This is a genomic window from Pseudoruminococcus massiliensis (genome assembly GCF_900291955.1).
GTDB lineage: Bacteria > Bacillota > Clostridia > Oscillospirales > Acutalibacteraceae > Pseudoruminococcus > Pseudoruminococcus massiliensis.
In genome coordinates this window covers 57,085-114,755 of the sequence record NZ_OLMR01000003.1, presented here as the reverse complement: position 1 = coordinate 114,755, position 57,671 = coordinate 57,085, and the positions used below count along the sequence as shown (strand labels likewise).

The window sequence follows — 57,671 nt, the reverse complement described above, 5'->3', positions numbered from 1 at the left end:
ACAAAATAAACCTTTTGTATAATTGGGAAAGGGTGAGTTTATTTATCTGATTCTGGCTTTGAAGTTATGCATATTTCTTGGTATATTATCTGTGATTCTGTTTATGATGAGTTTGTTAAGCTTCATTCTATTTTTTGAGGTGTGTAATTGGAAACTTCATGAATTTTTCCATGCCGTGTTTCTGACAATAACAATATATGTAATTATTGTATGAGCCGTATCCTGCGTCAGCTGTCGGATACTTCGGATAGAAGCCATATGTGCTTTTTAACTTTTCCATTAGGGGCTCAAAGCAATCCATATCGCTTCTGAACTGCGATATATTCATCCGCCACACCAATCTGAACATTTTCACTCAATGTCAATCATTCTGATTTCAATTCTAATATTTCTTTTTCATAATTACTTATATGTTTGTAACTTCTTGGCATAAAAATTCCCTCTTGATGTATATTCTACATCAAGAGGGTTCTTTTTTCTATTGTCCATTTTTTACAGACTTGTTCAAAAAGATAAGTGTTCTAAATTATTGATTTATAATACTTTTGCCTTCAAAATATTAAATATTTTGTGTGAAGCCTCTGTGATATTTTTTTGTGAAATAATTCCAGAAACAACAGCCACTCCGCTTATACCGCTTCCAGTAAGTATGCCGACATTATCGGCATTTATTCCACCGATAGCGACTACGGGAATTTTGACTGTATGTGCAATTTCACTGAGAATTTCAATCGTATTTTTCTTAGCGTCTTTTTTGGTAGTTGTACCAAAGACTGCGCCAACACCGAGATAATCAGCACCATTTTTTTCTGCTTCAATTGCAAGAGGAAGTGTTGGTGCAGTTACACCTATGATTCTTTCGTTGCCGAGAATTTTTCGTGCCTCGTGTAAGGGCAGGTCGCTTTGACCTATATGTACACCATCTGCATCGACAGCGAGAGCAATATCAACTCTATCATTTATAATAAGTGGTACTCCACGAGTTTGCAAAAATTCCTTGAGAGCTTTTGCAGTATTATAAAAATCTCTTGATGAGAGGTTTTTCTCTCTTAACTGAACCATAGTACAGCCACCGTCAATAGCTTTTTCAACAGCTTCTTCAAGAGTTTTTGTTGACATAAGTTCTCGGTCTGTCACAAGATAAAGCTGATAAATTTCTGAATTTGTTTTCATATGCTCACCGTTGAATCAGAGTTCTGAGCAGAACTTAACTTCCTTGCCCTCAAGGATAAGATTTGTAGTTCTGACAGCACACATCTTTCCGCACATTGAGCAGGTATGACGCTCGCTTACTGGTGTTGATTCATAATATCTCTTAGCCTTTTCCTTATCAATAGCAACCTCAAACATAGCATCCCAATCGAGTTTGTGTCTTGCATCTGCCATTTTATTATCAATATCTCTTGCACCCTTAATACCATTTGCAATATCGGCTGCGTGTGCAGCAATCTTAGAAGCAATGATGCCCTCCTTAACATCGCTGAGGTCTGGCAAACGGAGGTGTTCTGCCGGTGTTACATAGCAAAGGAAGTTTGCACCATTATTTGCAGCAATAGCTCCGCCGATTGCTGATGTGATATGGTCGTATCCTGGTGCAATATCTGTAACAAGCGGTCCGAGAACATAGAATGGTGCATTATGGCAGATTCTTTTCTGAATCTTCATATTTGCAGCGATTTCATTCATAGCCATATGTCCTGGACCTTCAACCATAACCTGAACATCTTTTTGCCATGCTCTTTCTGTTAATGCTCCAAGCTCTATAAGCTCGCTAATTTGTCCTGCGTCTGTGCTGTCATCAATGCAGCCTGGTCTAAGTGCGTCACCAAGACTTATTGTGCAGTCGTATTCTCTGAGAATATCAAGAACTTCATCATAATGCTCATAAAAAGGATTTTCATTTCCTGTCATTTCCATCCACGCAAAAAGCAATGAACCGCCACGAGAAACAATATTCATCTTTCTCTTATCACGCTTTAGACACTCAACAGCTCTCTTATTAATACCTGCGTGAATTGTCATAAAGTCTACACCCTCTTTTGCATGAGCCTCTACAACCTTTAAAAAGTCCTCTGCTTTTATATCAAGGAGGTCTTTCTCAAGATAACCGATAGCGTCGTACATAGGGACTGTACCTATCATTGCAGGAGAATACTCGATAAGTTGTTTACGGAAAGTATTTGTCTTGCCATAATTACTTAAATCCATAATAGCCTCTGCTCCGAAGTCGATAGCCATTTTTACCTTTTCAAACTCAAGAGTATAGTCCTTGCAGTCGCCAGAAATTCCGAGATTCACATTGATTTTTGTTTTAAGTCCGTCGCCAATGCCCTCTGCGCTTAGAGATTTATGGTTGATATTTGCAGGAATAGCAACCGTGCCCTTAGCGACAAACTCCATAAGCTCCTTAGTGTCCATTTGCTCTTTCTGTGCAACGATTTCCATTTCCCTTGTAACTATGCCTTTTTTAGCGGCCTCCATCTGTGTTTTATAGCTCATAATTGCAGTCCTTTCATATATAATTCATAAAAATGATTTGTCGGTCCATGTCCCTTTCCTATCGGAAGTGAATGTTCAATCGCTGTTGTTATATAAGTTTTTGCTTTTTCAACAGCTTTATTTAAGGTTAAACCATTTGCGAGGTTTGCGGCAATGGCTGATGAAAATGTACAACCTGTTCCATGAGTATTTTTGGTGTTTATGCGTTCAGTTGTAAAGGTATAAAATGATTTACCATCATAAAGTAAATCTATTGCATCTCCCGAAAGATGTCCGCCTTTAATCAAAACATTTTTTGCACCAAGCGAATATATCTTCTTTGCAGCCTCTTGCACATCTTCTTGACTTTCTATGCTCATCTCTGTAATCGTTTCTGCCTCTGGAATATTCGGCGTAAGAACATATGCAAGCGGAATAACTTCCGTTTTCAAGGCTTCAAGTGCTTCAGGTTTCATAAGAGCGTGACCGCCCTTTGCCACCATAACTGGGTCAATGACAGTATATTTCGGTTTATACTGACGAAGCTTTTCTGCAACAGCTTTCATACAAATTTCTGATGAAAGCATACCAACCTTAACGGCATCTACTTCAATATCATCAAAAACAGCGTCAATCTGATTCTTAATCATTTCCGGAGAAATATCTTCAACAGATATTACACGAGAAGTATTCTCAGCAACAACTGAAACAATTACACTCATTCCGAAAACGCCATTCGCCGAAAAGGTTTTCAAATCCGCTTGTATTCCTGCTCCACCACTACAATCCGAGCCTGCAATAGTCAAAGCCGTTTTCATAAAATCCACCTCCTAAGAATAAAAAAAGCCTGCACAACGGCAGGCTTAATAACTTGAGAACTAAAATATGCGGTATAATCCCGCTTATATTAAGGATAGTAAAAATCTCAATTTCTACAAATTTACTTCCCTACCACGGTATCAACCGACAGGTTCAAAGGGTTTAATTCTCAATCGGACGCTTATCCGATACCCCCGTAAATAATTTATTCAGTTTTTATATTAAATATAGTACCGTATTTTACAAGAATTGTCAAGTTAGCTGATGAACTTCCCAAAAGACAATTAAAAGTTTCGCTCGAGCCTTTTCAAAGGCTCGCGGTTTCCAAAGGCAGAGCCTTTGGTGGGTTTTAAGGGCGAAGCCCTTAACCTATCTTGCCCCTTAAGGGCGAACAAGGTTCGCCCTTAAATTCTTTCGTTAGCAACATTAGTCAAAAAGGGCGGACTTTGTCCGCCCTTAAAAAGCAAAGAATGTTAAGGGCGTTGCCCTTAAAACCCATGAGGGACTCCGTCCCTCAACCCTGCAAGCTTTTGAAAAAGCTTGAGCAAAACTTTTAAGTGTCTTGGGAGAGTAAATTGGCAAAAACGACTATCACGCACTATTTCAGGAAGCCGTTAATGATTTCCTCCTCGGCTTCTTTTTCGGTAAGTCCAAGAGTCATAAGCTTGATAAGCTGTTCGCCCGCAATCTTACCGATAGCCGCCTCATGAATAAGGCTTGCGTTTTCATCATTTGCAGTTATCTCAGGAACAGCTGTAACTGTACCGTTATCTATAATAATAGCATCACACTCAGTATGACCATTACAAAGATTATTACCATTGACACAAGATATAAATTTCTGATGAGAATCACCTTTTGCAACAGAACGAGAAACTACATGAGTACCACTATTTTCACCGTTGAGGTCTACATGAAATTCTGTAGTAGCCGTCTGTTTGCCATGAGTCATAATCTTTTCGTGTATAACAAGTGTAGCTTTATCCTTAAGAACAGCCTTTGTAAGGCGATATGTTGAATCAACACCCTTAATCTGAGCTGTTTCCATCTCCATATAACCGTTTTCATCAATCTCAACTATTGTGGTAGGATTGAGTATTCTTGCACCGTTGCCGTCACCCTCGCCATAATGCTTTTCTATATATTTAAGACGAGCATTTTTACCAACATGAAATGAATGTATACCATCATGTTCGGAATCCTTATCACCTACATTATGAATACCACAGCCAGCAACAACAAGAACATCGGCTCCATCTCCAATATAAAAATCATTATAAACGAGGTCATTAAGCCCTGTCTGCGTAAGAATAACAGGAATATCTACTCTTTCATTCTTAGTTCCCGGACGAATTATAATATCTATTCCCGGTTTATCCTTTTTTGTGACGATTTCTATATTTTCAGTGCAGTTTCTTGCCTCAAGCTTGCCATTAGAGCGAATATTATACGCACCTTCTGGTATTGATTCAAGGTTTGCAACTTCTTTAAGTAGATTCATTTGGATTTTATCAAGTGCCATATTATATTCCCTCCCTTACATTTTATCTGTGAGTGCGGCACAGGTTTTTGCTGTGAGAAGTCCATCAAGAACATCTTCTTTTTTGCCGTCCTTAATGATTTCGCCATTTGCAATAACAATTATTCTATCCGCAATATTAAGGATACGCTCCTGATGAGATATTATAAGGATAGTACCGCCTTTTTTCTCATACATTTTTTCGAATACAGAAATAAGATTGCTAAAGCTCCAAAGGTCTATTCCAGCCTCTGGTTCATCGAATATAGTAAGCTTTGTGCCTCTTGCCATAACCATAGCTATTTCGATTCTTTTAAGCTCACCACCCGAAAGGCTCGCATTAACTTCACGATTTATATATTCTCTTGCACAAAGTCCGACATCTGAAAGGTAATCACAAATTTGAGCAACAGAAAGCTTTTTGCCTGTTGCGAGATTGATTAAATCCTGAACTGTAATACCTTTAAATCGAACTGGCTGTTGAAAACCGAAGCTTATACCCATTTTTGCTCTTTCGGTAATGTTTTTGTCTGTTATATCGACACCATCAAATATAATCTGACCGTCTGTCGGAGTATATATACCTGCAATAATCTTTGCAAGAGTTGATTTTCCTCCACCATTAGGACCCGTCAATGCGACAAAGCGTTCATCAAGCCTCAAGCTGACATTGTGTATAATTTCTTTTTTTCCCTCGTCATTTTCAGCTGAAAAAGAAATATTCTTTAATTCTAACATTTTAGACTCCTTCTATATAATAGATTCCGTAATTTATATTATACACCATTTTTTGCATTTTGCGAAGTATTATACCCGACTTTTTAAAATTTAGTAAAGAAGCTTTCCCTATTAGCAATTATTAAGAGCTTGTTCTAAATCTGCAATCAAATCTTCCTTATCTTCTATTCCGCAAGAAATACGAATAAGCTCTGCTGGAACTCCTGCCGCTTTGAGTTGTTCATCATTCATCTGACGATGTGTTGATGAAGCAGGATTAAGACAACAAGTTCTTGCATCTGCAACATGGGTTTCTATTGCAGCAAGCTTCAAGTTTTTCATAAACGCTTCCGCTGCTTTTCTTCCACCCTTTAAGCCAAATGATACAACACCACAACCACCATTAGGAAGATATTTTTGTGCAAGTGCATAGTATTTATCACTTGGTAAACCAGAATAATTAACATAAGCTACCTTTGGGTGATTAAGCAAATATTCTGCAACCGCCTGACCATTCTCAACATGGCGAGGCATACGAACATGAAGTGATTCCAAACCCAAATTTAGGAGAAATGCATTTTGTGGAGATTGAATACAACCAAAATCACGCATAAGCTGTGCAGTGCATTTTGTTATAAAAGCGCCCTCCTTTCCAAACTTTTCTGCATATGTAATTCCGTGATATGATTCGTCAGGTGTGCATAAACCAGGGAATTTCTCTGCATGAACCATCCAATCAAACTTACCTGAATCAACAATAGCTCCGCCTACTGCTGCACCATGTCCGTCCATATATTTTGTTGTTGAATGTGTAACAATATCTGCACCCCATTCAATGGGACGACAATTTATCGGAGTTGGAAAAGTATTATCAACTATAAGTGGAACTCCATGTGAGTGTGCTGCTTTTGCAAATTTTTCAATATCAAGAACAGTAAGTGCAGGATTTGCGATAGTTTCACCAAAAACAGCACGAGTATTATCCTGAAATGCTGTATTAAGTTCTTCCTCTGTACAATCAGGAGAAACAAAAGTAGCTGTGATACCCATTTTAGCCATAGTTACTGCAATAAGATTAAATGTTCCGCCATATATTGATGACGATGCAACTATATGACTTCCACACTCACAAATATTAAAGAGTGCAAAAAAATTTGCCGCTTGTCCCGAAGATGTAAGCATTGCTGCTGTACCGCCCTCAAGCTCTGCAATTTTAGCCGCAACATGGTCATTTGTAGGATTCTGAAGTCTTGTATAGAAATATCCGGATTCCTCCAAATCAAAAAGCTTACCCATAGCCTCACTTGTATCGTATTTAAAGGTTGTTGATTGGATAATCGGAACTTGTCGAGGTTCACCATTTCCCGGAGTATATCCACCCTGTACACATCTTGTATTTATCTTATATTTTGACATTTTAAAAGCTCCTTTGATAAATTTTGAATAATTTCCCATATAATTATATCAGATTATTGCATAAAGTCAATAATTCCTCTATGCAGAGTTTTTGAACAAGTAAACGAAAAATGATATATCAAGCAAAGAAATAAAGATTGACAATTTAATACATATTGATTTATAATTGTTGAAAATATAAAATATATAGTATATATGAAAGTTAAGTCTAATTTTAAAACAAAGGAGAAAATAAAATGATTCGTTTAGCAAAAGAAAATGACTTAGATGAACTTTTAGAGCTTTATTTGTTTTTACATGAGGATAAAATCCCTGATGAATCAGAACATCTTAAAAACACATGGAATAAAATTATATCATCTCCTGAACATAATATTATAGTTTGTGAAATTGATGGGAAAATAGTTTCTTCTTGTGTATGCGTTATAATTCCAAATTTAACAAGAAATGTTCGTCCTTATGCTTTTATAGAAAATGTTGTTACTCACAAAGATTATCGTAACAAGGGGTATGCCTCACAATGCTTGGAATATGCAAAGGAAATTTCTAAGACTGAAAATTGCTATAAAATTATGCTTCTCACAGGTTCTAAAAATGAAAATACATTAAATTTTTATAAAAAGGCAGGCTTTAACAGCGATGACAAAACAGCATTTATACAATGGCTGTGAATATTAGCTTCCCTCCTTCATAAAATAATTGAAATGGGAGGGTTTGGCTTATGAAAAAAATTTTAATTATAGTAGATTATCAAACCGAATTTGTCAATGGCAAGTTCGGTTTTTTGCAGGCTGAAAATATAGAAAATAATATTGCTGAGAAAATCAAAGAGTATCGTAAGGACAATGCAACTATTACTTTTACGCTTGATACTCATAAAGATAAGGTGCTTTATCAGTTTAGTGGAAAGTTATATTCTGCGAAAAAATGTGTAGGTAAGCATCACGAATGGCGGTTATTCGGCGAAATAAATGAACTATGCAAAGAAAATGACCTTTGCTTTATAAAATCAAGTTTTGCATCTATGGAACTTTTTGAGTATCTTAGAAAAAAAGATTTCAAAAAGATTGAGTTTGCCGGAGTTTCAGCGGATATATGTGTTCTTGCTAATGCTGTTATAGCTAAAACAGCTTGTCCTCGTTCCGAAATTATTGTTGATAGAAATTGTATTGCAAGTAAAAATGAAAAGCTTTTAGAAAGTGCTATCAACATTATGGAAAGTATGAAGATTATCGTTATATAAGTTGCATATTTAAACACAGATTGATATAATAAATTTATAAAATTAAGATTGAAAGGAATTAAATAAATGAGCACATTTGAAACTAAAGATTACATTCTACAAGAAGATTTGGATTATATTGCGAACTCTTTTCCTGATATTAATAAGCTTAAAAATTCCACTATTCTTGTTACAGGTGCAACAGGTCTTGTCGGCTCTTATGCTGTAAAGGCTCTTGCAGCTATAAATCGTATTCATAATGCTAATATGAAAATTCTTGCTCTTGTAAGAAATCCTGAAAAAGCAAAAACTGTATTCGGTGAACTTCTCGAACGTGGGGATATTTCACTTGTTATCGGAGATGTTCTTCAAAAAATCCAAACTGAATATAAAATTGATTACATAATTCACTGTGCAAGTGTTACTAATTCTAAAGAAATGGTTACTAAACCAGTTGAAACAATCTGTGTTGCTGTTGATGGTACACGAAACATATTAGAGCTTGCTAAAGAAAACGATGTTAAATCAGTTGTTTATATATCAAGTATGGAGGTTTACGGTTCTCCCGATGCTTCTCTACCATATGTAAGCGAAAATGACTATGGTTATGTAGATATACTTAATGTAAGAAGTTGCTACCCTGAGGGAAAGAGAATGTGCGAATGTCTTTGCACCTCTTATGCTCACGAATATAATCTTCCTATTAAAATAGCTCGTCTTGCTCAGACCTTTGGTGCGGGAGTAAGCAAAAATGAAACAAGAGTTTTCGCACAGTTTGCGAGAAGTCTTATAAATGAAGAAGATATTGTTCTTCATACAAAAGGAGAATCCACTGGAAACTATTGCTACACTCGTGATTGTATTCTTGGAATACTTTATATACTTATTCGTGGTGAAAATGGCGCAGCATATAATATCACCAATGAAAATACAAATATGACCATAGCAGAAATGGCCCAAATGGTTGCAGAAAAAAGCGGAAAAATCTCTGTGGTATTCGATATTCCAAAAGATGCATTGCAATTTGGCTATGCCCCATCAGTAAAAATGAAACTTTCATCAGAAAAACTTCGTTCACTCGGTTGGAAAAGTGATATTGACTTATCAGAAATGTATGAAAGAATGATTAAAAGTTGGAAAAACACTTAAATCAAAAATAGTACTGCGTTGTATAAACTGTGTTATTTTATTACAAAAATTAACATAATAAATTGTTATATGTACACGAACACAAAAAGTCACTTTTGTGTGGTAATTTTTCTTAAAATTCGATACTTATATCTATTATGTAATCTAAAAAATAAATCTAAAAATAACATAATAAAGACTTTTTATTTTAAAATAAATATAACAAAAAATAATTTAGTAATATAGTAACATACCCAAAAATCCCTTTATATTGCAATTTTCAGCTACCAAATTAATATTTTCGGTAGCTTTTTTGTTTTTATACCAAAATAAAATTTACTTATTTTTAGCTTGACCAATTCGTAAAAAGTAAGTATAATGAAGTAAGAATTATGCTTTAATTTCGCTTATAAAAAGTCATTTTTATATTAATATTTCACGATGAAATTTATACTGTTTTAATTATATATTGTGAGAATCTATTTCTAAGAAAATAATAAGGAGAATTTATAATGAATGAACAACATGGTCTTATATTCGATCGTTTAAATGAATTTTTTGAAGAACTCAATCAACAAGATGTTGCTCCAAATCAAGAAGTAATAGAACTTTATATTAAAGAAATATATGCTGAGGTAACTAGCCTAAATGCAGATAATAATCCCTATCTATCAAGACATTCCGTTTTAGAGCGTTTATATAATTTAGCGGACTTAACTTGTGATTTTGCTGAAATTTTTGAGGAAAAGTTTTTTAATCATCTTAATGCTCTTAATTTTAGAAATATTGAGCTTAAAATTGCAAAACAATATAAAATGAATGGCGGAAATGATTTTTGGAGAAATATTTGGGAAATATATGCAGATATAGCTTTGCATTACTCTGCTTTAAATATTGATTCTAAAGCTCTCAGTAATGCTAAAACAGCTTTAAAACTAATGATTAGAACAGAAGCAAAGCCAGACCCTAAGTGGATTTCTTTCCTTAATAGCAGAATTGCTTATGCCTATCAGGATATTGCTCCGGATAAGTCTATAAATTATTTTAATAAGTCTTCTGATGCACTTATTGAATATAACAAAGTTAAAGATTGCTATGAAAACAATATGGGAATTATATTAAATGATATAAACATTGCAATAATTATGCTTGAGATTAATCAGGTTGACGATGCTATTAAGCAATCTCTAAAGTGCTTAGATACATTAAATAATCTTTTTGAAAAATATGGAGAAAATGAAGAATTAGTAAATTATATTTCACATACATATAGTATTCTTAGCAGAGCTTACTTTGAATCGAAAGATTACGATAATGCTGAAAAAGCTATTGAAAAGGGGCTTTCTTTCTGCAAACGCCTACAAGAAAACAAATTTAATAATTATTGTGAAATTATTGATGTTCTTTACTCTACTAAGAGTCTTATTCTTTGCGAAAAACAAAGATATATGAAAGCTATTGAATTACAATATAAATTGCTTGATGTTTGGTCGGACTATAAAGAAGGATTTAAGCGTTCAACTAAAATTTGTGATATATATGTCGAAATAAGTATGATTTTCTCAAAATATCTTGATGAACAAGGTATGTCTATTGAATCAGCACGACTTGCTTTTAGAGAAATTAAGCAATATACTGATAATGAATTATTTATGTCAGATAAATATGCTTTATCTGTCCGCAGAAGATGCTATATAAATCTTGCTGATGCTTATTTCAGAGCAAGAATGTATCAATCTGCTATATCTTCTTACACTAATGCTTTGGATATTATGAAAGAAGAATTTGATATGGAATCTGAAAAGATTTCGCTTGTATATTCATACTCCTATACCTTATATCAGCTTGCCATGCTTGATTTTAAATACAATAGAAAAGCTGAAGGTTGTAAACGCCTTAGCTATTCTTATAGAAGTGTTTGCACACTTAAAAAATATGGTGGTGTATACGAAGTATTATTTAATATGGTTAGAAATGCTCTATCAACTTATGAGAAAAAATTTGACGGAAAAATTATTGAACTTGATACTGCACAGTAATATTAAAATTCTATTTGAATACACAAAAAATCCTCGAAGTTATTTTTCGAGGATTTTTTATTTATAGAGTATATAGGAATGTAGTGAAAACGATTTGCTATATTTTTGAATAAAATGCCATTAAAAAGGTTGGATTAACACAAATTTTATGTTATAATAAAAACTGAAATTAAAATTTGAAAAATGGAGGATTTTTCATGGAAGAATATAAAAAGCAGTTTATTGAATTTATGGTTGATTGTCAGGTACTTAAATTCGGAGATTTCGTTACAAAAAGCGGCCGTCAAACACCATTTTTCGTAAATACTGGATTTTACAGAACAGGTGCACAGCTTAGAAAGCTTGGACAGTATTATGCTGAAGCAATCAACAAAACTTTCGGACTTGATTTTGATGTTCTTTTTGGACCAGCATATAAGGGAATTCCGCTTTCCGTTGCTGCAACTATTGCAATTAGTGAAAAATATAACAAAGACATTCGCTATTGCTCAAACAGAAAAGAAGTAAAAGACCACGGTGATAAGGGTATTCTTCTTGGAAGTCCTATTTCTGATGGTGATAAAGTTGTTATTATTGAAGATGTTACAACAGCTGGTACATCAATCGAGGAAACACTTCCAATAATTAAGGCTCAAGGAGATGTAAATCCGATTGGACTTGTTGTTTCTGTTGACCGTATGGAAAGAGGAAAGGGTGAAAAATCAGCACTTTCCGAAATTGAAGAGAAATACGGACTTAAAACAACTGCAATAGTAACTATGGCGGAAGTTGTAGAGCATCTTTACAATAAGGAATATAAGGGCAAGGTTATAATTGATGATAAACTTAAATCCGCTATTGACGCATACTATGACAAATATGGCGTAAAATAATATTGAAAAGTCTATAAAAGTAGAACCCTCGGTTTGACCGGGGGTTCTACTTTTTATAGCTTTGTATAGCCTATTGAATGCAGCAAAAATGAAATTACTGTATGCTTTACATTTGAAAAAATATAATCAAATTCACCAGCATACTTTACAATTTCGCCATTAAAGCCCTTCTTGAAACGATATACTCCATAATTAGAATGATTTTCTTCATCACAATGAGGTATTCCCATAAAATCATATATATCACATTGTGATTCAATAGCCCATTTTATCATATTCCACTGCATTAAATAATTTGGCATAAGATTTCTTTGAGTATCACTTGACGCTCCATAAACATAGCTGACTCTATTGCCATATCTTACTGTTAATGCTCCCGAAATTGCCTCACCATCGGGAGAGTAGCACATATAAAGTCTGGCATTTTCTTCAAAAGCAGAAAGAAATTTCTCAAAATATTCCTTAGAGCGAATGGCAAAACCATCTCGTTTTCCAGTTGCTTGCATAAGCTCACAAAAATCATCAAGCTTTTCTACGCCATAATATTTGCAAGAAACGCCCTTACGAACAGCAAGCCTTATATTATATCTCCACTTTGAATGAAACGAGGAAAAAATCTCATCTTCGGTTTTATTTTTAATATCAAGTATGTAATTACGCTGACACTGAATTGTATTATCTTCTGGTGTATTGGCATTATATTTAAAACCCAAGCGTTTTAAATTGTTTATGGATTCAATATCATCATATGAAATCATAGGGTCGATTTTAAGCATATATGCTTTGTGTTTTTCTGCAAGAAGTTTTGCCTGTTCAATAATTTTGCTAAGTATATCCAAATTGTGATAATCACACACAGGACCCCTTGGAGCATACATAAAAACTGTGTGCATAAGCGGAATATTCTTAATTAGAATTTGCATAGTTCCTATAATATTTCCGCTCTCATCACGAATTATTATTCTCTCCGATTTCCATTCGTTTTTTATTTTGCACCAATTTTCGGATTGTGTAAAACTACCTGAACTATTTAAGAATACAAATTTTTCATATTCCGACATATATTGTTTCATTTTGAAATTCCTCCATAACACTTCTGCATTATCTGAATAAATCAAATATAACTCAGGAACTGTTACAGAGTATTCTGTTTTTTGCAAGAAAATTGTCAAAATGTGCTTTTCATACTAAAGCCTGTAAGTTTCTTATCACTTATGCTGTAATATAAAATCGTATCTGAATATTTTGAAGTGTTGTCATTTCCACTTAAAACAAGTATCAGTTCATCTCCATTAGAAAAAACTGTATATTGTGAGTTTGAAATCATTGATGAAATAACTACTCTTATTGGAAATGCAAACTTATCATCGGCTATTGTTGAAAAAACATAGTTTCCGTTATCTACATACATTTCAGGCATATAAATTGATGATATATAATCATATATTATATTACTCTCTAAGGGTTGTTCGGCAACATCTTCTTCATATTCGTTTTGTTCAGAAAAATACATATCTGTGAGTGCTTTTTCAGAATATTGCGATTCCATAGGTTTCGTTAAGTAATCTATGGCAGAACATACATTTTCTGAAATTTCTTTGCTTTTTTGATTTATTTCTTGAGAGTCTGGTTTAGGTGGATTTTCACTTCTTACTCTGAAATATAAGATACTGTTATCTCCTAATTTCACAACTAAATCTAAAAGCTTTACTTTATTATTTTGGTTTGTATATTTGAAATCTTTTATATGCATAATTGATGCATTATTATCAAATTCAACATTTTGAGAAAAATCTGTATTTTCTTTTGGAATATTATTTATATCAAGAGTTTGAATAACATAAAATATCATCTCATTAATGTTCTCCAACATAATCTTTTTCAATGCTTCATCGTCATAATTATATCTATCATCACCCAAACTATTTGCAAACGTATCTAAGCTTTGGTCATAAATGTGACTTGTAATATATGATGGTGCGGAAATCAATTCATCTTCACGATATGAGAGCCACGGATAAAACCGAGAGTTATCTCCATCATCTACAAAGATAAGCTGTGTTATATTTTTCTTTTCCTCAGTAAAGATTTCATTTTTATAGTCAGGCAACATTTTTCCACAGAAAATTATACCCGTTATTTCCGCTCCCATAGCAAGCGTTAAAAGCAAGGTCGGTAGTATAAATTTCTTAAATTTGCTCATTGATTTTACCCTCACTTTGCTTTATACAAATACTTATAATAGTACCTTTGCCAAGTTCACTTTCAAGCTCTATTTTTGCATTATGCTTTTTGGCAATCTCTGCACACAGAGCAAGTCCTAAGCCTGCTCCGCCAAGTTTTCTTGAACGGACTTTATCTGCCATATAAAACGGTTCAAAAATTCGCTTTTTATCTTCCTCAGCTATTCCCATACCATAATCACGCACTGTGATTACAGCATACTCTCCCTCACTACGACAAGTAAGCTCAATCTTTCCTCCCTCAAATGACGCTTTAACTGCATTATCTACAAAGTTATATATCACTGATTTAAATAAATCTGCATCTGCATTTATTATTAAAGGTTCAATATGAGTAAAAAGTGTTATAGACTTAGCTTTCATCATAGGTTCAAAAACTATACTAAGTTCATTCAATATTACATCTGTTCTGACTGGATTCAACTCAAGCTCAGAATCTCCAGAGGAAACAAGTTCCATAAGCTTACCAGAAATAGCCTTTAAACGCTTTGATTCCTCTACTATAATAGATGAATATTCATTAAGCTCATCTGGGGTTACATTTTTCTTTATCCTTAAAATATCCGCAAAACCAAGTATAGATGTCAATGGGGTTTTCATTTCGTGAGAAAGGCTATCTATAAAACGTTTTCTATCCTCGGCTATTGATTCTATTCTGTTATAATTTTCCTCAACAGAAACAGCCATAGAATTCACATTATTTGCGAGCTGTTGAAATTCTTCACTGCCACTTGTACTTACTCTAAGGCTATAATCTCCCCTGGCTATTTTATTGATGGTTTTATTGATTCTGCCAAGAGGTCTGAAAAGTAATTTTATAAGTAAAAGTAAGATTACAGCAATCACTGCTGCCAAAACAACAGAAAGAATCTGCACAAAAAATAGTTCCTTATTCCTCTCATTATAAACTTCTGTAATATTATTCGCCGTAAAAACTTTATATTCCTTGCCTTCAAAGCTTGATATTGAACCAACAAACATATATGTATTTTCTCCACAATCCAATATTATTGAGGCGAGATTGTCTTCACTTGTAATCTTTTCAGAAAGTGTTTTTATATCAGGCTTTTCTTCTCCATAATATGATATGTTATTTTCGCTGTCTGATATTATGGCAAGAGCGTTTTCTTCAAGCTGTTGAGAAAGTATATGCTCGATAACCTTGTCTATATCATCTTTGGAGAGCATAAAGGCTTCTGATTTCATTCTTTGATAAGTTATATTATTGCTTATTGATGCACAAATAAACTCGTGTGAAGACACTGCACGACTTCTCTCGCGAGTTATTGTCATATGTTGATTATTTGAAAGAACGACTAATGCTGTGGCATTTATAGCGGCAATTACAAGAAATAAAGCCGAAATAAACACCTTAAACCATAGCTTCAATTAGTTCACCTCTGGTTATGATTTACTTTCAAGCCTATATCCAAGCTTTGGAACGGTTATGAGAGAATCCTGCAAATCAAGTTTTTTGCGAATTTGCTGAACATGAGTATCTACTGTTCGAGTTTCTCCCATATATTCATATCCCCATACTGCTGAAATCAAGCGTTCTCTTGTAAGAGCTATATCAAGGTTTTGCATAAAGAATACCGTAAGCTCAAATTCTTTTGGTGTAAGCTGAATTTCTATTCCTTGCTTTTTTATTATATGGCGTGAAATATCTACAGTTATATCGCCATATTTTATTATATTGTTGTTTTTATGTCTGCGTCTTAGTATAACCTCAATTCTTGCAAGAAGTTCTACTGCCTCAAATGGCTTAACTATATAGTCCTCTGCCCCAAGCTTTAAACCTTTTACCTTATCTGTAACATCTTGTAAGGCTGTAAGGAATATTACAGGAGTTTTTTCTGTATCTATGTGTTCCATAACCTGAAAACCATTGAAATTTGGCAACATTACATCAAGCAAAACTAAATCATAATCGTTCTCATTTATTTTTTGAATAGCAGTTTTTCCGTCATAACAAGAATCACTTTCATATCCAGCTATTGAAACAGTTGCCTCGAGCATTTTTACTATATTTTTATCGTCCTCGACTATAAGCAATCTTATCATTAAATTTCTTCCTTTAAAATAAATTTATCATTAAAAATTATAGCATAAATATAGAATTGTTTATAGAGTAAATAAGCGGAAAAAATGTCATAATTTTGCAAAATTTCAGAAAATCATTAAATTTAAAATTAATATTCATTTTTCATATAATCCACCGTAAAGCTATTCGTTGACACTTTTCACTCTCAATGCTATAATTACTTATATTCAAAAATTATTTTATATTGTAATCAAGCAAGTGGTGATTTTATGAGCAATAATCAATATTTTACAGACGATAATCAATATAGAGAGTTTCTCGATAAAATCGAGGTTTTAAACCACGATGAGGAATTTGAAAAAATTATTGATATAATAATAGAAATTCCTGAAAACGACAGACCTTATGAACTTAATGTACTATTATCAGGCGCTTATTTTAGTTTAGATAGATATGATGAAGCTATCGAACTTTTAGAATCTATTGAACCTGATGATAACGAAGAAGAAATTGCTAAATATTATTTCTATCTTGGTATGAGCTATTATCATAGTGGAAATTATGATGAGGCTATCCCTTGCTTTGAAAAAACTCACGAAATAGACCCTAAGGATATAGATACTTTGCTTTTTCTTTGCTTTGCTACATCTGAATATGGTAATGATGAACTTTTTTCTGAATATTCACAAAAGCTTGAAGCTTTAGATAAAGAATTATATGATTCATATTTTAATTCTCAAAATACAGTAGCTGAAGCTTATTCTGATGAAGAAGTTATAAGCCTTGAAATGTTTATCGAAGATAACATAGGTGAATATAATAATGTTTTGCGAGATGTTTCAACTACTGATATAAGCTGTGACCTTTTGCTTATTCCACCAAATGATGAACATGAGTTTTATACGCTTGTAACCTGTGGAATGGGTGCTCACAAAATGACTGTTCCAAGTGATGAATTTTATAACCGAGCTGAGCTTGTTTTATGCTTGCCAAAAAGCTGGCATGTTAAAAGCTCGAATGAAAAATGGTTCTGGCCACTAAGACTTATGAAATCTCTTGCACATCTACCTATATTGGAAAATTCATGGATTGGTTGGGGGCATACAATCTCAAATGGAGAACCATATTTTGATAACACTGAACTTTCGGGTGTTATTCTTGGCAATTCGCCTTTAATGGAGGATAATGTTTTAGAACTTCCGAATGGTGAAAAGGTTTGTTTTTATCAGATATATCTTCTATATGAAGAAGAAATGAATTATAAAATTGATACCAGTGCAGACGATTTATTTAATCTTGTTGGAGAGCTAAATCCTGTTCTTGATATTAGCAGAAAAAATTTCTGCGAAAATGGACGCAAGAAATATAAAATTCCAAAATCAATTATGGAAGACTTATTTGAAACAAAAGATTCACATACTGGTTGTTTTGCTACGGACAGAATAATTGTAGACGGTGCTGAAATCAGATTTATGTATCGTGAAATGCCTCTCGATAATCAAGATAGTGGCTGGAGATTTATGGCTGGCGATGAAGATGATGAGTATATGAATGATACAAGCAAATCTGGAATATATCATCTGAATACTCTATGCAACTACGAACCAAGTATTCTTAAATTTCTTGACGAACCATACGGCTCTATGTTTATCAGAAATAAAAATGGAGAATTTGTCAAGTTTGAGAGATAATCCCTTATTCAGAAAGGAAATTCAAATGGATAAACAACAAACTTTAGAACATGTTAAACAAAAACTTTTTATAGCTTCTGAAACAAGAAAAAGTCCTAAATATCTTGAATTATACCTCAACGATTGCTGTGCCTTTATCAGCTATGAAACTTCTACAAGGCTTTTATGTATTGAATTTTTAATAAAAATAAATGACATTGAACGAGCAGAAAGACATATTCTTGATACTGATAATTCAGAATGCAAGGACGAACTTACTATACTCAGAACTATGCTTATGAACAGGCGTGGAGAAAGGTGTGATGGTCATAATTTGCTTGACAGCGTCGATACTGAAAACCTCAATGCTGAAGCTATGAGATTATACATATCCGCTCTTGAGGAATATGCAGAATTTGAAAAAGCCTTTGACATTCTATCTGAAAAAATCTCAAAATATAACAATGATAACTTTTTGCTTTCTATGCTTGTAAGGCTTTATGATGAAAAAATTATAAAAGCTGAACTTTTTAATGAGCGTGAAAAAGCTAATGAACTTAAAGCTAAAAGAGATAATATCTCAGAATTGCTAAAGAAATCTGGTGCTGACAACATTGAAGAATAATCTTCTGAAAAACAAACTTGTTGTTACACTTTTAGCTCTGCTTTGTACCGCTCTATGGGGAACTGCTTTTGCGGCAATCAAACAAGGTTATAAAATATTCTCAATAGAAAGTAATGATATTCCATCTATGCTTGTCTTTGCAGGAGTAAGATTTTTTTCGGCTGGAGTAGTTGTCTATATTGCTCTTACAATAATGAGAAAGAAATTTTTTGTTCCTAAACAAAGAGAGCTTGTCAAAATGGCCTCACTCGGAATAATGCAGACAGCCTTGCAATATATTTTTCTCTATGTTGCTCTTGTCTTTGTTACCGGAACTAAATCTTCAATATATACTTCATTTTCGGCTTTTTTGGGAGTTTTACTTGCACCGCTTTTCTTTAAGGGCGATAAGATTACAGCTAAAAAGCTTATTGGCTGTTGCATAGGCTTTTGTGGTATTGTGCTTATAAATATTGGTGGCGGAAATTTTATTGGCGAATTTTCCTTTATAGGTGACAGCTTTTTATTTCTATCTAATCTTTGCGGTGCTTTGGGCAATATTTTTGCAAAGAAGATTTCAAAAGATTCTGACCCTGTTTTTGTTTCGGCGGCACAGCTTACTATCGGCGGAGGTTTACTAATTATCATTGGTATGCTTTTCTCAGGCGGAATCGCTTTCACTTCGCTTGATTGTTTTATAGTTATGGCGTATCTTTCGTTGATTTCAAGCGTATCCTTTGCTATATGGACTGTTTTGCTCAAGCATAATGATGTAAGTATCATAAGCACATTTACGCTTATGATTCCTGTTTTTGGTACGATTACTTCGGGAATTGTACTTGGAGAGAATATTTTTACTATCCCTAATCTGATTTCTATATTGCTCGTAACTGCGGGCATTGTCTTTGTTAATCTGAGGAGGAAGGTTAATGAACATAACTAAAGTGATTTCAGCAATGACCGAATATTTTTCGAGCGACCCTAAGCGTGTTGGGCATTTTCTTAAAGTCTATGCCTTTTCAAAAACTATCGGTGAGGCTGAGAAACTTTCTGCTGAAAATCAGGAAATTCTTGAAATTGCGGCGGCTGTACACGATATTGGCATAAAGAAAAGCGAAGAACTTTATGGCAGTTCTTCGGGAAAATATCAAGAAATGCTTGGTCCTGACGAGGCTGAAAAGCTACTTAACAAGCTTGGCGTTGATGAAAAAATAATCGAGCGTGTATGCTTTCTTGTCGGACACCACCACACCTATAATATGATTGACGGTCTTGACTATCAGATACTCGTTGAGGCTGATTTTCTTGTTAATGCCTATGAGGATAATCTTTCAAAAAATGCAATCATAAATGTACGAAATAAGCTTTTTAAAACTAAAACCGCAACGAAAATGCTAAATGATATTTTTGCATTGGAGAATAATCAAAATGATAAAACTTAATTTACAGCAAATTAAAAATTCCGCACATCTCTTTAAGGGTATAAGTGATACGGCTCTTACAAGCTGTCTTGAGGGACTTATGGGAGATGTATATGGTGAAAGCGAAAATCCTAAAATGGCAATCGCTTTTCTTGGTTATATCTATATTGGTGGCGTTCTTGATAAGGCATTTCTTAATGAATTTATGAATTTTATCGGAAATGGACACTTAGTCTTTATTTCAGATAACAAAGAAATTCGTGATGAGATAATAAAGCATTATGGCGAAAAGGCACATATACAAAGACGCTTTGAAACTATCAAAGAATTTCCTAACTTGCCTGAATATTCATACAAACTAACCGATGGTTTTGCTCTCAAACGCTTTGATAAAGACTTATATACCCAAGCTATGAATGAGAATTGGTCAGATGGTTTTTGCAATAATTTCAATGGCTGTTATGATTTTCTCAAAAACGGCTTAGGTTTTGGCATAACATACAATGATAAATTAGTTTGTGGTGCTACTTCTTTTAGCTATTATAGCAGCGGATATGAGGTTATAATAGCTACTAATCCAGATTTTCGCAAGCGTGGACTTGCAAGAATTGCTTCATATGAGTTTATAAAGGAAAGTTTGAAGCAAGGTAGGTTGCCCTCTTGGGACGCTGCCCACGAGGTTTCCTTACATCTTGCAGAATGGCTTGGCTACAAGCTTGATTATGAATATACTGGAATTTCTATACAAGCTTAATACATAAAAATGGTGCAGAACCTTTTCGGAACTGCACCGTTTTTTATTCATTTGTTTTGAGAAAGCTTTCCCACGCATCGACTGTCCAGCATCTATTTGCAAGCATAGCTGTTTCTTCATCTGCTTAAACTCTGCATTTGATGCCTTTGCACCAACGGCTGGAAGTGTTTTAAGCTTTTTGTCTTTTTCATCATAAACTTCAAGCTCAAATGCTGTATTCAGATAAATCTTGAACTTTCTTCCTTGCTGTAATATATCTATATAATCTCTGTCAAGGCTTGTTCTGCCCTCAGTAAGTTTTACAACAATATGCCATTTTTCTTTGCTTGTTTTATTGTTTTGGGGAAATTTATTAGCTAATCGTTAGTATTGACTAACGATTAGAACTGGCACCGAAAAACGATACCAGTTCTATTTCATAGGTTATGGTTAAATTTTAAAATTTAAGATTTCTTAAATCTGTAAAGAATTGATGCGACCAATGCAGCTACAATAAAGACAAGTGCAATTCCTGCAGCTGTTTCGTTTGCCCCTGTTTCAACTGTTCCTGCGTCTTTGCCGTTAGATGTATTTGTGCTACTTGTATTTTCTGTATTGCTATTTACTTCGGAAGGCTCATTATTTGATGTTTCTTCTGAGCTTTCAACATCACTTGGCTCTGATGGTTCAAATGATGATTCGTCAGAAACAACATTTGAATCTTCATTTGAGGATTCATCGTTTGAAGATTCCTCTGATGATTCAGGAGCAGATGGCTCTCTGTTTACTGTATAAGAAAGTGTAGCAGTATCATAACCATTTGCCTGAATAACAATCTGATATTCTCCATCTACACCGAATACAGGGCCATATTCATAAGTTGTTACAGCACTTGCACCCTTACCTGTTGTTGTAGCGGCTGTATATTGTGCATCAATATCTATAACTCCATTAGCGTCAAATATATCGGCTGTATAAGTAGGCTTACCTCTTTCTTTTTCGATATACTTAATAACTCCGCCATTAGGGTCAGTTATAGAGATAGATGTAAATGCTGAGATATAATCTGCAACACCGTCTGTCTTATCATCAAGGAGAAGCTGACCGTCTTTAAGTGATGCCTGAGCAGTTGTCTTTAGTGTGAAATCTGTTGAAACGCTTGCATACTTGCCCTTTGCATCAGACAAAACTGCTGTATACTTATTAGGAACTGCATTTGTGAAATTGAGTTTATCGTTGCTATATGTGCTATCAAGCCCCTCAACTGTAACCTGTGGCTCGAAATCGTTTGGAATATCGCTTACAAGGCAACTTGTTGAACCGTCTGTAATATAAGCATCATTAACATCAATACTACCGTTGTGCTTAATTGCAACATATTGATTCATTGTGAAATTATAGATACCATTAGCTGTGATATACTGTACATTATCGAGGGTTTCACCCATAATCGCCTCATAAGGTTCTGAACGAAGTGGACAACCATGAGCTTCTGTTGTAAAACCTGTTGACCATGCAAGCTTGGTGTTTTTCCAGATGTTTTCCTGTGAATAAAGGCCGTAATCATCGCCTTCTGCTGTTTCAAGAACTACACCATAAACTACATTATCATTGAAAATGTCATTTACATTGCTTAAGGAAATCTGATAGTCACCATATTTTGAACTTGTTGAGAATGTATAGTTTGCATCTACGGTTTCTGTCTTTCCTTCAGCTTCACTAAACGAAAGAACACCATTATCTACTGTAAGCTCCTTATATACTGCTGGAACTTCTGTAAGTTCAGTAAAGCCAAGCTCATCAAAATTACTTGCTGATTTAAGCTTTGCATAATCTTCTGCTGAAACCTTTACAGGGAAAATAACACCGTTGATATATCCCATTGTGTTGTCTGCATTTTCTGAAGTATACGTCCCTGCGTTGAGGTTTTGGTTTGTATACTTATTCATAGTAGCAGAGCTTACTGCATCAACATAATCAGTGCTTGTAACACCCTTTGTTGTATCAACATTTTCTCCTAAATAAAAATCGTGATACGAAATCTTCATTGTACCGTAAACATAGTCTGCGGAATTTTTGCTGCTATTTGACGCAAACGCTGCACTTGATGTTACACTAAGAACCAGTGCTGTCGCCAAAACAGCTGAAACTGTTTTTTTGCTGTTCATAACGAACCTCCCTAAAATATTTTGGTTAGTTTTTTCTAATAATCTAATTAGTTATAACTAACTGCCTTTATTTTATACCTAATTTTTCCAAAAGTCAATAAAGCAAAATAAAAAATTTTTAGAATTTTATGGGTAAACTATTCTGCGAGAAAATAGCCTGATGTCTGGTCAATTATAGAAAAGCTTTCTTTTAATCCATCTGTGACATAGATTTTCTTATCATCAGTCATAAGAATGGCTTCTATACCGTATTTTTCGCAATATTCAAGAGCCTTGTCTTTTCCTAAAACAAAAAGTGTTGTTGAAAGTGCGTCGCAAAGCATACCGTCTTCATCGACAATCGTTACAGAAAGCAAGCCGTTTTCTGCTGGATATCCGCTTTTAGGGTCTATTATATGATGATAACTCTTACCGTTTTCCTCAAAATATCTCTGATAGCCACCAGATGTTACAACTGCCTTATCTACTACTTCAATACGACAAAGTTGTTTTGAGGAATCTTCGGGATTGCATATAGAAACTCCCCACGCACTGCCATCGGGTTTTGAACCTATTGTCTGAATATTTCCACCAAGATTAAGCAAAGCACTCTCTATTCCCATAGAACGAATTTTTTCTGCGGCTTTCTTGCCAGCATAGCCCTTTGCAATACCACCAAGGTCTATTTCTATATTTTGGGGAACTGTTACTGTACCTTCTTTTTCGTTAAGCGTAATATTTGAACTATCAACATATTCAAGATTTTTTAAAATTTCTTCCTTATTTGGAACTTCATACTTCCCTGTTGTAAAACCCCAAAGCTTAACTATTGGATAGATTGTAATATCAAACGCACCACCGCTTTTTTTATTGACATCAAGAGCAGTTGATATAAGTGCAAGCGTATCTTCTGAAATCTTTATTGCATTATTTGCAGAAGAATTTATCTTGGAAATTTCACTTTCGGGGTTTGTTACAGAAAGCTTATTTTCCAAATCCTCTACAAGAGCTGATGCCTCATTTACAGCAGTTTTTGCATTTTCGCCATAAGCCTTAAAATTCATATAAGTATCCATTGCAAAAAATGACAAACTTTTTTCGTTGCTATTATCGTAATCACTGCTAAGAGAAATTTCATAAACTGATGAGGTTTTTCCGTTTGAATTATTACAAGCTGTAAGATTAAAAAAAAGAGTTACCATTATTAAAGCTAAAATTCGTTTTTTCATATCAATTCTTTGCACTGTTCAAAGCCTGTTCAACCGCTGCCATGATACCCTCTGAGGAGTATGTAGCACCACTTGTTGCATCAACACTTGTGCTTTGACTTGCAATAATTTGTGATGTTACATTTTGAACACAGCTCTCAAAATACCAAAGGTCGCTTTCGTCTGACGTTGCCTCTATATTTGTGATTATATCGTCCTTAATTGTGATTGTTACATAGATATTTCCATCATAACCATAGGCCGAACCGCTGAACTTTCCGTCCTTATACTTATTTTGTACAATAGGTACTTTTGATGTTTCTTGTGCTGATGTTTCAGGCTTTGAAACAGTATTACCACTATTTGATGGCTTACTTGTTATAGATTGGTTTGGCTTCGAAGTTGATGGCTTTGAGCTTATATTATTTTTGCTTGATGAACTGCTATTATTGTTATTTGAAGCGGATGGTTTACTGCTTTGCGTGGTATTATTAGAAATGCTATTATCTTTTGTTGTGATTTGGCTACTTTGAGAATTGCTCTTTGATGTTTCATTCTCTGTTAACTTACTCTCTACTTTTGATGAAGCTGATGATGTTAATGAAGTTTTTGAGCTTTCAGAAGCTGTTGACTGAGATTCTTCTTTGCTTTTAACTGATGTTGTTTCTGAGATTTGACTTACTTCTGAGGTTTCAACATGAAGCTGGCTTTCTGCATTAGAATTATCAGCAGTGGCAACAGAACCTTCTGAGGAATATGCAAAGGTTTTAACTGGTATTCTTGCAGGTGCTGCAGTATTTCCATTGCTTAAAAATACAAAGAGGCAAACTGCTCCAACAATTCCCACTGTACAAATTCCTGAACCTGCATTAAGAGCAAGCTTGATATTTGAGTTCTTTTTAAGAAGATATTTTCTTACACGCATTACAAGGTATACACCAAAAACTATTGTATAAAGAATGAGACTGAGTGCGTAATCTCCTCGGCGAGCCTGTGCACTTGAATATGTCAAAAGGAAGATATGAATATAAATCAGAGCGTAAAAAACATATGCAAAACGCTGAAGTCTTTTCCAAAGCTTTGGCTTCATTTTCTTTCTTACCTTTGGAAATGACATTATTGTAAGTGGTATCATAATAACAAGCATTAGCAATGATGCGATAGCAGCAAGAAGCTGTGTTACTGGCATTGTTGAAGCTGATGTAAAAAGTCTTACAAAATAGATTTTTCCAAAGAAAATATTATGGCAAAGTATCATTATTGAAGCCATAATCGAAAGTTCACCACGAATGACAATCAGCTTTTTCATTAGTGCAGAACCATTTTTCAACGCTCCCGTATACATAACAATGATGAAAATTGCTGTTGCAAGAGAACCTCTCCTGAATAAAGCAAGAATGTAATTATTGACAAAATCAGGTACGCCATCAAACGGAATGAGTGCCAATACAATAGTTATTATTCCTGCTCCGCTGTAAAACAAAATTGGGTGCTTTTTGAGAGCTTTTCCACATAAAAAGACAAAAGCTACTGCAAGCACAAGTGAAATTATAAGTAGCATTATTATCCCTCCATTTTTTATTTTTATCGAAATTTAAGCTACAAAAATCCCGACAAAATCTTTCTTATTAGCATTAAATCCCCACCCCTATAAATTAGTGATAGCTAACTTTAAGATACTTTTTTAACACAAAGTATCTTATTAAGCCTATCAAGAAAAGCTCCCTTAGCAAGACTTCTATCAAGAAATTCAGTAATTAAGCCTGTTATCAGACCTGTTATACAACCTGAAATTAAAAGTACAGGTAAATAACAAATAACCGTCCATGAGCCTAAAACTACAACTGCAGCTAAAATCTGTCCTATATTATGAAAAATTGCTCCTACAACACTTGCAAACCATACTGTCTTTTTCTTTGTTATGTATAGAACTATGCTCATTGCAAGTAAACTAAGTATACCACCCGAAAGGCTATAAAATAAGGACATTATCTGTCCAGCAAATATTGAAGCTAAAATTATTCTTACAATTAAAACTGTAAATGCAGAGCGTTTGTTAGTATTTACAAGCAAAAACAGCGTTACTATATTTGCAAAGCCAGGCTTTATTCCAGGAATATTGATTACTGGTGGCATTAAACTTTCAAGCACAAATATTGTCAATGATATTGTAACAAACATTGAAAGAATCGCTATCTTTCTTATATTTAAGCTATTATTCTCTCTCAATTCACATCACCTAATTTGCAACTGCATCTATGGAATTATCTGTATTATCCGAAATTTCTATGATGATTTTATTCGGCAAGCAAACAACGGGTACAGATGAATTATCTATAAATCCTGTATCTATACAGATATGGTCGGTACAGCTTGCTTCTATAATTCCTATACTGCCGTTTCGTACCTCTACTATATTTTCAGACTTATCCTCGCCATCTATGGTTAATCTATATGTTTCTTTAACAGAATTTAAATCTATTGTATAGATAAGTTTTTTGTCCTGATAAATGCGGGCGATTTTTTCATCTTGATTTTTTGCATTATTATTTATCGCAAGCACTGCAACAGTTGAAGTTATCAGTATCAGCACAAAAATTATGGCACAAATAATATTTCTTTTTATAATTATCATCTCTTTTTAGTTAGTGTTGATTAACTGCACTTTAAAAAATATAGGGATTTCTCCCTGAATATTAAATTATGTTTCGGAAATACATAATTTACACATATGGTCAATATATTTCGACACAATGGTAATATATTCCGTCTGCCGATTATTTTATCACAACGGAAATTTGTTGTCAATAATAAGATTTTCTGTAATTTTAATTTATTATACGCAAATTGATGGTAAGCGTCAACAAAAGTTAATTTAAAATCTTTAATCAAGCTGTTTTTAACTGTGAATTTGCAACTAAAAATGGCTTTTTATTCTGAAAGCATTTTAGAGTTATTTTCTACTTGTAAAACCTTGATATTTTTGGTATAATTATAAGGCACTTAGAGTAATAATGCTAAAATTTGTAAAATAGGACTGAATGAATTGAACGAATTATTATCAAGAAGAATCGTTGTTAAGGTTGGTACTTCAACCTTGACATACGAAAATGGAAAACTTAATCTTAAAAATTTTGAAAATCTTTGTAAGGTTCTGAGTGACCTCCAAAATATGGGCAAGCAAGTTATACTTGTAAGCTCAGGTGCTATCGGCGTTGGCTTTGGTAAGCTTAATCTTCCTGAAAGACCCAAGGAAACCCGTTATAAACAGGCTGTTGCCGCTGTCGGTCAATGCGAGCTTATGTTTATGTATGATAAGGTTTTTGGAGAATATAATCATACCGTTGCTCAGGTTCTTTTGACAAAGAATGTTCTCTTTAACGAACATCTCCGCCAAAATGCTTATAATACTTTCAGCACTCTTCTTGAGATGGGAATTATTCCGATAGTAAACGAAAACGATACTGTTGCTATTGATGAGCTTGTTGGAAATAACTTCGGCGATAACGATAATCTCTCAGCAATTGTTGCCGATTTGCTTGATGCTGATTTGCTTGTTATTATGTCTGATATTGACGGACTTTATGACTGCGACCCAAGAAAAAATAAAGACGCAAAACGCTTTGAAGTTGTTAAGCTTATTGATGACGATATTCGTAAAATGGCAAGCGGTTCAGGCTCGAACAGAGGTACTGGCGGTATGATTACAAAGGTTTCTGCAGCGGCTGTCGCAAATGAAGCCGGAATAAATTGCTGTGTTATGAACGGGAATGCTCCTGAAAGACTTTTAAACCTTATTCAGGGCGAAAGTGTAGGAACTATGTTTCTTGCAAGCAAGTAATTTAAAATTGGAGTGAAACACATTGCTAAAGGTAGAACGAATCTCTGTAATGAACCTTGAAAATGCTATGAGAGGTGCAAGAAATCCGCTTAACAGTTGGGCAAGAAGTGATAGCTACTATGATGAAAATGGACAGTATATTCTTGGAGAAAACGACCTCGGACTTGCAAAGAGGCTGGCGAGAGCGGGCAGCGACCACAGAAAATATCTAAGACAGATATTTATTTCAGTTGATGTTACAGCACCTATGTACTGGTGGAAAGAATATGATACTTATAAGGTTGCTACTGTTGCAAACTCTACAAGCACTATGCATAAGATTCACAGCAAGGAATTTTCTCGTGATGATTTCAGTCTTGATAAATTAGATGAAGATTCTATGGCTTTCTTTGATACTATTATTGCAAAACTTGAAGAGCTTCGATTGAAATATACTGAAACTAAAGATAAGCAATATTGGTATGATATAATTCAACTTTTGCCATCAAGCTATAACCAAATGAGAACCTGCTCACTAAATTATGAAACTCTTATAAATATATATTATGCAAGAAAGGGTCACAAGCTTGATGAATGGCATACTTTCTGCGATTTTATAAAGACTCTCCCCTATGCTAAAGATTTAATTATGATAAAAGATGAGGTGCAATAAAATGACTATTCTTGAGGAAATGGGTAAAAAAGCCAAAGAGGCTGCTCGTACACTTGCTGTAATGGGCGAAGAAAAGAATGACGCATTAAAGCTTATTGCTAAGGCTCTTATAGATAATACAGACGCTATTCTTGCAGCAAATAAAATTGATGTTGATAATGGTCGTGCAAACGGTCTTACAGAATCTATTATAGATAGACTCAGCCTTAGCAAGGCTCGTATTGAAGGTATGGCTCAAGGTGTACTTGATGTTGCGGCTTTGCCAGACCCTATCGGTGCAGTTCTTAGCGGAAGCAAGCGTCCTAATGGGCTTAATATAACTAAAGTTCGTGTTCCGATTGGTGTTATAGGAATTATATTTGAGGCTCGTCCAAATGTTACTTCTGATGCTGCTTCTCTTTGCCTTAAAAGCGGAAATGCAGTAATTCTTCGTGGTGGTAAGGAAGCTATCAATTCAAACAAGTGCATTGCAGATATTATGCGTTCTGCTCTTGAAAAATCTGTGCTTGATAAGAATTGTATCCAACTTATTGAGGATACAACTCGCCAATCATCTGTTGAACTTATGGGACTTGTTGATTATCTCGATTTGCTCATTCCTCGTGGTGGTGCAGGTCTTATCAAAGCTGTCGTTGAAAATGCAAAAGTTCCTGTTATCGAAACTGGTGTTGGCAACTGCCATGTTTTTGTTGATGAAAGTGCGGATATTGATATGGCTGCCAACATTATATATAATGCAAAAACTTCTCGCCCATCTGTTTGCAATGCGATTGAAACTATTCTTGTACATAAGAATATCGCAGAAAAAGCCCTGCCTGTAATTAAGGCAAGGCTTGATGAAAAAAATGTTGAGCTTCGTGGCTGTGAGCGTACAAGAGAAATTCTTGGTGACAGCGTTATTCCTGCAATTGAGGCTGACTGGGCAACAGAATATCTTGATTATATTCTTGCAGTTAAGGTTGTTGACAACATTGATGAGGCTATTGCTCATATCACAAAGTATTCAAGCGGTCACAGCGAGTGCATTGTAACTGAAAACTATAAGAACGCTAACCGTTTCAAGAATGAGGTTGATGCTGCCGCTGTATATGTTAATGCTTCAACAAGATTTACTGACGGAGGAATGTTCGGTCTCGGTGCAGAAATAGGAATTTCTACACAGAAAATTCACGCAAGAGGTCCCATGGGACTTAACGAGCTTACCTCTATGAAATTTATCATTGAGGGTGATGGTCAAATCAGATAAGCAAATAAAGAAGTGCAAGCATAATGCCATTGTTATCCTCTTCGCCACTTAGAAGTACCAAGAGCAAAAGGATAAGGCTTTTTTCCTTATCCTTAAAAAATCCCTCTAAAATATCATTTGGCTTTTTGCTTTCTGATATTTCAGGTGGTTCTGGAGGTTCTGTCGGTTCGGTTTCGTGAATTTCAGGCAGTTTATCTTGTGTCTTTGGAGTTTGCTGTCTGCCTGTTCTTGAGGCGGATATATTCTTTGCCCTTTGTTGCATATCCCGAACACGCCTCACAGCTTCCTGTTGCATTCTGCCTATATCATCATCTGAAGAATTCATAGCAAGCCTCCTTTATCTGAACATTTCAAACATATCTGTTCCTTTAAGAAGTGGCAGTAAACGCATTATTCGCATCAGACGAATTCCCTCGTCAAGCTTTTTACGCTTCTCTTCACTTAAAAAGGGTCTTAATGCTTTAAGTAGACAGGTTGTTTCATCATCTTCTTTGAATGTATTCAATATAGGCATAATTTTCATCATTGTGCCCATCATATCCATAGGAAGCATTGATTCGTTCGGCTTTGGAGGAGGTTCTGGAGGCTTTGGCTTAGGCTGTTCCTGTGGTTCGCCTTGACTCAAAAGCCCACTTAATCCCTGTATTTTGCTCATGATTTCGGGGTCATTCATCAATGACATAAGCTTTTGAGACATGTCGTCCATAGGTTACTTCTCTCCTTTAAGCTTTTTCATAATGGCTTGTGCTTCTGGCGTTCTTAATATGCGTTCAGCTTCAGATTTATTTGCGAGTGCATTCATAAGCTTGCTTTTTTGCACTTGGTCTAAAGAATTTATGAGCTTTTCGATTTCTTTTTTATCCATAAAAATCACCACCTGTATATATTTTATTCGTGCTGATAACATTATATGTTAATGGAGGTAAATATGAGAATAGTAGTTGTATCAGATTCACACAAGGATTTTTATTCACTTCAGAAAGCTGTATTAAGCCAGTCTTCTGCGGAAGTTGTAGTGTTTTGTGGAGATGGCAACGAGGATATGGATACTCTTGCTGTAACTATTCCTGACAAGATGATTATTTCTGTAAGGGGTAATTGTGATTGGTGTTCTGAAAAGCGTTATTCCGAGGAAATTACTCTTGAGAATAAGCATATCTTCGTAACTCATGGACACCTTTTCGGGGTTAAATCTGGTTATTCACAGATAATCAATCAGGCTCATTTGCTTGATACTGATATTCTTCTTTTTGGTCATACTCATGTTCCTTATACAGCATATGATGACGGAATGTATATTATGAATCCTGGTTCAATAGGATATACAGGAACTTACGGCATTGTTGATATTACCCCATCTGGTATTATGACTAATATTATTAAATTATAAATTATTTTTAGTGAGGTGCTTTTCCTATGCGTTCAGTTGATGTTTTAATTATCGGAAGTGGTCCAGCAGGGCTTGCGGCAGCTATTTATACTGGCAGGGCTATGCGTTCAACAGTTGTTTGCGAAAGGGATTATATGTCCACAGGTCAAATTGTAGAAAGCGATTGTATTGATAACTATCCAGGTCTTCCAAATATTGAAGGATATGAACTTGGTGAGAAATTCAAGGCTCACGCACAGGCATATGGCACTGAATTTATTGAGGATGAAGTTATTAAAATTGAAAAAAGTGCAAATGGTAGCTTTGTTATAAAATTTAAAAGTGATAATCTTCTTTCTGTAAAGGCTATTATCTATGCGGCGGGTGCTTCTCATAGAAAGCTTGGTATTGACGGAGAATTCGCACTCAGAGGTGCTGGTGTTTCTTATTGTGCAGTTTGTGATGGTGCATTTTTCAAAGATAAGACAACTGTTGTTATTGGTGGTGGCGACACTGCCCTTGGTGATGCTCTCTTGCTCTCGAAAATATGTAAGCAAGTATTCGTAATATATCGTGGAGAAAAACTTCGTGCAGCAAAATCATTACAAAACAAAGCTAACGATACTGTTAATATTGATATTATTTATAATGCTATTCCCACTTCGTTTAATGGCGATAAACATCTTTCTTCTATCTCATTAAAAAACACAAAGACTGGCAAGACAGCTGAGCTTAACGCTGAAGGTGCTTTTATTGCGATTGGTTCTAATCCTAATTCTCAAATTCTTAAAGGCTTAGTTGAGCTTGATAAAAGTGGCTATGTTGTTGCGGACGAAACAGGCAAGACTTCTGTTTCTGGAATATTTGTTGCAGGTGATGTCCGAACAAAGGCTCTAAGACAGGTTGTAACTGCTGTTTCGGACGGTGCTAATGCGGCTATTTCTGCTGAAAATTATATAAACCAAATTATAAAATAAAAATCCAAGCTTGGTTAAATACACTGCCTAAAATTGTATAAACAGTACAAAAAAGCTACTTAAGATAGAAAATTAAATTTTAAACAACAAACTGATTTCGTTTTTCAAGCGGAGTCAGTTTTCTTTTAATTGAATACAATATTTGTTATAAAAATTAATATTTGCTTTTTCGATATGTTAATCCTTGTTCTTTCAAATTCAATAATTTTTTTCTCATATTGTTGTATATGTTAATATTCTCTTGGCATAACAAAACCTCCTATGGCAACTTCTTTAAATCTGCCATGGGAGGTCGTTTTTTCATTGTCTGTTTATTTATATGCACGAAATATTATAATCTTTTTATTTTATATTACCATACAAATTAAATTTATTGCTAATGCCGTAACACAGGCGAAAATTGCTACTATCAATAAGCTTTTTTCCTTAAAAGCCATTATACAAGCCACTATAAGGCCTGCAATAGATGAGATATAATTACCAGTTGAAAATAATATTGCTGGGAATGTCATTGCACCAAGCACAGCATATGGTACATAATAAAGGAAGCTCTTTATAAATGTGTTTGTGATTTTACCTTTGAAAATCACAAACGGTAAAACTCTTATAAGATATGTAACACCTGCCATAATAAAAAGATAAATAAAAAAATCTCTTATAATCATTCTTTTTCCTCCTTAATAGGAAAGAAAATTGCACCAATTGATGCTGCAATTATCGTACATATAATGATTACAAAACCGCTTGAAACATTATTCAAAAGAGGTAACCATTTAAATGCACAACTTAAAATTACAGATATAACCACAACTTTTAGTATTGATGAGTTTTTCTTAGCAGGTGGAACTATTATTGCAATAAACATTCCATAAATAGCTATGCACATAGAATCTCTTACAACGCTTGGCAAAACACTTCCAACAGTAACACCCAAAAATGTTCCGCCTGTCCAACCCAAAACTGGAAGAAGAATTAGACCGTAAAGATATTTGTTGCTTATTTCTTTTTCATTTCCCATTGACACTGCAAATATTTCATCAGTAATTCCAAAGCCTATTATCCATCGATGTATACCCCTTACACTTTTATCTGTTTTTTGCGACAGAGATAACGACATCAAAGCATATCTGAGATTTATTATAAATTGAGTGCAAGCCATTTCCATCCAAAAACCTCCGCCTCTTACCATTATATCAAGACCTGCAAATTGTCCAGCAGATGTTATGTTTGTAAAAGAAATCATAACTGCTTCCCACCAAGCTAAACCTACACCTACTGCTTGCAATCCAAATGTAAAAGAAACAGAGATATATCCTAAGGCTATTGGTATACCATCTTTCAAGCCTTTTTTAAAATCTGTCATATCTTACTCCACGTAGCTCTTAATAAGTATTATATTATCGTCAAAACACCTATTGATTTCAAGAAAAGTAAAACAAGCATAATCAAAGCAATATATTTAATCATTACAATATATAGCCTTTTTCTGCCCATTTTTTCTCCATTTTTCTCGACTTCATCAATAACTGTTTTTGGCTTGACAATCCAACCAATAAGAATACAAGTGCCTATCGCTACTAATGGCATAAAGAAGTTATTGCTTATATAATCCATAATATCAAGAATTTGTGCAGTTGTACCGTTTGGCAATGGCATTTCAAAATAAAATATATTATATCCCAAGCAAACAACTATACCTACTACTATGGCAATCACTGTTTCAAGAGAGGCTGCTTTTACTCTTGAAAATTTAAACTTATCCATAAAACTTGATACTATCGCCTCCATAACAGACACAGAACTTGTTATAGCTGCAAAAAGTACCATCGCAAAGAAAAGACAGCCTACAACATTTCCTATCGAACCCATAGCCGCAAAAACTTTCGGCAATGAAACAAACATCAGGCTTGGACCAGATGCTTCCATTCCTTCAGTACCAGCAAATGTAAATACGGCTGGAATAATCATAACACCAGCAAGAAAAGCTACTGCTGTATCAAAAATTTCAATCTGATTTATTGACTTTTTAAGGTCAGCTTCATCACTGACATATGAACCATAGGCAATCATAATACCCATTGCAACGCTCAAACTGAAAAATAGCTGTCCCATAGCATCAAGCAAAACTGAGAAAAAACTTTTTATGGTCATTCCTTCAAAATTCGGAACAACATAAACCATAAGTCCCTGCAGACCTGTTCTTGTAACACCATTTTCGTCTGTATGACTAATTGTAAGTGAAAATATAGCAATAACAACAACAAGCAAAATCAAGATTGGCATAAGAATTTTTGAAAATGACTCTATACCTTTATTTACTCCTCTAAATATGACAAATGCTGTTGCAAAAAGAAAGAGTAAAAGCATAATGATAGGCTCATAGCTTCCTGAAATAAATGATGTAAAGTATCCATCTTGAGCCGCACTTGAACCATTTCCAGTAAGATAAATAAGAAAATATTTAAGTACCCAACCACCAATAGCACAATAATAAGGTAAAATAATTATAGGGACAAGGCAGGCAATCACTCCTAAGCCTTTCCATTTTTTATTAAGCTTACCATAAGCAGTTAAAGGACTTTGTTTTGTTTTTCTTCCGATTGCGACTTCTGTTATAAGTATGGTAAAGCCAAAGGTAAGTGCAAGAATGATGTAAATTACAAGGAACATTCCTCCGCCATCTTTTGCTGCCAAATACGGAAATCTCCATATATTTCCTAAACCAACAGCACTACCTGCTGCAGCAAGTACAAAGCCAATTGAACCTTTAAACGAATTTCGTTTTGTATGCGTTTCCATAAATCAACTTAATCCTCCTATTATTTTATGCTAGCATATTTTTGAAAATTTTTAGCTGTATATTAATGTACCCCCTACATAAATTAAAATCTTATAGATTTAAAAAGCTAAAATTTCCATCAAAATACACCATATTATTATATCATTAATAGTCCTACTTCTCAACTAAATATTAATAAACTTCCAGGGTTTTAATGAGTAAACAAAAAATAATGTAATCAATCGGGGTGAAATATAAATATACTCTATATAACCCATTACAAGTTCACTAACCGAGGGTACACCATGATTAATAAAATCTGGATTTCTTAACTTTTCTTGACAAAATCTAAATAATCGCTTTCAATTTTTAATTACTTGAGAGCGGTTTTTAAACTCGCAGATTGTAAAATTAAGATGAAATAATAAAAAATAATCTCTCAATAGAAACGATTTCGTAGTAGAATTAAGTTACCAAAGGAAATCGTCACTATGGATACACTCACAGTTTATGCTTTTTAATATTGAAAACATATTGATTTTAAAGTATAATTAATGCGTGAAAATTTATTGGAGGCGTTATGATTGACACTTTTACAATTAAGGTATGCAGCTATGGTTGCCGAAAAAGGCACTATCACAGAAGCTGCAAATGAATTATATATATCTCAACCAAGCCTTACTAAAGCTATTAAAGAGCTTGAAAAAGAAATGGGAATTACTATTTTTGTTCGTACAAATAAAGGAATAACAATATCAAAAGATGGTGAACAGTTCTTGTCTTATGCGAGGCAAGTCCTTGAGCAAGCTAATTTATTGGAAGAAAAATATAAGCATACAAACTCTATAATTAAAAAACAATTCTGTATATCAACTCAACACTATTCATTTGCTGTAAATGCCTTTGTAGACCTTGTAAAAGAATATGGTGGTGATAAATACGATTTTTCTCTAAGAGAAACTCAGACTTACGAGATAATAGAAGATGTTGCTAATATGAAAAGCGAAATCGGCATTTTATATATGAATAGTTTTAACGAAGTTGTCCTTAAGAAAATTCTTAAATCTAAAGGCTTGAAATTTACTGAGCTTTTTGTTGCACAACCCCATATATTTATCAGCAAAAGCCACCCATTGGCAAATAGAGAATCTGTTACTATGGAAGAGCTTGATAAATACCCATATTTATCATTTGAGCAAGGTGAACATAATTCTTTTTACTATTCCGAAGAGATTTTCAGCATTGTAGAAAGACCTAAAAACATAAGGGTTCGTGATAGAGCCTCTCTATTTAATTTGCTCATTGGTTTAAATGGTTATACAGTTTGTAGTGGAGTTATTGATGAAGAACTTAATGGCAATATCGCCTCCGTACCACTAATCAAAGAAGGAAATATGCACATTGGCATAGTCACACATCAAAAATCAAGTTTCAGCCATTTAACTATTGCTTATATAGAAGCCCTTAAGCAATATATCCAATAATAATTGTCTCAAAAATAATGTCACTTTTGTTTTTATATATAAACAATATAAACAAAAGTGACTATTTAATATTATTTGTTAATTTGAAAGAAGCATACGGTCATTTTCAAGCTTAGAATTACTTACCATCTCAAATTTCTTAAGAAGCTCATCAACTGTAAGTTTTTTCTTTTCTTCGCCAGAAATATCAAGAATTACCTTTCCGTTATTCATCATTATAAGACGATTGCCATGAACAATAGCATCTTTCATATTATGTGTAACCATAAGAGCTGTGAGATTATTTTCTTTGATAATTTTGTCACTCAGCTCAAGAACCTTTGAAGCTGTTTTAGGGTCAAGTGCTGCTGTGTGTTCATCAAGCAATAAAAGCTTTGGTTTTTGCAATGTAGCCATAAGAAGTGTTATAGCCTGTCGCTGACCACCTGAAAGAAGTCCAACCTTAGAACTCATTCTATCTTCAAGACCAAGTTCAAACTCTGCAAGGAGTTCTCTATACTTTTCTCTTTCTTTAGCTTTTACACCCCAAGAAAGACCCCTACGTTTACCTCTGCGAGCAGCAAGAGCAAGATTTTCTATGATTTCCATATCAGCAACAGTTCCAGTCATAGGGTCCTGAAAAACTCTTCCAAGATAAGGTGCTCTTTTATGCTCAGAAAGTCCAGAAACATCTTTGCCATCAATTATTATAGCTCCGCTATCAACAGGCCATACACCTGCAATAGCATTAAGTGTTGTAGACTTTCCTGCTCCATTACCACCTATAACTGTACAGAAATCTCCCTCATTAAGTGTAAGATTTACTCCATTAAGAGCGTGTTTCTCATTGACTGTGCCTTTGTTGAAGGTTTTGTAAATTTCTTTAATTTCAAGCATTTATTAACCCTCCACTTTTTGTGCTTTAGAATTTTGCTTTGCTACCTTTTTAAAGGAATTTGTAGCTCTACTACGAATATTCGGAACAGCAAGGAAAATAGCAACTATAATTGCTGTAAATAGCTTTGTATCGTCTGTTGGCATCTTGAGCCAAAGAACTATTCCCATTGCGATATAATAGAGTATTCCACCAACAATAACAAAAATGAGTCTGATAATAAAATTTATATGCTTGCGGAAAATTGCTTCTCCAAGAACTTCACCAATAATGACAGCAGCAAGACCTATAACTATTGCACCTCTGCCCATATTTACATCAGCAAATCCTTGATATTGTGAAAAGATTGAGCCAGAGAATGCGACAACTGCATTAGAAAGTGCAAGTGCAATAACCTTTGTGAAGTTTATGTTTATACCTTGAGCCTTACTCATAGCTGGGTTACTTCCTGTTGAACGAATAGTTGTTCCTTGCTCTGTGCCAAAGTACCAATACATAGCAACTATAACAATTGCAACCACTATAAGTGCAATTATGATTGCCATATTAATATTACTTGCTGAAATAACTAATGAATAGTTTCTATAACTTATTGGAAGGTTTGATTTTCCCATTATATTCAAATTTATAGAATATAATGCAATCTGTGTAAGAATACCTGAAAGAATATCAGGTATTCCAAGAAGTGTATGTAGCAAGCCTGTGACCAAACCAGCCAGTAGACCCGCCGCAACAGCTACAAGCATAGCAACCCATATCGGACAACCGTTTATCAGCATAATAGCAGTAACTGCACCACCAGTTGCAAATGAACCATCAACACTCAAATCTGCAAAATGCAGAAGTTTATAAGTTATAAATACTCCTAAACCCATCAAGCCCCAAATGATTCCCTGTGCTATATTTCCAGGAAGTGCATTAAGGAAGCTCATGAAATCTAAGGATGAAAAGTATGAAACAATATCCATAACTGATTCTCCATATGTTTTATTTTTTATTTTTTAATAGCGGTATAACCATCAGGAATCTTTACACCAAGTTCTTTGCATCTTTCTGCATCATACATTTTTGTGACATTAGGTGCAGATTTGATTTCCATTTTAGAAATATCTTTGCCATTTACAAGAATATCATATGCCATTTCACCTGTTTTTTGACCAAGCTCATAATAACTGATAGAAAGTGTTGCTACGCCACAACCCTTACAGATACCCTCTTCACCTGCAATTATAGGAGTCTTTGCAGCAATAGCAATATTGTTGATTATTCCAGTATTATTTGCAGCAGTATTATCTGTTGGAATATAAAGCACATCATTCTTATCACAAGCATCTTTAGCAATAGCTGCAATATCATTAGAATCAGAGAATGTATATGAGCTAACCTTATATCCAAATTTCTCTAAGAAAGGTGTAATTGTATCAGCCTGATATTTAGAGTTAGCCTCTGCTGAGCAATAAAGGATACCAACATTTTTAGCGTCAGGGAAAATTTCATTAAGCATCTTAGCCTGCTCTTCAAGTGGTGCAAGGTCTGATGTACCTGAAACATTCATATTAGAAACACCTGTCCAGTCCTTTATATCAAGAGCAGTTGCATAGTCTGTAATTGATGTTCCAAGAACTGGAATTTTATCTGTGTTTGTATAAGCTGCCTGCAAAGCTGCTGTACCATTGCCAAGAATAAGGTCAACATTTGATGAAACAAACTGATTACAGATTGTTGTACAGTTTGCTGAATCACCCTGTGCATTTTGTTCGTCAAATTTAACTTTTGAACCAAGTTTCTCTGTTAAAGTATCTTTAAAGCCCTTTGTAGCTGCGTCAAGAGCCTCATGCTGTATGAGCTGGCAAATACCAATATTATACACCTTGCTGTTATCTGAATTTCCATCTACTGAAGATACTGATGAATCAGAACTTCCACAGCCTGTCATACTTATAGACATTGTAAGAGCGGTAAGAGCCGCAAGTCCCATACTTAAAATTTTCTTAGATTTTTTCATATTTTTTCCTCCTAATGTACATTTGTGTTTAGAAAAGTCAACATAATCTATTATATAACAAGATATATAAAAACTCAATCTTTTTTTTAAAAGTTTAAGCAAATTTCTTCAAAAATCATATAAAACAGAAAATAACCGTTTCACTTAACAAGTATAGCAAAACGGTTATAAAAATTGTATAATATTAATCTTATTAATAACTTAAAGTTCAGCCTGCATTTTTTTCAAGAAAGTTTTTGTGCGTTCATTCTTAGGATTATCAATAACATCTTTAGGCGAACCTTCTTCAACAATAAGACCCTTATCCATAAATACAACTCTATCAGAAACGCTTCTCGCAAAATCTATTTCGTGTGTAACTATTATCATAGTCATTTTTTCTGCTGCTAAAGCCTTGAGAACACTTAAAATTTCTGCTGTAAGTTCAGGGTCAAGGGCTGATGTAGGCTCATCGAAAAACAACATCTTAGGCTTCATCGCTAATGCTCTCGCTATTGCAATTCTTTGTTGCTGACCTCCTGAAAGCTGATAAGGATAATAGTCTGCTTTATCAGCAAGTCCCATTTTTTTTAGAAGCTCCTTTGCCTCTTCAGCTACTTCATCTTTATTTCTTTTTTGAACATGGATAGGAGCATCACATATATTTTTCATAACTGAATAATGTGGGAAAAGATTAAAATTCTGAAAAACCAAGCCAAAATATCCCTGTATCTGTTTTAGCTTTTTCTTATTAGCATAAACTGGATAACCGCTCTCAGAATTTACAGCCTCTTCTCCGCAGAAGTTCATACTTCCGTCATCAATTTTTTCAAGAAATGTCATACATCTCAAAAAAGTTGACTTACCAGAACCAGATGGGCCAAGTATAGAAACAACTTCTTTCTCATTTACAGAAAGACTTATATCTTTAAGAACCTGTAAATCGTCAAAGCTCTTGCTGATATTTTTAACTTCTAATAAATTCATAGTATTTCCCCTCCTTATTTGTAATAATTCATTTTCTTTTCGATTCTTTCCATTATGAACGCAACTATAAAATTGAAAATGTAGTAGAATACACCTGCTATGAACAATGGCATAATTGTAGTTTTAGATGCTGCAATCTGCTTTGCAATAGTAAACATTTCTGTATATGAGAGTGCGAATGCAAGTGATGTATCCTTAACAAGTGTAATAACTTCATTGGTTACTGATGGAATAATATTCTTTACCATCTGCGGGAAAATTATCTTAAAGAAAGTCTGTGTTCTGCTATATCCAAGAACAGTACAAGCTTCATATTGACCTTTAGGTACAGCCTGAATACCAGAACGATAAATTTCTGCGAAATACGCCGCATAGTTTACTGAGAAACCAATAATTACCGCATAGAAACGATAACTTGATGAAAGCTCTATGCCAAAGAGATAATAAGGACCAAAGAATACAACCAAAAGTTGTAACATAAGAGGTGTTCCTCTTACTATCGAAATATATATTTTCACAAGCCAGCGTATTGGTGCAATTTTACACATTCTACCTGCTGCAACAAGCAAGCCAAGTGGAAGTGAGAAAAGTAATGTAAGCACAAATATTGTCAAGGTTGCAAGCAAGCCTTCTAAAAGCTGTACTGTTATCTGACCAAGCTGCTGCCAGAAATCATCATTTGTCGTTGAAGTGTCAGTGCTGTCTATGTACTTATCATCTGCTGAAAGACAAACGCTTTCTTCCAAACCCCACCTTTTAGCAATCTCCTCAAATGTTCCATCAGACAGCATTTCGAGGAGAGCACCTTGAACCTCATTTCTTAGTTCTATATTACCAAGCTGAAATCCGATAGCATACTTTTCAGTGGAAATCTTATCATTAAGCATTTTAAATTTATTGCCACGAGATTTAATCTCATAATTTGCAACGCCAATATCCATACATATTGCTTGCACTGCACCAGATTCGAGATTCATAAATGCACTATTATAATCTCCAACCTGTTGAAGTTCCGCGAAAGATTTTGCTAATTTCTTGTTTTCAGCTGTGGCATCATCGCTAGTCAGAGCAGCAAGAGCGGAACTATCAGCTTGAACAGCAACTATCTTTCCAGAAAGGTCTGATAATTCTTTAATATCAGAATCAGCTTTTACAATAACAACCTGAGAATTATCTACATATGGCGTACTCCAAGTATACTTTGATTCTCTGCCATTCATTGTAAAGCCATTCCATATACAATCAATAGAACCTGAACTCAATTCCATATCTTTAGAATTCCATTCAATAGGCTGTTTTTTAAGTGTCCAACCCTTACGATTACAAACCTCTTGAGCAAGGTCTATATCAAAACCTACATATTCGCCACTTTCGCTTTTATATCCATATGGCGGAAATTCTGCGTCAAAACCTATGGTAAATTCTTCTCTGTCATTTGTTGCTGAACAAATCAGACATTGAAATGTCATAATGAATGTGATAGCAGCTAATAAACACACTATCGTTCTTTTAATTTTGGTTTTCATACTATTCTCCTTTAATAATTTACTACGATAAATTATTACAACAGTAATAACACATATATAATTACGATACTCTATAAACTAAGAGATGTCAAGAGAAAATAAAAATTTAATGCTTGCAACAAAAACAGGTGATAATCTTCTTATCACCTGCTATAAAAATTCATTTTACTTTAAATAAACTCAGATATTATGTACTGCATCTGCCATTTCCTTAACATAATCAGCAACTGGCATTACGCTCTCCTTACCATACTTCTCAATTATGCGGACAACTGCACTTCCTACGATTGCACCGTCTGAAAGCTTTGCCATATTCGCAGCTTGTTCTGGTGTAGAAATACCAAAGCCAACAGCACAAGGAATATCCTTAGCTTGCTTGATAAGCTTTACCATTTCTCCTATATCTGTCTTTATCTCACTTCTTACACCTGTAACACCAAGTGATGATACTACATACACAAAGCCTTCTGCTTCTTTTGCGATTGTAGCTATTCTTTCGTGAGATGTTGGTGCAACAAGAGATATAAGACGAACATCATTAGCCTTGCAGAGTCCTGAAAGCTCGTTCTTTTCCTCAAATGGCAAATCAGGAACTATAAGTGCGTCAATTCCACATTCCTTGGAATTTTTAATAAAGCGTTCACTGCCATATACGAAAATCGGATTTATATAAGTCATAAATGCAAGCGGAATATCTGTCTTTGCTCTGATAGATTTAACCATATCGAAAATCTTATCTGTTGTTGTACCACTTGCTAAGGCTCTTTCATCAGCCTTTTGAATAACAATTCCTTCTGCAACAGGGTCGGAAAATGGGATTCCGATTTCTATAAGGTCTGCACCGACCTCTGCCATAGCGAGAATTACTTTCTCGGTGGTTTCAAGGTCAGGGTCGCCTGCTGTAACAAAAGGTATAAATGCTTTTCCTTTTTCAAATGCTTTGCTTAGCTTATTCATGAATATCCTTCCCCCTATATCTTGCAATCGCTGCAACATCTTTATCTCCTCTGCCTGAGATATTTATAACCATAATCTTATCCTTGCCGAGTGTTGGGGCAAGTTTCTTTGCATAAGCAACTGCATGAGCACTTTCAATCGCAGGAATAATACCTTCAATTCTTGAAAGATATTCAAACGCATCGACAGCCTCATCATCTGTGACAGGAACATATTCTGCTCTGCCAATATCGTGGAGATGTGCGTGCTCAGGACCGATTCCAGGATAGTCAAGACCTGCTGAAATTGAATAAACAGGTGCAATCTGACCAAATTCGTCCTGACAGAAATAAGATTTCATTCCGTGGAAGATTCCAAGTGTACCCTTTGCTATTGTTGCGGCGGTAAGACCAGTATCTACACCTCTGCCAGCAGCCTCACAACCGATAAGGCGTACATCTTTATCTTCAATGAAGTGATAGAAAGCACCCATAGCATTACTTCCACCGCCTACACAAGCAAGAACTACATCAGGAAGTCTACCTTCTTTTTCGAGCATCTGACTCTTAATTTCCTTACTTATTACAGATTGGAAATCACGAACTATTGTTGGGAATGGGTGCGGTCCCATAACTGAACCGAGAACATAGTGTGTGTCATCAATTCTCGCTGTCCACTCTCTTAGGGTTTCATTAACAGCATCTTTAAGGGTCTTTGTACCGCTTGTTACAGGGTGAACCTTTGCTCCAAGAAGCTCCATACGATAAACATTGAGTGCCTGACGCTCTGTATCTGTTTCGCCCATATAGATTTCACATTCCATACCCATAAGTGCGGCAACAGTAGCAGTTGCAACACCATGCTGTCCCGCACCAGTTTCAGCTATAACACGAGTTTTGCCCATTCGCTTAGCAAGAAGCATTTGTCCGATAACATTGTTTATCTTATGTGAACCGGTGTGGTTTAAATCTTCTCTCTTGAGATAAATCTTAGCACCACCTAAATCCTTAGTCATATGCTCTGCATAATAGAGAAGTGATGGTCTGCCTGTATATTCTCTGTTAAGTCTTTCAAGCTCTGCATTAAATTCAGGGTCATCTTTATATTTGTTATACGCCTCCTCAAGTTCTATTACGGCATTCATCAGCGTTTCAGGAATATATTGTCCTCCGTGTACGCCGAACTTTCCTTTTGACATTTCTAAACACTCCTTACAATTTTAATTGCCTTTTCTATTTTCGTTTTATCCTTAAAGCCATCAGTTTCTACTCCACTGCTTATATCAAGGCAATATGGATTTACCTTTGTGGCGATAGCTATATTTTCAGATGTAAGACCGCCCGCCAAGAAAAACGGCTTACTTATTTTCGGAATTATATTCCAATCGAAAGTTTCACCTGTACCACCATAGGCATTATCAGCATAGGTATCAAGCAAAAGATAGTCGCATTGAATATTTTCGCTCACAAGAATATCCTCAGCAGATTTTACCCTTACTGCTTTGATTATCGGTGCAGAAGTTTTCGAGCGAAGTTCTTTTATATACTCGTTATCCTCATCACCGTGAAGCTGTATAGCATCTATTGCTCCGCTCTCAACAAGATTGAGAATAAATTCAACCTCCGCATTTACGAAAACTCCAACTGCTTTTATGCTTTTATCTAAATTCTGTTTAAGCTCATATGCAAGCTCTGGACTTATACAACGCTTCTTGCCTGCAAATACAAAGCCGATATAATCTGGCTTATATTCATTCACAGCATAAATATCTTCCAATCTTTTAAGACCGCATATTTTTATCTTGGGCATTTAATCACCCCGTTTCAAAGTCCTTTGAGGGCATCAAGTGCCACCTTTTTATTTTCGGCTCTCATAAGAGTTTCTCCGATAAGAACTGCATTGACATTTGCGGAACGAAGTCTGTTTATATCCTCAGCTGTTTTAATTCCGCTCTCCGCAACAAATATTATATCATTCGGAACAAGTGAACGCAGACGCATACAATTTTCTATATCAACTTCAAAGGTTCTAAGGTCACGATTATTTACACCGATAATTCTTGCTCCTGCATTAAGTGCAGATTCAACTTCTTTCTCAGAATGAGCCTCAACAAGAGCAGAAAGTCCTAAGCTATCGCAAATTTCGATATAGCTTTTGAGAGTTTCTGTATCAAGCAAGGCACATATTAAAAGTACCGCTGACGCTCCCATAAGCCTTGCCTCATAAATCATATATTCGTCAATCGTAAAATCTTTACGCAAAAGCGGTGTCGGAACTGTTTTGCTGATTTCGTAAAGAAAATCGTCACTGCCCTTAAAATATTCAGGCTCGGTAAGAACGGATATAGCGTCTGCACCAGCTCTGTAATATTCTGAAGCAATCTCAAGATAAGGAAAACGCTCTGCAATTATACCCTTTGAAGGCGACGCCTTTTTAACCTCGCAGATAAATGCCATACTGTCCTTTTTGAGAGCATTCTCAAATTCAAAACCGCCCATTCCAACAAGGCTTGCTTTTCTCTTAATCTTTTCTAAAGGAGTTATCAGCTTTCTTGCCTCAACACGCTTTCTTGTAGATTCAGCTAATGTATCGAGAATCATTTTATCTCTCCCTGTTATCAATACTTATTTGTAAGGCTGACATATTTTTCAAGCTGTTCATATGCTTTTCCGCTGTCAATAAGCTCATTTGCAAGCTTTATTCCGTCCTCAACAGTTTCTGCTTTATCTGCAATATAGAAACAAAGTGCAGAATTGAGAACAACAGTATCACGCTTTGCACCTGTAAGCTTGCCTGAAAGAATATCACGAGTAATTTGTGCGTTTTCCTCAGGTGTGCCACCGATAATATCTTCAAGGCTTGCTTTATTAAAACCAAGTGTTTCAGGATTGATTGTATATTCCTTGATTTCGCCGTTTTTAATCTCACAAACGAGGTTATCTCCTGTAACAGTAGCCTCATCAAGCTTATGGTCACCGCAAACAACCATTCCAAACTTGATTCCGAGATTTTTAAGTACCTGTGCCATTGGCTTTACAAGTGAATCTTCATATACACCCATAAGCTGCATTGTAGCAAATGCAGGATTTGTAAGAGGTCCGAGAACATTAAATACTGTTCTTATTCCGATTTCTTTTCTTACAGGTGCGGCATATTTCATAGATGAATGATAACCTGGTGCAAACATAAATACAAATCCACAATCATTAAGAACCTTTTCGTTCTGTTCTGCTGTAATGGTGATTTTAGCACCAAGCTTTTCAAGAACATCAGCGGCACCACTCTTACTTGAAACACTTCTGTTTCCGTGCTTTGCAACAGTAACTCCGCCTGCCGCAATTACGAATGCTGAAGTAGTTGAGATGTTGAAAGTTCCTACTTCGTCACCGCCTGTTCCAACAATTTCAAGAACATCTCTATTTATTTTGAGTCTTACTGCCATATCACGCATAACTCTTGCACAAGCTGTAATCTCATCAACGGTTTCGCCTTTGATTCTAAGTGCTGTCAAAAATGCTGAAATCTGAGCGTTTGTAGCCTCTCCACCCATAATCTCACTCATAACTTTTTCTGTTTCTTCTGTACTAAGATTTTCTCCAAGTACTAATTTATGAATTGCTTCCTTTATCATAAAAAATTCACTCCTTATATTAGGTTTTATCTAAAACTAAAAATAATTATCATTGATAAGCTATCGCACTGCCCCAAGACAGCTAAAAGTTTTGCTCAAGCTTTTTCAAAAGCTTGCGGATTCCAAAGGCAGAGCCTTTGGTGGGTTTTAAGGGCGAAGCCCTTAACATTCTTCACTTCTGAGGGCGGACAAAGTCCGCCCTTATTGACTAATATTGTTACCAAAAGAAATTTTATTGGCGAACTTCGTTCGCCAATAAGGGGCAAGAGATGTTAAGGGCGTTGCCCTTAAAACCCATGAGGGACTCCGTCCCTCAACCCTGCGAGCCTTTGAAAAGGCTCGAGCGAAACTTTTAAGTGTCTTAGGGAAGTTTATTAACTAATCTGTTATATACTAAGGAAATTCTCCATTATAATTCTACCTTGAGGTGTCAGAATTGATTCAGGGTGAAACTGTACTCCGAATATATTCTTTTCCTTATGCTTGACCGCCATAATCTCACCTATCGCATCTCTTGAAACTACCTCAAGACAATCTGGCAAGCTTTCTGCCTCTGCTATAAGCGAATGGTATCTTGCAACTTCGATTTTTTCAGGCAAGCCCTTGAATATCTCGCATGAATTATCAATATCAACAACACTCATCTTACCGTGCATAAGCTGTTTTGCGTGAATGATTTTTCCGCCGTAGGCTTCACATATCGCCTGATGACCTAAGCATACACCAAGTATAGGAATATCTCCAAGCTTTACTGCGACTTCTTCGCAAACTCCTGCGTCCTTAGGATAGCAAGGACCAGGTGAAAGTATGATATGTGATGGCTTAAGTGCCTTTATCTCATCAACTGTAAGTTCATCATTTCTTATAACCTTGATGTCAGGATTGATTGAGCCTGCAAGCTGAACAAGATTATATGAAAAGCTATCGTAGTTATCAATCAGAAGTACCATTTTAATTCATCTCCCTTTATCAAAGCTCATCGGCATTTCTTACGGCATTCATTACAGCCGCCGCTTTATTTGCGGATTCTTCGTATTCATTCTTCGGAACGCTATCAGCAACTATTCCGCCACCAGCCTGAACATATACATTTTCGCCCTTTTTATACGCCATACGGATTGCTATGCAAGTATCGAGGTTTCCTGTGAAATCCATATATCCCAAAGCACCACCATAAATATCTCTTGGAAGTGCCTCTTGCTCCTCGATAATCTCACAAGCTCTTATCTTTGGAGCTCCTGAAAGTGTTCCTGCTGGAAGTACGGACTCAATAGCGTCCATAGCATCACAATCATCTCGAATGTTTGATTCAACCTGTGAGCATATGTGCATAATCTTTGAATATCTGTGTATAACCATATACTTAGTAACCTCTACGGAATCATACTTTGAAATTCTGCCAAGGTCATTTCTGCCGAGGTCAACAAGCATATTATGTTCGGAAAGCTCTTTTTCATCGCTGAGAAGTGACTTTTCAAGAGCTATATCTTCTTCATCGGTCTTACCACGAGGTCTTGAACCAGCAACTGGGAAAGTATAAAGTCTGCCATTCTGAAGTCTGACAAGAGTTTCTGGTGATGTGCTGATAATCTCGTCATCATCAATATTCATATAAACCATATAAGGTGAAGGATTTATCGTTCTGAGTACACGATAAGCGTTTATTAAGCTGCCGTCATATTTACAAGTAAACTTTCTTGAGATAACTGCCTGAAAAATATCTCCATCACGAATATATTCCTTTGTTTTTTCAACTATATTGCAATATTCCTTTTCGCTGACATTGCACTCAAAATCAGATTTCATTCTGCCTTTAAGCTCTGGCAAAGGAGATGAGTCATTTATGAGATTTATTATTTTTTCAATCTCTGCGGTAGCCTTGCCGTAATTTTCAAGAATCTTATCTGTTGACATATTAACTATAACACAGATTTTTTGCTTTAGGTGGTCATATGCAATAACCTTATCGAAAAGCATTACATCATAGTCATTGAAATCACCGCTTTTGATTTTAAGCTTTGGTTCAGCATAGCCTATCATTGAATAAGCAAAATATCCAACCAAACCACCTGTAAACGGTGGAAGCTCTTTAAGGCTTGGTGATTTATAATCCTTAAGTATTGAACGCAAAACCTCAAGAGGCTTTTTAGTTTCGATATTCTTCATCTTGCCGTTGCGGTCGATTGTTACAACAGCATTTTTACAGCTTACACGCATAATCGGGTCATAGCCTATAAATGAATATCTTCCCCACTTTTCGCCGCCCTCGATGCTTTCAAGCAAGAAAAATCTTTTCTTGGAAGCTGCTATTCTTCTTAGCAATGTAATCGGTGTAATTACATCAGCCAAAATCTCCTTACAGACAGGAATTGTGTTGTAGCTTTTTGCAAGCTCCATAATTTCGTCACAAGACGGCTTAATCATAGTTATTACCTCTCTTTTTCAGTTATTTTAAAAATCAAAAAAAGCTTTCGTCACAAGGAATTTAATCCTTGGGACAAAAGCTTTGAAACTTCTGCGGTACCACCCAAATTGGTCATTTATAAAAGAAACCCACTCATTTTGCGTACTTCATACGCACTCTACTGATAACGGACAGAGTTCCCGTTAGCCATTACTCCCGAAACAATTCGGTTTCCTGCTACCCTTGCAAGCCCATTCAAGTAAATCTGCATAACTGATTTACACCAAACATCAGCTCTCTTAATACGCTTGATAAACCCTACTATTCTTGTTCAACGGTTTATTTATTCAATTAACTTTGGTTCGATTATACTACCGAAAATTATAAAAGTCAACAATTTTAACAAAAAATTATTTAGATTATTCTGCCGTCACTAATTTCTACCTTTCGTTTGCATTTATCGGCAACTGTAAGGTCGTGCGTTATGATTATAACAGTTTTGCCAGACTTATTTAGTTCGGTGAAAAGTTCCATTATTTCTGACGAAGTTTTGGTGTCTAAAGCACCAGTCGGTTCGTCTGCAAGAATGAAAGACGGGTCATTGACTATTGCCCGGGCAATAGCGACTCTTTGTTTTTGACCGCCTGAAAGCTTAGAAACTGGCTTTTTAGCGAGGTTTGCTATACCTACTCTTTGAAGAGCTTTCATAGCAAGCTCTTTTGGTTTGCCAAGCTTTTTCTTTGAGAAATTCAGCGGAATCATAACATTCTCAATAACGGAATATTCATCAATAAGGGCAAAATCCTGCATAACTATGCCAACCTTTTCATTGCGGATTTTCGCAAGCTTATTATCTGAAAGACTATGTACATCTGTTCCGTCTATTATATAACTACCTTTCTCAAATTTATCTATACAACCGATTATATGGAGAAGTGTACTTTTACCTGCTCCAGATTTTCCGATAATAGCAAGCATCTCTCCGTCTTCCACCTCGAGCGAAACATCTTTAAGGGCTATAAAAGCATTAGACTTTTTATAATTATATGTTTTGGTAAGATTTTCGATTTTCAGCATATCTTTCACTCCTTATTTCTTTGATTTTATAACTTCAACTGGTGATGTAAACCTTATTATGCCAAACGGAATAATCAATGCAAGAAGCATCATTGCAAGAATTACTCCAAGTGAGATATAAAGATTATTCCATTCGTAAACCTGTCCAATAAGATAATTTAGATTGATAAATTTCGAGCAATAGAGCAACACTCCCGAAAGTACTCCCGAGAAAAGCAGTATTATTGAAATATTCGCAAGAGATATTTTAAAGCAATCACTCCATTTTGAGCCACAAAGAAAGTATATTCCATAGTTTCTTATCTGAGTTACAGTATTTATCGCAACAGAGCCTATGAGTCCGATAAGAACTATTGCTGCAACCACAAATATTATTGGAAGTATATTTATATAACTATTTGTTACATATGTATCCATACTATCTTTTATCTGTGAAAGAGGTGTAAATTTTGGAGCAATAGGATAAAAATCAGCATGTTCCTTTTGAAACTCAGTAATCTGTTTCATTATGCCCTTATTATATTCCATATCAGCTTTTGAGATATTATCATCATATGTTATAAAACAGTTGAGATATGTTATATCTTTATTATCATTTAAAGCCTTATAAGCACTTTTAGCCATAATAATCGCCGAATCGCTATATTTCAATTCATCTGAACTGCCAGCCTTAATTGCTTCTATCGCCACTGTATAATCGGCACTTCTATAAAAGCTTGTTACAACATTTTCTTCGTTATACATTGTAAATGCAGGAATATATGTAACTTCAGTTAGAACACCAGATATAACACATTCACCTACACCATCAGTGGTAATTGTTTCACCTACATTTTTCATATAATCAGGTGATACAACTACATAAGGTCTGCCTTGTCCATCTGTGGCAGTTTTTGGCCAAGAACCACTCTGCAATGGCATACTATACTTAAAAAATATATCATCATCTACGATTTTATTTGCGTCAATTTGGTCTGATGAAATAATAGTTGCTGATTTAAGCTTATTAAATAAGCCATAAAATTCAGTTGCTTCTTCTTGTGTTTCCCACATAGGCTCAAAAAAGCAATAATATCCTTCTTTATTTACAATATCATCAAAAGGCCTTGTAAGAACTGATTTATTATTTGCAGAACCTATTGTAACATTTGTTGTAACAAGAAGTGCTACCACCTCAAGCACCATAATAAATGTAAATAATATATTTTTGCTGATTGAAAGACAGCCGTATCTAAGATATTTCATCAGTCACCGCTCCTTTCCATCTCAACAGCAGATTTGCTTATAAATCTTGAAATTGTAAGCGACATTATCAAAACTGCAACTACAAAGTATATACCAAAAATTATAAGGTATGTCTGCAAAGTCATACTTATTAAGAAATTTGGATAGCTTACTGCTATCGGCTGTAATATAAGCATGTGAAAAATTAATAAAGCTATTCCAAAAGTAACTATAAGCGTAAGCATAAGCTCCACCAAATAAATAAGGAATATCTTTCTCTTGCTTGCACCACATATATTCATAATAGCAAAAGATTTCTTTCTATATGTAAGAACATAAGAATATACTCTACTTATGTTTAGGATAATCATAATAATAACTGCAGCTGTAATGCCATAAGCAAGCTGTATATTTTGAACTTCATCAAGAACTCGTGGCTCTGGTGTGTCAAAATTTTCTGTTTGAAAAAGTTCTTTTATTTTTTCTGATATTTCAGAGGACTCTTTAGGTGTACAAGGTTCTACTGTATAGACTGCTATTGTGTTAATTAAGAAATTATCTGGTATAGAATTATATGGTATATCAATTCCTGCAATATCTTCATCTATAATAGAAATTGTATATTCTTGACCACCCAAATTAACTTTATCACCTACAACTGGTTTTTTACCGAATACAGATTCACAATCGCTTGTAGATATTCTCATTATATTTTTATTTGAATTGTTAAAATCAGATAATTCCTTAGAAATTTCAGACTCATCTTTAGAAAGACCTGATAAAAAAGATATTGAAGCTACTTTATCATCTACTTGTCCAAATATAGCAATACCACTATAATTATCACCTAAAAATTTTATAAATTCTTCCATTTTAGGTTTGAAATTTTTCAAATAACATACATCAGAAAAATAACCTTCAGGACACTTTAAATCAGCTATTTCTTCCTTAGTGTATACATTTCCTTCGGAATCTATATAGTATGTATTTTCTCCATTATAAGATATAGAATATTCCAACTCCTCATAATTTGTTAAGTTAATCCAAAAAATATTTGCCCCTTCTTGTATAACTTTACTTTCACGATTAGCATTATCAACAAAACCACATACAAGAAAAACAACTATAACACAGACTATCTGTGATATTACTAAAAATGCAAATAAAAATGGCTTATGCTGTATAAACTTCTTGATATTTTTAAATGTTACTGATAAAAGCCTCATAAATAAACACCCCTTATCAAAATTTTTTCAAACTATTTTTATAAACAAATCATACCATATAAAATAAAAAAATTCTACAAAGTGGTAAACTTTGTCGATTTCTGGTAAACTTTGTAGAAAGTTTCTAAAAAAGAAAAATTCTTGACTAAGTGTATTTAACACCTAATCAAGAATTTTTATCAAAGTAATTCTGTGAATGAATATATATATTTGTCAGCTACGGATTTCAGCATTTCAACATCATCCGCTGAACCCTCGTCATATACAGCAATGGTTCTCATTCCCGCAAGCTTTGCACCGTTTATGCCATCAATTATATCTTCAAAAACTATACATTCTTCTGGCTTAACACCAAGTTTTTTTGCAGTAAGCAAATATATATCGGGGTGACGCTTATCTAAGCCAACTTCTGAAGTATAGCATATGATATCAAAGTAATCATAAACGCCATTGTTTTTTAAAACAGGTTCTGCAAGAATTGGCTTTGATGAAGTAGCTATACCAATTTTAACACTAAGCGTTTTTAATCTTTTTAAAAGCTCCTCGACATTATCCTTTAGCCTTACATTATGTGCATATTCATTTAATGCCATATTAAGCCATATCGACATAATTTCTTGTGGGGTTTCCTTAAAACCAAATCTTGCGATTGTATATTCTGCGGCAGTTTCAAAGTGCATAGTTTTAATTGCCTGTTCGTAATCAGGTGGAACTTTCAAACCTCTCTCTGCAAGAAAATCAATATCAATCTTATGCCATACATACATAGAATCTATCAATGTGCCATCAAGGTCAAAGATTATAGCTTTAATTTCGTTCATACTACCTCCGCTTGTTTTGTAAGTTTATCTCTTAATGTAGGTGGCTTTTTAAGTTTATTAAGAATATTTATAATACCATCAGCCCATATAATTATGAATATTGGTGTGAAATTAAATATATATCTTGAGCGTGTTTCCCATATTAAGAAGAATAGATATACACCAAAGGTTATGATGTGCATAAGTGTTATATAATCAAAGCGTGGCTTTTTCACACAAGAAAATAGTGAAACACATATCATAATTAACATACAAAGCTGCATTCCAGAGCTAATAGATTTAAATATCGGGAACCAATTCCCATCCATCAAGAAAAATTCATGCAAAAAATTTCTGCCATTATACGGATTATATATATGATGACTTATCCAATATGTACCATCACTCCATGTAAAATTAGCTTTAATTATAAAGTGATTTATCAAACCAAAAACACCATAGTTAGAAATTCTGTTACCTATTTCCTGTATATTAGCAGCTTTCTTTTCATCATAATTGCCTGCTCTATATGTAAAAGTACTGTCTGCTTGGTCAAAATTTCCGTCATCTTTTAATCCCATCATCACCCAATGCGTAAGCGGATATTGTTCTCTATAAAGCGTTTCCTCGTCTGTAATTTGTAATGACGATACCAGTCCGTTAAAAGCCATTGCAATCACCAAAAATCCCGCTATAATTGTCCCAGAGCCAAGTAAGATTTTCTTTATTCCTCCCTTATAAATCATATAAACTATAACCGCAATAAGAGCTATTATAACACTTCCCTTTAATTCAAAGCCAATTGCGCAGGAAATTCCGGAAAAGAAAAATAATATAATTTTGTTTAATATTTTTTTAGAGTCATAGCCACAGATAAACAAATAAATTGAAAGTATAACAAATGGCATACTTATCGAATCAGTATAAAAATATGTACAATAAGTGTAATATGGCAAAAATAAAATACAGAGTAGCATAGTAATAAGTGCGTGGAAATTACCAAAAGCTTTCTTTGCAATTAAATAACAAAATACTACTGACGCTGATATGAACAAAGTGTTCAAAATAACGGGTGCTTCAATCGGAATTGTCCCTGAAATCAGATATATTATTCTGTAATAAAATGAAAATAAAACCGTAATTCCATTATTATTAGTATATCTTGCAAGATAATCTCTATTATAAGGAAGATTATCATAAATATGCTCCATATTTCCGTTTATAGCGTAACTCTTAGAAACCTCATTTATAACATGCCAATCTGTGATAGGTTTTGAAATCATATTTAAAGCGAGTAAAAATTGAACAATAAGCATTATAGCCAGCATTATCAAAAAGGCTATACTTAAGTTTTTATCACTTATATTTGAATATTTTTTTTGAATCTTAGGAAATATTACATATGAAATAGCGAGAAACGCTGCCGCTAAAATTACTCCAAAGAAATTCGTTCCAAAAATAGCGCATATTGCGATAAATGTAATAATTACAAAAATCCCAAAGAAAACATCATGAAAAATCTTATCAAATATTCTTGAAATCATACATTCCCTCTCCTATTATATCTTCAACTCATAAAAAGATAAAAATAAAAGGGAAAGACTTTAAACTAAGCCTTTCCCTACCTTGGTGGACACTAACGGACTTGAACCGCTGACCCTTCGCACGTCAAGCGAAAGCTCTACCAGCTGAGCTAAGTGTCCATTTCTTGAGTGCTTGATTATTATACCTCAGCCATATAAAAAAAGCAAGTGTTTTCTGCAAAAAAATATTTTTTTCACACATTGCATAATTTTTTAAAATTTTATAATTATCATTTGCCAAATATATCATTTAATGGTAAAATAATATTTGAGGTGAATAATAATGGTAAATAAAATTGTTAAAAATATAGATTTTCTAAAACAAAAATCCATACCTGCCACAAAACTCGATATAAATATAGTTAAAGACCTTCAGGATACTCTTTTAGCCAATAAAAGTTCATGCGTTGGAATGGCGGCAAATATGATAGGCTATAATAAAAGAATAATAATTGTAGACACTGGACTTATGACTGTAACTATGCTAAATCCTAAAATAACAAAAAAATCTGAACCCTACGAAACCGAAGAAGCTTGTCTTTCATTAATTGGTATCCGCAAAACAAAAAGATATAATAAAATTGAAGTTGAATACGAAGATGTTTCTTTCAAAAAACACATTGGAAAATTCAATGGATTAACTGCTCAAATTATTCAGCACGAAATTGACCATTGTGATGGAATTATAATTTAAAATCAAACAAAAAAACACTTGCAATTATTTAAGGTTTGATGTATAATAATTAATAGTTTGCGGGTGTGGCGAAATTGGCAGACGCGCTAGATTTAGGTTCTAGTGGTAACCCCGTGCAGGTTCAAGTCCTGTCACCCGCACCATAACTGGACACCAATTTTGATACAATGCGTATCTTGATTGGTGTCCAGTTTCTTTTTGCAAAGTCCTTGATTCGCAAGGCTTTTTGATACTTTTTAACGATATAAGGCTTCGTGGCGTTCCGGAAACGGTCGCTGCGGAGCCTTTTGCGTTTTCTCCCATAACACTTTTTAACGAAAGGTCGAGGGGTGTGCAGATTTTAGTCGGGGGTGTGCATTTTCGGCAAAAAGGGTGTGCACATTTTAATTATTCCTCAAGAGCGCAAGAGAAAGGCCGCAAAACCTGTTCGCCCAAAATACGAACGACCTTGCGACCTTGTATCTTATTCTCCGACCTTGACCTCTGTGCCGTTCTTGAAAACGAAGGTAATCGCACCGTTCCTGTGGACGATTGCCTTCTCGACCATCACCGTCCAGATGGTGGCGCTCCACTCACGCAGCACCACCGGCTGTTTTTTGAGGGTGCGGATGTAAAGTGCCATTGCCTTGTCTTGCTGACTTTGCGTAGTACGCAGGTTCTGTAACCGCTCCAGTTCCGCAGCGGCTTTTTCGTAACGCTCGGTGAGGGCTTCATACTTTCTCAGATAAGCCTCCTGAGACTGTGCTGTAGAAGCGTTTTCCTTGACTGCCGCCTTGACCAGTTCGGCTACGACCTGTGTTTCCTCAAGCTGCCGTTCAATTTCTGCGTCCAATTCCACAAAGTCTGTCAGCGCACGGCGCATGGCTTCGCAGTCCTTGATGATCCGCTCCCGGTTCTCCATCATACGATTGTAGGCTTGAATAAAAAGCCGCTGCACGGTTTCCGTATCTACCGAGGGAGTATGGCAGCGTTCCTCGCCCTTGAACTTGCCATTGCATTGCCAGATGGTACGGCGGTAGCGGTCGGTGGAATGCCAGACCTTTGAGCCGAAGAAGCCACCGCAGTCCTCGCAGACCAGCTTGGCTGAAAGAACACTCTTTCCGCTGTAGGCTCTGCCCAGTGCCTTTCTTCTGGCAAACTCTGTCTGCACATGATCCCATTCGTCAGGATCGACAATGGCGGGATGGCTGCCTTCCACATAGTATTGCGGCACCTCACCCTCGTTGGGCTTCATCCTCTTTTCCAGAAAATCGACCGTGAAGGATTTCTGGAGTAGCGCATCGCCTTTGTATTTTTCATTTTGCAGAATGCTGGTGACCGTGGTCTTACTCCATTTATCCTTGCCGCCAGGTGACGGAATACCCAAGTCCTCCAAATATCTGCAAATGCTCGCCTGTGACTTGCCATCAAGGAAAAGGCGGTAAATCAGCTGAACAATTTTCGCTTCACTTTCCACAATGGTAGGTCTGCCGTCCTCGCCCTTTTCGTAGCCAAGGAAGCGTTTATAGGCAAGATGCACCTTTCCGTCAGCGAAGCTCTTACGCTGTCCCCAGGTGATGTTTTCCGAAATGCTGCGGCTTTCTTCTTGGGCAAGGCTCGACATGATGGTGATGAGCAGCTCACCCTTGCCGTCAAATGTGAAAATGCCCTCCTTTTCAAAGTAACATTCCACGCCGTTTTCCTTCAGCTTGCGGATGGTGACCAGGCTGTCCACGGTGTTCCTGGCAAATCGGCTGACCGACTTTGTGACAATGAGGTCGATTTTTCCGGCAAGAGCATCCGAAACCATACTGTTAAAGCCGTCTCGCTTTTTGGTATTACAGCCGGAAATACCCTCATCCGTATATACTTTTACGAAGTCCCATTCCGGCTTGGACTGTATGAATTTGGTGTAGTAATCCACCTGGGCTTCGTAGCTGGTGAACTGCTCGTCGCTGTCGGTAGAAACACGGGCATATCCAGCAACACGCCGCTTCTGCGCGGCCACCTTCGGCAGGTGTGTCAGCGGATTGATGGTTGCGGGTATCATGGTTACTTTAGGCATTGTGCTTGCTCCTCTCTAAGGCTTTTTGGCGTGCAGCTTCCTTCATCTCGTCC

58 protein-coding genes, 2 tRNA genes, 1 pseudogene, 1 riboswitch and 1 other annotated feature (2 of these 63 only partly in view) are annotated in these 57,671 nt (G+C 35.2%); of the genes and pseudogenes, 19 read left to right on the top strand and 42 right to left on the bottom strand.

Annotation, left to right across the window (positions count from 1 at the left end):
- Positions 1-9, top strand: partial view of a helix-turn-helix domain-containing protein gene (locus C9914_RS05915; RefSeq protein ID WP_106764073.1) — the end only. The gene continues 240 nt to the left of window position 1, outside the view; 9 of the gene's 249 nt are visible here — the last part of the coding sequence; its start codon lies off the left edge, out of view; it ends in the stop codon at positions 7-9.
- Positions 10-534: 525 nt separating this feature from the next.
- Here C9914_RS05915 and thiE read toward each other — a convergent pair.
- The 6 genes from thiE to C9914_RS05880 all read right to left on the bottom strand — a co-directional run bounded on the left by thiE (position 535) and on the right by C9914_RS05880 (position 6,949).
- Complete coding sequence (thiE, locus tag C9914_RS05905) at positions 535-1,173, bottom strand: thiamine phosphate synthase (protein ID WP_106764072.1); 639 nt, start codon at positions 1,171-1,173, stop codon at positions 535-537.
- A 15-nt stretch (positions 1,174-1,188) separates the two neighbouring features.
- Positions 1,189-2,499 (bottom strand): phosphomethylpyrimidine synthase ThiC, encoded by a 1,311-nt coding sequence (gene thiC / locus C9914_RS05900; RefSeq protein WP_106764069.1) that lies wholly within the window; start codon positions 2,497-2,499, stop codon positions 1,189-1,191.
- Entirely contained in the window at positions 2,496-3,296 is an 801-nt protein-coding gene (gene thiD, locus C9914_RS05895) for a bifunctional hydroxymethylpyrimidine kinase/phosphomethylpyrimidine kinase (protein WP_106764068.1), read from the bottom strand. Before thiD ends, thiC begins: the two co-directional genes overlap by 4 nt.
- Before the next feature lie 109 nt (positions 3,297-3,405).
- Positions 3,406-3,503: riboswitch (TPP riboswitch) on the bottom strand.
- Between the two features lie 392 nt (positions 3,504-3,895).
- A complete protein-coding gene (locus C9914_RS05890; protein WP_106764066.1) occupies positions 3,896-4,819 on the bottom strand; it encodes a SufB/SufD family protein in 924 nt (307 codons plus the stop codon).
- Between the two features lie 15 nt (positions 4,820-4,834).
- The gene (locus tag C9914_RS05885) at positions 4,835-5,554 is read right to left on the bottom strand and encodes an ABC transporter ATP-binding protein (RefSeq protein WP_106764064.1); all 720 of its coding nucleotides are present in this window, start codon (positions 5,552-5,554) and stop codon (positions 4,835-4,837) included.
- A 111-nt stretch (positions 5,555-5,665) separates the two neighbouring features.
- Positions 5,666-6,949, bottom strand: coding sequence for an O-acetylhomoserine aminocarboxypropyltransferase/cysteine synthase family protein (locus C9914_RS05880; RefSeq protein WP_022265166.1), 1,284 nt, complete (start codon positions 6,947-6,949; stop codon positions 5,666-5,668).
- Between the two features lie 236 nt (positions 6,950-7,185).
- Here C9914_RS05880 and C9914_RS05875 point away from each other — a divergent pair, with 236 nt between their 5' ends.
- The 5 genes from C9914_RS05875 (at position 7,186) to pyrE (ending at position 12,210) form a co-directional block, all read left to right on the top strand.
- On the top strand, positions 7,186-7,620 hold the full coding sequence (locus tag C9914_RS05875; RefSeq protein ID WP_106764062.1) for a GNAT family N-acetyltransferase: 435 nt from the start codon (positions 7,186-7,188) through the stop codon (positions 7,618-7,620).
- Positions 7,621-7,670: 50 nt separating this feature from the next.
- Positions 7,671-8,192, top strand: a complete 522-nt coding sequence (locus C9914_RS05870; RefSeq protein WP_106764061.1) for a cysteine hydrolase family protein — start codon at positions 7,671-7,673, stop codon at positions 8,190-8,192.
- Positions 8,193-8,258: 66 nt separating this feature from the next.
- Positions 8,259-9,320 carry an NAD-dependent epimerase/dehydratase family protein gene (locus C9914_RS05865; RefSeq protein WP_106764059.1) on the top strand — a complete coding sequence of 354 codons (1,062 nt, stop codon included), beginning with the start codon at positions 8,259-8,261 and terminating at the stop codon, positions 9,318-9,320.
- Between the two features lie 491 nt (positions 9,321-9,811).
- Complete coding sequence (locus tag C9914_RS05860) at positions 9,812-11,338, top strand: tetratricopeptide repeat protein (RefSeq protein ID WP_106764057.1); 1,527 nt, start codon at positions 9,812-9,814, stop codon at positions 11,336-11,338.
- A gap of 197 nt (positions 11,339-11,535) precedes the next feature.
- Entirely contained in the window at positions 11,536-12,210 is a 675-nt protein-coding gene (pyrE, locus tag C9914_RS05855; protein ID WP_022265169.1) for an orotate phosphoribosyltransferase, read from the top strand.
- A 53-nt stretch (positions 12,211-12,263) separates the two neighbouring features.
- Here the strand turns inward: pyrE and C9914_RS05850 are convergent, their stop codons facing one another.
- The 4 genes from C9914_RS05850 to C9914_RS05835 all read right to left on the bottom strand — a co-directional run bounded on the left by C9914_RS05850 (position 12,264) and on the right by C9914_RS05835 (position 16,517).
- On the bottom strand, positions 12,264-13,283 hold the full coding sequence (locus C9914_RS05850; protein ID WP_106764056.1) for a lipid II:glycine glycyltransferase FemX: 1,020 nt from the start codon (positions 13,281-13,283) through the stop codon (positions 12,264-12,266).
- Between the two features lie 95 nt (positions 13,284-13,378).
- Positions 13,379-14,413, bottom strand: a complete 1,035-nt coding sequence (locus tag C9914_RS05845; protein ID WP_106764054.1) for a hypothetical protein — start codon at positions 14,411-14,413, stop codon at positions 13,379-13,381.
- Complete coding sequence (locus C9914_RS05840) at positions 14,400-15,842, bottom strand: sensor histidine kinase (protein ID WP_106764052.1); 1,443 nt, start codon at positions 15,840-15,842, stop codon at positions 14,400-14,402. The genes C9914_RS05845 and C9914_RS05840 overlap by 14 nt, the downstream gene beginning before the upstream one ends.
- Before the next feature lie 15 nt (positions 15,843-15,857).
- Positions 15,858-16,517 carry a response regulator transcription factor gene (locus tag C9914_RS05835; RefSeq protein ID WP_022265173.1) on the bottom strand — a complete coding sequence of 220 codons (660 nt, stop codon included), beginning with the start codon at positions 16,515-16,517 and terminating at the stop codon, positions 15,858-15,860.
- A gap of 249 nt (positions 16,518-16,766) precedes the next feature.
- Here C9914_RS05835 and C9914_RS05830 point away from each other — a divergent pair, with 249 nt between their 5' ends.
- The 5 genes from C9914_RS05830 to C9914_RS05810 are packed head-to-tail and all read left to right on the top strand — an operon-like array spanning position 16,767 to position 20,946.
- Entirely contained in the window at positions 16,767-18,188 is a 1,422-nt protein-coding gene (locus tag C9914_RS05830; RefSeq protein WP_106764051.1) for an immunity protein Imm33 domain-containing protein, read from the top strand.
- Positions 18,189-18,213: 25 nt separating this feature from the next.
- The gene (locus tag C9914_RS05825; RefSeq protein WP_158707346.1) at positions 18,214-18,792 is read left to right on the top strand and encodes a hypothetical protein; all 579 of its coding nucleotides are present in this window, start codon (positions 18,214-18,216) and stop codon (positions 18,790-18,792) included.
- Positions 18,782-19,714, top strand: a complete 933-nt coding sequence (locus tag C9914_RS05820) for a DMT family transporter (protein ID WP_147351944.1) — start codon at positions 18,782-18,784, stop codon at positions 19,712-19,714. The genes C9914_RS05825 and C9914_RS05820 overlap by 11 nt, the downstream gene beginning before the upstream one ends.
- The gene (locus C9914_RS05815) at positions 19,701-20,213 is read left to right on the top strand and encodes an HD domain-containing protein (RefSeq protein WP_106764048.1); all 513 of its coding nucleotides are present in this window, start codon (positions 19,701-19,703) and stop codon (positions 20,211-20,213) included. The genes C9914_RS05820 and C9914_RS05815 overlap by 14 nt, the downstream gene beginning before the upstream one ends.
- Positions 20,200-20,946 carry a GNAT family N-acetyltransferase gene (locus C9914_RS05810; protein WP_158707345.1) on the top strand — a complete coding sequence of 249 codons (747 nt, stop codon included), beginning with the start codon at positions 20,200-20,202 and terminating at the stop codon, positions 20,944-20,946. Before C9914_RS05815 ends, C9914_RS05810 begins: the two co-directional genes overlap by 14 nt.
- Positions 20,947-21,389: 443 nt before the next feature.
- Here the strand turns inward: C9914_RS05810 and C9914_RS05805 are convergent, their stop codons facing one another.
- The 5 genes from C9914_RS05805 to C9914_RS05785 all read right to left on the bottom strand — a co-directional run bounded on the left by C9914_RS05805 (position 21,390) and on the right by C9914_RS05785 (position 26,873).
- Positions 21,390-23,093 carry a hypothetical protein gene (locus C9914_RS05805; protein ID WP_106764045.1) on the bottom strand — a complete coding sequence of 568 codons (1,704 nt, stop codon included), beginning with the start codon at positions 23,091-23,093 and terminating at the stop codon, positions 21,390-21,392.
- Between the two features lie 137 nt (positions 23,094-23,230).
- Entirely contained in the window at positions 23,231-24,301 is a 1,071-nt protein-coding gene (locus C9914_RS05800) for an FAD:protein FMN transferase (protein WP_158707344.1), read from the bottom strand.
- A gap of 1 nt (position 24,302) precedes the next feature.
- The gene (locus C9914_RS05795) at positions 24,303-25,841 is read right to left on the bottom strand and encodes an FMN-binding protein (RefSeq protein WP_106764042.1); all 1,539 of its coding nucleotides are present in this window, start codon (positions 25,839-25,841) and stop codon (positions 24,303-24,305) included.
- A gap of 110 nt (positions 25,842-25,951) precedes the next feature.
- The gene (locus tag C9914_RS05790; RefSeq protein WP_242972065.1) at positions 25,952-26,509 is read right to left on the bottom strand and encodes a Gx transporter family protein; all 558 of its coding nucleotides are present in this window, start codon (positions 26,507-26,509) and stop codon (positions 25,952-25,954) included.
- A gap of 10 nt (positions 26,510-26,519) precedes the next feature.
- Positions 26,520-26,873: a NusG domain II-containing protein gene (locus C9914_RS05785; RefSeq protein ID WP_158707343.1), complete on the bottom strand. Its 354-nt coding sequence runs from the start codon at positions 26,871-26,873 to the stop codon at positions 26,520-26,522.
- Positions 26,874-27,317: 444 nt separating this feature from the next.
- Here C9914_RS05785 and proB point away from each other — a divergent pair, with 444 nt between their 5' ends.
- The 3 genes from proB to C9914_RS05770 are packed head-to-tail and all read left to right on the top strand — an operon-like array spanning position 27,318 to position 30,019.
- Complete coding sequence (proB, locus tag C9914_RS05780) at positions 27,318-28,121, top strand: glutamate 5-kinase (protein ID WP_106764038.1); 804 nt, start codon at positions 27,318-27,320, stop codon at positions 28,119-28,121.
- Positions 28,122-28,143: 22 nt separating this feature from the next.
- Complete coding sequence (locus tag C9914_RS05775; RefSeq protein ID WP_022265185.1) at positions 28,144-28,773, top strand: hypothetical protein; 630 nt, start codon at positions 28,144-28,146, stop codon at positions 28,771-28,773.
- 1 nt (position 28,774) lies between these two features.
- Positions 28,775-30,019, top strand: coding sequence for a glutamate-5-semialdehyde dehydrogenase (locus tag C9914_RS05770; protein WP_106764036.1), 1,245 nt, complete (start codon positions 28,775-28,777; stop codon positions 30,017-30,019).
- On the opposite strand, the gene C9914_RS05765 is transcribed toward C9914_RS05770, so the two are convergent.
- Genes C9914_RS05765 through C9914_RS11485 form a run of 3 tightly spaced genes read right to left on the bottom strand, consistent with a single transcriptional unit; the run spans position 30,012 to position 30,884 of the window.
- Positions 30,012-30,344 (bottom strand): hypothetical protein, encoded by a 333-nt coding sequence (locus C9914_RS05765; protein ID WP_106764034.1) that lies wholly within the window; start codon positions 30,342-30,344, stop codon positions 30,012-30,014. The two genes, C9914_RS05770 and C9914_RS05765, sit on opposite strands and share 8 nt — an antisense overlap.
- 12 nt (positions 30,345-30,356) lie before the next feature.
- Positions 30,357-30,725, bottom strand: coding sequence for a hypothetical protein (locus C9914_RS05760; protein WP_022265188.1), 369 nt, complete (start codon positions 30,723-30,725; stop codon positions 30,357-30,359).
- A gap of 3 nt (positions 30,726-30,728) precedes the next feature.
- Positions 30,729-30,884, bottom strand: coding sequence for a hypothetical protein (locus C9914_RS11485; protein WP_022265189.1), 156 nt, complete (start codon positions 30,882-30,884; stop codon positions 30,729-30,731).
- Between the two features lie 63 nt (positions 30,885-30,947).
- Here C9914_RS11485 and C9914_RS05755 point away from each other — a divergent pair, with 63 nt between their 5' ends.
- Both C9914_RS05755 and trxB read left to right on the top strand, forming a co-directional pair.
- The gene (locus C9914_RS05755) at positions 30,948-31,409 is read left to right on the top strand and encodes a YfcE family phosphodiesterase (protein WP_022265190.1); all 462 of its coding nucleotides are present in this window, start codon (positions 30,948-30,950) and stop codon (positions 31,407-31,409) included.
- Positions 31,410-31,435: 26 nt separating this feature from the next.
- Positions 31,436-32,365 (top strand): thioredoxin-disulfide reductase, encoded by a 930-nt coding sequence (gene trxB, locus C9914_RS05750; protein ID WP_106764033.1) that lies wholly within the window; start codon positions 31,436-31,438, stop codon positions 32,363-32,365.
- 347 nt (positions 32,366-32,712) lie between these two features.
- Here the strand turns inward: trxB and C9914_RS05745 are convergent, their stop codons facing one another.
- The 3 genes from C9914_RS05745 to C9914_RS05735 are packed head-to-tail and all read right to left on the bottom strand — an operon-like array spanning position 32,713 to position 35,164.
- On the bottom strand, positions 32,713-33,030 hold the full coding sequence (locus C9914_RS05745; protein ID WP_022265192.1) for an AzlD domain-containing protein: 318 nt from the start codon (positions 33,028-33,030) through the stop codon (positions 32,713-32,715).
- A complete protein-coding gene (locus C9914_RS05740; RefSeq protein ID WP_022265193.1) occupies positions 33,027-33,728 on the bottom strand; it encodes an AzlC family ABC transporter permease in 702 nt (233 codons plus the stop codon). Before C9914_RS05740 ends, C9914_RS05745 begins: the two co-directional genes overlap by 4 nt.
- A gap of 29 nt (positions 33,729-33,757) precedes the next feature.
- Positions 33,758-35,164: a sodium-dependent transporter gene (locus C9914_RS05735; protein WP_106764031.1), complete on the bottom strand. Its 1,407-nt coding sequence runs from the start codon at positions 35,162-35,164 to the stop codon at positions 33,758-33,760.
- Positions 35,165-35,728: 564 nt separating this feature from the next.
- On the opposite strand from C9914_RS05735, the gene C9914_RS05730 reads away from it, so the two are divergent.
- Positions 35,729-36,628, top strand: coding sequence for a LysR family transcriptional regulator (locus tag C9914_RS05730; RefSeq protein WP_106764029.1), 900 nt, complete (start codon positions 35,729-35,731; stop codon positions 36,626-36,628).
- Between the two features lie 78 nt (positions 36,629-36,706).
- Here the strand turns inward: C9914_RS05730 and C9914_RS05725 are convergent, their stop codons facing one another.
- From C9914_RS05725 to C9914_RS05640, 19 genes and pseudogenes are all read right to left on the bottom strand, one after another.
- Positions 36,707-37,504 carry an ABC transporter ATP-binding protein gene (locus tag C9914_RS05725; protein ID WP_022265196.1) on the bottom strand — a complete coding sequence of 266 codons (798 nt, stop codon included), beginning with the start codon at positions 37,502-37,504 and terminating at the stop codon, positions 36,707-36,709.
- 3 nt (positions 37,505-37,507) lie between these two features.
- The gene (locus C9914_RS05720) at positions 37,508-38,470 is read right to left on the bottom strand and encodes an ABC transporter permease (RefSeq protein WP_106764028.1); all 963 of its coding nucleotides are present in this window, start codon (positions 38,468-38,470) and stop codon (positions 37,508-37,510) included.
- A 26-nt stretch (positions 38,471-38,496) separates the two neighbouring features.
- Positions 38,497-39,507: an ABC transporter substrate-binding protein gene (locus C9914_RS05715; RefSeq protein ID WP_106764026.1), complete on the bottom strand. Its 1,011-nt coding sequence runs from the start codon at positions 39,505-39,507 to the stop codon at positions 38,497-38,499.
- A 201-nt stretch (positions 39,508-39,708) separates the two neighbouring features.
- Positions 39,709-40,473 (bottom strand): amino acid ABC transporter ATP-binding protein, encoded by a 765-nt coding sequence (locus C9914_RS05710; RefSeq protein ID WP_106764024.1) that lies wholly within the window; start codon positions 40,471-40,473, stop codon positions 39,709-39,711.
- 14 nt (positions 40,474-40,487) lie between these two features.
- Positions 40,488-41,123: an amino acid ABC transporter permease gene (locus tag C9914_RS11765; protein ID WP_242972071.1), complete on the bottom strand. Its 636-nt coding sequence runs from the start codon at positions 41,121-41,123 to the stop codon at positions 40,488-40,490.
- Positions 41,124-41,216: 93 nt separating this feature from the next.
- Positions 41,217-41,942: pseudogene (locus C9914_RS11760) on the bottom strand (amino acid ABC transporter substrate-binding protein); the annotation flags it as partial.
- Positions 41,943-42,179: 237 nt separating this feature from the next.
- Entirely contained in the window at positions 42,180-42,956 is a 777-nt protein-coding gene (gene trpA, locus C9914_RS05700; RefSeq protein WP_106764021.1) for a tryptophan synthase subunit alpha, read from the bottom strand.
- On the bottom strand, positions 42,949-44,133 hold the full coding sequence (gene trpB / locus C9914_RS05695) for a tryptophan synthase subunit beta (RefSeq protein ID WP_106764019.1): 1,185 nt from the start codon (positions 44,131-44,133) through the stop codon (positions 42,949-42,951). Before trpB ends, trpA begins: the two co-directional genes overlap by 8 nt.
- 2 nt (positions 44,134-44,135) lie before the next feature.
- Positions 44,136-44,744, bottom strand: coding sequence for a phosphoribosylanthranilate isomerase (locus C9914_RS05690; RefSeq protein ID WP_106764017.1), 609 nt, complete (start codon positions 44,742-44,744; stop codon positions 44,136-44,138).
- A gap of 14 nt (positions 44,745-44,758) precedes the next feature.
- Complete coding sequence (trpC, locus tag C9914_RS05685; RefSeq protein WP_106764015.1) at positions 44,759-45,535, bottom strand: indole-3-glycerol phosphate synthase TrpC; 777 nt, start codon at positions 45,533-45,535, stop codon at positions 44,759-44,761.
- 17 nt (positions 45,536-45,552) lie between these two features.
- The gene (trpD, locus tag C9914_RS05680) at positions 45,553-46,566 is read right to left on the bottom strand and encodes an anthranilate phosphoribosyltransferase (protein WP_106764013.1); all 1,014 of its coding nucleotides are present in this window, start codon (positions 46,564-46,566) and stop codon (positions 45,553-45,555) included.
- Positions 46,567-46,952: 386 nt separating this feature from the next.
- Positions 46,953-47,516: an anthranilate synthase component II gene (locus C9914_RS05675; RefSeq protein WP_106764011.1), complete on the bottom strand. Its 564-nt coding sequence runs from the start codon at positions 47,514-47,516 to the stop codon at positions 46,953-46,955.
- 19 nt (positions 47,517-47,535) lie between these two features.
- Entirely contained in the window at positions 47,536-48,990 is a 1,455-nt protein-coding gene (locus C9914_RS05670) for an anthranilate synthase component I family protein (RefSeq protein ID WP_106764010.1), read from the bottom strand.
- 66 nt (positions 48,991-49,056) lie between these two features.
- Positions 49,057-49,314: a binding site (T-box leader), on the bottom strand.
- 70 nt (positions 49,315-49,384) lie between these two features.
- Positions 49,385-50,047 carry an ABC transporter ATP-binding protein gene (locus C9914_RS05665; protein WP_106764008.1) on the bottom strand — a complete coding sequence of 221 codons (663 nt, stop codon included), beginning with the start codon at positions 50,045-50,047 and terminating at the stop codon, positions 49,385-49,387.
- Positions 50,048-50,059: 12 nt separating this feature from the next.
- On the bottom strand, positions 50,060-51,292 hold the full coding sequence (locus C9914_RS05660; protein ID WP_106764006.1) for an ABC transporter permease: 1,233 nt from the start codon (positions 51,290-51,292) through the stop codon (positions 50,060-50,062).
- A complete protein-coding gene (locus C9914_RS05655; protein ID WP_106764004.1) occupies positions 51,292-52,497 on the bottom strand; it encodes an FtsX-like permease family protein in 1,206 nt (401 codons plus the stop codon). The genes C9914_RS05660 and C9914_RS05655 overlap by 1 nt, the downstream gene beginning before the upstream one ends.
- A gap of 179 nt (positions 52,498-52,676) precedes the next feature.
- Positions 52,677-53,318: an HAD family hydrolase gene (locus C9914_RS05650; RefSeq protein WP_106764003.1), complete on the bottom strand. Its 642-nt coding sequence runs from the start codon at positions 53,316-53,318 to the stop codon at positions 52,677-52,679.
- Positions 53,315-54,841 carry a glycosyltransferase family 39 protein gene (locus C9914_RS05645; protein ID WP_106764001.1) on the bottom strand — a complete coding sequence of 509 codons (1,527 nt, stop codon included), beginning with the start codon at positions 54,839-54,841 and terminating at the stop codon, positions 53,315-53,317. Before C9914_RS05645 ends, C9914_RS05650 begins: the two co-directional genes overlap by 4 nt.
- Positions 54,842-54,924: 83 nt before the next feature.
- Positions 54,925-55,000: transfer RNA gene (locus C9914_RS05640), tRNA-Val, on the bottom strand.
- 163 nt (positions 55,001-55,163) lie between these two features.
- On the opposite strand from C9914_RS05640, the gene C9914_RS05635 reads away from it, so the two are divergent.
- Both C9914_RS05635 and C9914_RS05630 read left to right on the top strand, forming a co-directional pair.
- The gene (locus C9914_RS05635) at positions 55,164-55,574 is read left to right on the top strand and encodes a peptide deformylase (RefSeq protein ID WP_022263801.1); all 411 of its coding nucleotides are present in this window, start codon (positions 55,164-55,166) and stop codon (positions 55,572-55,574) included.
- Positions 55,575-55,633: 59 nt separating this feature from the next.
- A tRNA-Leu gene (locus C9914_RS05630) sits at positions 55,634-55,717 on the top strand.
- Positions 55,718-56,037: 320 nt separating this feature from the next.
- Here the strand turns inward: C9914_RS05630 and C9914_RS05625 are convergent.
- Positions 56,038-57,618 carry a recombinase family protein gene (locus C9914_RS05625; protein ID WP_106764000.1) on the bottom strand — a complete coding sequence of 527 codons (1,581 nt, stop codon included), beginning with the start codon at positions 57,616-57,618 and terminating at the stop codon, positions 56,038-56,040.
- Positions 57,611-57,671, bottom strand: partial view of a recombinase family protein gene (locus tag C9914_RS05620; protein ID WP_106763998.1) — the final stretch only. The gene runs 1,241 nt beyond the window's last position; only the last 61 of its 1,302 coding nucleotides appear in the window; its start codon lies off the right edge, out of view; its stop codon occupies positions 57,611-57,613. The genes C9914_RS05625 and C9914_RS05620 overlap by 8 nt, the downstream gene beginning before the upstream one ends.

Coding starts and splice junctions, on each gene's coding strand:
- thiE (WP_106764072.1), bottom strand. CDS start 1,173: ATGAAAACAAATTCAGAAATTTATCAGCTTTATCTTGTGACAGACCGA.
- thiC (WP_106764069.1), bottom strand. CDS start 2,499: ATGAGCTATAAAACACAGATGGAGGCCGCTAAAAAAGGCATAGTTACA.
- thiD (WP_106764068.1), bottom strand. CDS start 3,296: ATGAAAACGGCTTTGACTATTGCAGGCTCGGATTGTAGTGGTGGAGCA.
- C9914_RS05890 (WP_106764066.1), bottom strand. CDS start 4,819: ATGGCACTTGATAAAATCCAAATGAATCTACTTAAAGAAGTTGCAAAC.
- C9914_RS05885 (WP_106764064.1), bottom strand. CDS start 5,554: ATGTTAGAATTAAAGAATATTTCTTTTTCAGCTGAAAATGACGAGGGA.
- C9914_RS05880 (WP_022265166.1), bottom strand. CDS start 6,949: ATGTCAAAATATAAGATAAATACAAGATGTGTACAGGGTGGATATACT.
- C9914_RS05875 (WP_106764062.1), top strand. CDS start 7,186: ATGATTCGTTTAGCAAAAGAAAATGACTTAGATGAACTTTTAGAGCTT.
- C9914_RS05870 (WP_106764061.1), top strand. CDS start 7,671: ATGAAAAAAATTTTAATTATAGTAGATTATCAAACCGAATTTGTCAAT.
- C9914_RS05865 (WP_106764059.1), top strand. CDS start 8,259: ATGAGCACATTTGAAACTAAAGATTACATTCTACAAGAAGATTTGGAT.
- C9914_RS05860 (WP_106764057.1), top strand. CDS start 9,812: ATGAATGAACAACATGGTCTTATATTCGATCGTTTAAATGAATTTTTT.
- pyrE (WP_022265169.1), top strand. CDS start 11,536: ATGGAAGAATATAAAAAGCAGTTTATTGAATTTATGGTTGATTGTCAG.
- C9914_RS05850 (WP_106764056.1), bottom strand. CDS start 13,283: ATGAAACAATATATGTCGGAATATGAAAAATTTGTATTCTTAAATAGT.
- C9914_RS05845 (WP_106764054.1), bottom strand. CDS start 14,413: ATGAGCAAATTTAAGAAATTTATACTACCGACCTTGCTTTTAACGCTT.
- C9914_RS05835 (WP_022265173.1), bottom strand. CDS start 16,517: ATGATAAGATTGCTTATAGTCGAGGACGATAAAAATATAGTAAAAATG.
- C9914_RS05830 (WP_106764051.1), top strand. CDS start 16,767: ATGAGCAATAATCAATATTTTACAGACGATAATCAATATAGAGAGTTT.
- C9914_RS05825 (WP_158707346.1), top strand. CDS start 18,214: ATGGATAAACAACAAACTTTAGAACATGTTAAACAAAAACTTTTTATA.
- C9914_RS05815 (WP_106764048.1), top strand. CDS start 19,701: ATGAACATAACTAAAGTGATTTCAGCAATGACCGAATATTTTTCGAGC.
- C9914_RS05810 (WP_158707345.1), top strand. CDS start 20,200: ATGATAAAACTTAATTTACAGCAAATTAAAAATTCCGCACATCTCTTT.
- C9914_RS05805 (WP_106764045.1), bottom strand. CDS start 23,093: ATGAACAGCAAAAAAACAGTTTCAGCTGTTTTGGCGACAGCACTGGTT.
- C9914_RS05800 (WP_158707344.1), bottom strand. CDS start 24,301: ATGAAAAAACGAATTTTAGCTTTAATAATGGTAACTCTTTTTTTTAAT.
- C9914_RS05795 (WP_106764042.1), bottom strand. CDS start 25,841: ATGCTACTTATAATTTCACTTGTGCTTGCAGTAGCTTTTGTCTTTTTA.
- C9914_RS05770 (WP_106764036.1), top strand. CDS start 28,775: ATGACTATTCTTGAGGAAATGGGTAAAAAAGCCAAAGAGGCTGCTCGT.
- C9914_RS05765 (WP_106764034.1), bottom strand. CDS start 30,344: ATGAATTCTTCAGATGATGATATAGGCAGAATGCAACAGGAAGCTGTG.
- C9914_RS05760 (WP_022265188.1), bottom strand. CDS start 30,725: ATGGACGACATGTCTCAAAAGCTTATGTCATTGATGAATGACCCCGAA.
- C9914_RS11485 (WP_022265189.1), bottom strand. CDS start 30,884: ATGGATAAAAAAGAAATCGAAAAGCTCATAAATTCTTTAGACCAAGTG.
- C9914_RS05755 (WP_022265190.1), top strand. CDS start 30,948: ATGAGAATAGTAGTTGTATCAGATTCACACAAGGATTTTTATTCACTT.
- trxB (WP_106764033.1), top strand. CDS start 31,436: ATGCGTTCAGTTGATGTTTTAATTATCGGAAGTGGTCCAGCAGGGCTT.
- C9914_RS05745 (WP_022265192.1), bottom strand. CDS start 33,030: ATGATTATAAGAGATTTTTTTATTTATCTTTTTATTATGGCAGGTGTT.
- C9914_RS05740 (WP_022265193.1), bottom strand. CDS start 33,728: ATGACAGATTTTAAAAAAGGCTTGAAAGATGGTATACCAATAGCCTTA.
- C9914_RS05735 (WP_106764031.1), bottom strand. CDS start 35,164: ATGGAAACGCATACAAAACGAAATTCGTTTAAAGGTTCAATTGGCTTT.
- C9914_RS05725 (WP_022265196.1), bottom strand. CDS start 37,504: ATGCTTGAAATTAAAGAAATTTACAAAACCTTCAACAAAGGCACAGTC.
- C9914_RS05720 (WP_106764028.1), bottom strand. CDS start 38,470: ATGGATATTGTTTCATACTTTTCATCCTTAGATTTCATGAGCTTCCTT.
- C9914_RS05715 (WP_106764026.1), bottom strand. CDS start 39,507: ATGAAAAAATCTAAGAAAATTTTAAGTATGGGACTTGCGGCTCTTACC.
- C9914_RS05710 (WP_106764024.1), bottom strand. CDS start 40,473: ATGAATTTATTAGAAGTTAAAAATATCAGCAAGAGCTTTGACGATTTA.
- trpA (WP_106764021.1), bottom strand. CDS start 42,956: ATGAATAAGCTAAGCAAAGCATTTGAAAAAGGAAAAGCATTTATACCT.
- trpB (WP_106764019.1), bottom strand. CDS start 44,133: ATGTCAAAAGGAAAGTTCGGCGTACACGGAGGACAATATATTCCTGAA.
- C9914_RS05690 (WP_106764017.1), bottom strand. CDS start 44,744: ATGCCCAAGATAAAAATATGCGGTCTTAAAAGATTGGAAGATATTTAT.
- trpC (WP_106764015.1), bottom strand. CDS start 45,535: ATGATTCTCGATACATTAGCTGAATCTACAAGAAAGCGTGTTGAGGCA.
- trpD (WP_106764013.1), bottom strand. CDS start 46,566: ATGATAAAGGAAGCAATTCATAAATTAGTACTTGGAGAAAATCTTAGT.
- C9914_RS05675 (WP_106764011.1), bottom strand. CDS start 47,516: ATGGTACTTCTGATTGATAACTACGATAGCTTTTCATATAATCTTGTT.
- C9914_RS05670 (WP_106764010.1), bottom strand. CDS start 48,990: ATGATTAAGCCGTCTTGTGACGAAATTATGGAGCTTGCAAAAAGCTAC.
- C9914_RS05665 (WP_106764008.1), bottom strand. CDS start 50,047: ATGCTGAAAATCGAAAATCTTACCAAAACATATAATTATAAAAAGTCT.
- C9914_RS05660 (WP_106764006.1), bottom strand. CDS start 51,292: ATGAAATATCTTAGATACGGCTGTCTTTCAATCAGCAAAAATATATTA.
- C9914_RS05655 (WP_106764004.1), bottom strand. CDS start 52,497: ATGAGGCTTTTATCAGTAACATTTAAAAATATCAAGAAGTTTATACAG.
- C9914_RS05650 (WP_106764003.1), bottom strand. CDS start 53,318: ATGAACGAAATTAAAGCTATAATCTTTGACCTTGATGGCACATTGATA.
- C9914_RS05645 (WP_106764001.1), bottom strand. CDS start 54,841: ATGATTTCAAGAATATTTGATAAGATTTTTCATGATGTTTTCTTTGGG.
- C9914_RS05635 (WP_022263801.1), top strand. CDS start 55,164: ATGGTAAATAAAATTGTTAAAAATATAGATTTTCTAAAACAAAAATCC.
- C9914_RS05625 (WP_106764000.1), bottom strand. CDS start 57,618: ATGCCTAAAGTAACCATGATACCCGCAACCATCAATCCGCTGACACAC.